Genomic DNA, 56232 nt, shown 5'->3' on the forward strand with positions numbered 1-56232 from the left:
GCTGATCAACTTCATCATCCTCGCGTTCATCATCTTTCTGATGGTCAAGTTCATCAACAATCTGCGCAAGCCGGCCGAGTCCGCGCCGCCCCCCGCGACCCCGGAAGACGTGCTGCTGCTGCGCGAGATTCGCGACGAACTCAAGAGATCGCCGCGCGTCTAGCCGGGCAAACCCCCGCGCGGGCCGTGGAACCCGCGCGGCGTCGGGTAGGTCTGCCCTGTAGCACCCCACTCCGTTGGTGCCCCCACCCGCATTTTTCTTTACGAAAGCTGCTCGCGCGGGGAAGAGCAGGACTATTATTGAGACAGATGCTCTGAGAGATGCCAAGCGGGCCGCCAAACGGTCATCGGCATGAATCGTGCGCCATGGATGTGCGCTGGCACCTTGCCGGTCAATCATCGAATCGTCCGATTCACCGTGACCTAATCACATCGATGCGCTATAAAAGATCGACGTGCGGCGCGCAAGACGGGAGTGGCCGCATGAGGACGCTGCGTTTCTTGCAATTCTTTTTCAGGCGAGTTTTTATGTCCTTCCCGAAAAAGCGTAAACGCGTGAAGGCCGATGGCGACGAGTCTTTTCTCGCCGTGCTGCGGCATTTCAAGCCATTCGGTCAATTAGACACGAAGATTGCCCGTGCTCGCGCGCAGGATGAGCCGGTTCTGTACGCGCACGTTCTACCAGGGCTCGACGTCCTGCTGTGCAGCGTGCGTGGCGCACAGCCGCCGTATCCGGCCATCGACGAGCTGCACAGGCGCTGTGTCGAATCGATCACCAATGCGCTCGAGCAGCCGCTCGATGGTCTGGAGAACGGCGGTTACTGGTACGAGGCGAACGGTTTCGGTTTCCTTGTATTCGCGAGCCGCGCCCGCGCGCAGATTCTGAGCGAATTCGGCGCGACGGTTTCCGCGCGCAGGCGTCGCGGCACGCGTCGCCAGGACGCGGGCGACGCCGCCTCGCGGCCGCTGCGCTGATCTTTTCCTGACCTTCCCTGCTCTGCACCGATGCGTGCGGGCCTCGTTCATGAGGCCCGGCGTGTCGTCGTGCGCGTGTCGGTTCTTCTTGCTTCGCTTCGCGCAAACCCCCACTACTCGGGTGCGCTTTCCTGTCCTTTAATGGAAGCCACGCGCGAACGCGTGGCGCGTGCGTTGCTGCACTGGTATTGCGAGCTTCTCGCGACACAACGGATCACTACAAGGAGAACATCATGTCGGAACACGTCTACAAGCAGATCGAACTCACCGGCTCCTCGCCGAAGTCGAGCGACGATGCCGTGCACGTCGCGCTCGAGAAGGCATCGAAGACGCTGCGCAACATGCACTGGTTCGAAGTGGTGGAGACGCGCGGGCACATCGAGGATGGCAAGATCCTGCACTGGCAGGTAACGATCAAGGTGGGACTGCGTATCGATTGATGCGTGGCTGCGTCGAATGAAAAAACCGCGCTTCGTTTCGCAACGAAGCGCGGTTTGTCTTTGCGCGGACGGAAGACGCGCGCTTACTTCGGCAACGAACCTTCGACGCCTTCGACATACCAGTTGATCCGCTGCAATTCCGGATCCGTCAGCGTCTTGCCAGCCGGCACCTTCTCCGCGCCAGACTGATCCTTGATCGGACCACTAAACACATCCCACTTGCCGGTGTGCAGTTCGTCGCGCTTCGCGGCGACCGCCTGCAGCGCCTTCGCGGGAATCACGCCATTGTTCAGGTCTTCGAGATCCACGGCCTTTTGCGGAATGCCGAGCCATACCGGATCGTTCTTCCACGTGCCGTCGAGCACCTTGGGAATGACTTCGTTGTAGTACACGCCCCAGTGCGCGACCACCGAGCCCAGATGCGCGCTCGGACCGAACTTCTTCATGTTCGAGTCCCAGCCGAAGGCATAGACCTTCTTCTCGGCGGCGGTGTTGAGCGTCGCGTTGGAATCGGTGTTCTGCAACAGCACGTCCGCACCCTGCCCGATCAGCGTCTCGGCCGCCTGCTTTTCCTTGCCCGGATCGAACCAGCTATTGATCCAGATGACCTTCGTATGGACCTTCGGATTCACCGAGCGCGCGCCCATCGTGTACGCGTTGATGTTGCGCACGACTTCCGGAATCGGCACCGACGCCACGAAACCGAGCGTGTTCGTCTTCGTCACGTAGCCCGCGGCGACGCCGGCCAGATACGCGCCCTGATACATGCGCACGTCATAGGTGCCGAAGTTCTTGGCTTTCTTGAAGCCGGTCGCCGTCAGGAAGATGGTGTCGGGAAAATCCTTCGCGACCTTCAGCGCGAAGTCCTGATAGCCGAAGCTCGTCGCGAAGATGACCTTGTTGCCCTTGTTCGCGAGATCGCGGAACACGCGCTCCGAGTCCGCGGACTCAGGCACGTTCTCCACGCGCGTGATCTTGATCTTGCTGCCGAACTTCGCTTCGGCTTCCTTGCTGCCGGCGTCGTGCGCGAAGGTCCAGCCTGCATCGCCCGGATTGCCGAGATAGACGAACGCGACGCCCGGCGCGTCCGCCGCGCGCGCGCTCAACGCGGCGACGGTGGCGGACAGTGCGACCGTCGCGGTGATCGCCTTCAGCCATGGTTTATTCATTGTGATTCTCCTGGTCGATGTTGTGTGTGAAACGGCATTGCAGGCCCGCATCAGTTTGGTCGGTCAAAAATGAGAGCGAAACCACGACGCTGCGCGAGAACAACAGCATCAGCTCGCCGCGAAAAACGGCTTGCCGAGCGATGCGGGCGCGTTGAGCTTGATCGTGTTCGCGTTACGCGAGATGAGCACCAGCACGACGATGGTCGCGATATACGGCAGCATCGCGAGGAACTGCGTCGGCACGGGCACGCCGATCGCCTGCGCGTAGAACTGCAGCGCCATCACCGCGCCGAACAGCAACGCGCCGATCAGGAGGCGCCCCGGCCGCCACGTCGCGAACACGACGAGCGCGAGCGCGATCCAGCCGCGCCCCGACGTCAGTTGTTCCTGCCAGACATGCAGATAGACGATTGAGTAATAGCCGCCCGCGATGCCCGCCATCGCGCCGCCGAAGAGCGTCGCGCCATAGCGCACGCCGACGACGGGAAAGCCCACCGAATGCGCCACCGACGGCGATTCGCCCACCGAGCGCAGCACGAGCCCCGCGCGCGTCTTGTAGAGGAACCAGCCGATCACCGCGAACATGATGAACGCGAGATAGCCGAGCGGCGTGAGCGAGAAGATCGCGGGGCCGAGCACGGGAATGTTCGCGAGGCCGGGAATCGGCATGACGTCGATGCTCGCACGCACCGCCGCCGAGGTGTACGGCTTGCCGATATACGCCGAAAAGCCGATGCCGAAGATCGTCAGCGAGAGGCCGGTCGCGACCTGATTGGCGAGCATCGTGATGGTGAGAAAGCCGAACAGCAGCGCCATCGCGAGCCCCGCGAACACGGAGGCGACGATGCCCAGCCACGGATTGCCCGTGATCGCGGTGACGGCGTAGCCCGCGACCGCGCCCATCAGCATCATCCCTTCGACGCCGAGATTCAGTACGCCCGATTTTTCGGCGACGAGTTCGCCTGCGCCGGCGTACATCAGCGGAATCGCGGCGATCACGGCGCTCGAAGCGAGGTTGCCGGCTTGATTGATGTCCATTTTTCTGTGCCTCTTATGCGGCGTGATGCGCGGGCGTCCTGCGCCTGATGCGGTAATTCACGAAGAGATCGCAGCCGAGCAGGCAGAAGAGCAGCAAGCCCTGGAACACGCCCGCGAGCGCCTGCGGCAGTTGCAGCGAGGTCTGCACAGCTTCGCCGCCGAGATACAGCAGCGCCATCAGCAGACTGGCGAGCACGATGCCCACCGGATGCAGCCGCCCCACGAACACGACGATGATCGCCGTGAAGCCGTAGCCCGGCGACCAGCCCGCCTGCAACTGTCCGATGGGACCGGCCACTTCGCCCATGCCGGCCAGACCCGCGAGGCCGCCTGAGAGCAGCAGCGAGGTCCAGATCGTCTTCTTGTCGGAGAAACCGGCGTAGCGCGCGGCGAGCGGCGCAAGACCGCCGACGTTCATCCGGAAGCCCGCGAAGCTCTTGCGCATGAAAAGCCACACGCAGGGAATCGCGATCGCCGTCAGAAACACCGACGCGTTGATGCGCGTGCCCTTGAGCCAGGTCCAGTGCCAGTCGCCGTAGAGGCGCGGGAACAGCGCGTCGTCGCCGAACATCGCCGAGATCGGGAAGTTCATGCCTTCCGGGTCGCGCCACGGGCCGCTCACGAGGTAGATGAGCAACTGCGTCGCGACGTAGGTGAGCATCAGGCTCGTGAGAATTTCGTTGGTGTTGAAGCGGCTCTTGAGCAGCGCGGGAATCGCCGCCCACAGCATGCCGCCCACGACGCCGCCGAGCATCATCAACGGCAGCGTCCACCAGCCGGACGCATCGCCGGCATGAATCGCGATGCCGCCCGCGACGATGCCGCCGAGCAGCATCTGCCCTTCCGCGCCGATGTTCCACACGTTCGCGCGATAGCCGACCGCGAGCCCAAGCCCGATCAGGCACAGCGGCGACGCTTTCAGCACCAGCTCGGACCAGCCGTTGACGCTCGCAAGCGGCTCGATGAAGAACGCGTGCATCGCGCGCAGCGGGTCCTGCCCGACGAGGCTGAAAATCAGAAAGCCGATGACGAGCGTCGCGACGGCGGCGACCACCGGCACCGCGAGCTGCATGACGCGCGAGGGCGTCGGGCGCGCTTCGAGTCGATAGGGAAAGATCATCGTGCTTAGTGCTTCAAGAGAGAGTCGGATTCGGCAGCGGTCGCGGGCTTGCCTTCGAAAAGGCCGGCCATGAAGAGGCCGACTTCCTCCGCGTTGGTTTCACTCGTCTTGCGCACCGGCGAGAGCTTGCCGCGCGCGATCACGGCGAGCCGGTCGCAGATATCAAACAGTTCTTCCAGCTCTTCGGAAATCACGAGGATCGCGACGCCGCGCGCCGACAGATCGAGCAGTTGCTGACGGATGAAGCCCGCCGCGCCGACATCGACGCCCCAGGTGGGCTGAGCGACCACGAGCACCTTCGGCTCCTGAAGAATCTCGCGCCCGACGATGAACTTCTGCAGATTGCCGCCCGAGAGGCTTTGCGCGAGCGCGTCGCTGCCGCCGCAGCGCACGTCGAACGATTCGATGCAGCGCTGCGCGAACGCCTTCACCGTGCCTGTCTTGATCCAGCCGCCGCGCACCATGTTCTCGCGATGCGCGGTGAGCAGGCCGTTGTCGGCGAGCGACATCGCGGGAACCGCGCCGCGCCCGAGGCGTTCCTCGGGCACGAACGCGAAACCGAGCCGGCGCCGTCCGCCCGCCGTCAGACGCGCGGCGGGCTTGCCGCAGATCGACACGGCATCGGCCGCGACGTGCCGGTCGCGAATCTCGCCCGACAGCGCCGCGAGCAGTTCGGCCTGCCCGTTCCCCGACACACCCGCGATGCCGAAGATCTCGCCCGCGTGCACCGCGAACGACACGTTCTCCAGCGAAGTGCCGAACGGATCGGGACTCGCCACCGACAGGTTCTTCACCGCGAGCCGCACGTCGCCCGGATTGTGTTCGCGCCGCGTGTAGTCGGGCAGCGAATGGCCGACCATCAGTTGCGCGAGCGACGCCTGCGTTTCCTTGCGCGGATCGACGTTGCCGGTCACGCGGCCGCCGCGCATCACGGTGGCGTTTTCGCAGAGCGACTGGATTTCGTCGAGCTTGTGGCTGATGTAAAGAATGCTGCAGCCTTCGGACGCGAGCCGGCGCAACACCTTGAAGAGTTTCTGGACCGCTTGCGGCGTGAGCACCGAAGTCGGCTCGTCCATGATGAGCAGACGCGGGTTCTGCAGCAGACAGCGCACGATTTCCACGCGCTGCCGCTCGCCCACGGTCAGACTGTGCACATGACGCTGCGGATCGACATCGAGGCCATAGTCCTTCGACACTTCGCGGATGCGCTTGCCCAGGGCTTTCATGTCGAACTTTTCGTCGAGCGCGAGCGCGATGTTTTCGGCGACCGTCAGCGTCTCGAACAGCGAAAAGTGCTGGAACACCATGCCGATGCCGAGCTTGCGCGCGGCGGCCGGGCTGCCGATCTCGACCGCCTCGCCCTGCCAGCGGATCTCGCCTTCATCCGGGCGCACCGCGCCATAGATGATCTTCATCAGCGTGGACTTGCCCGCGCCGTTCTCGCCGAGCACGGCGTGGATCTCGCCCGGCATGACGACGAGATTCACACCGTCATTGGCCTTGACGGACGGATACTGTTTGCTGATACCCGACAACGCCAGGCGCGGTGGCGTGGTCGACTTGGAAATGGCGTCGCCCATTGAGATCCAGAAATGCGCCCGGCCACCGAGCAGGCCGGACTGGAAAAGTTACCGCATATGAGCGCGAGGCACCTTCATGTCGCACGAACTCATATCGCGGGCAGAATTTACAGAATTCGGAACACTAAGTCGATAACTCAAAATTAGGTGTTGCGCCCCACCAAAGCCAATGTTTGCGGGTAAGCCACACCTTGACGAAATTTTCACGTCATATTAAAAATGATATGTAGCACCCCCGCATCGATCAGCCAGAACATATAGTGGAGATAACATGAGTCAGCAACGCGAGGCGATCGATACGTATTTATTGCGCGTCTTGCATACCCTCCTGATGGAACGCAGCGTGACCCGCGCGGCCGTCAAACTCAATCAGTCCCAACCCGCCATCAGCGCAGCGTTACGGCGGCTGCGCGACATCACCGGCGACCCGCTTCTCGTGCGCGGCAAGTCCGGCATGGTGCCCACCGAATACGGCCTGCGCCTGCTCGAGCCCACGCAGAACGCGCTGCGCGAAATCGAACGCATCAAGGTCCAGCAGCACAACTTCGATCCTTCGACCTCCGTTCGGTGCTATCGCATCGGCTGTCCCGACTATCTGAACGTGCTGTTCGTGCCGACGGTCGTCGAACGCTTTCGCCAGGCCGCGCCGAATGCGACGCTCGAGTTTCATTCGCTCGGCCCCGCGTTCGACTACGAACTCGCGCTCGAAGACGGCAAGCTCGATATCGTCGTCGGCAACTGGCCGGAGCCGCCGGAGCAGCTGCATCTCTCCAACCTGTTCGTCGACAAGATCGTGTGTCTCGTCAGCAATCAGCATCCGTTCGCCAAGCGCGGCGGGCTCACGCTCGATCAGTACCTGAACGCGCCACATCTCGCGCCGACGCCCTATTCCGTAGGCCAGCGCGGCGCGATCGACGTGCATCTGGCGCGCGAGCGTCTGAAGCGTCATGTCGTCGTCACGTTGCCGTACTTCAATCTCGCGCCTTACGTGCTGATCAAGTCGGATCTGGTCTTCACGACGACGCGGCTCTTCGCCGATCACTACGCGCGGTTCCTGCCGCTCGCGGTCGTGCCCGCGCCGCTCGATTTCCCGCCGATGCAGTACTACCAGCTCTGGCACGAGCGCTGTCACTACTCGGACGAAGTCCGCTGGCTGCGCGGACTCGTCGGCGAAGCGACGCGGTCGTTGATCGATCAGCCGTAATGCTTCGAACGGGGCGCCTTCGGGCGCCCCGTTTCATCTACGCCCGGTTCGCCAGTTCACCCGCCAGCCGGTTATGCCGTTCCACCACGGCCCCGAGATCCAGCGTCGTCAGACGCCCTTCCTTCACGACGATCTTTCCATCGATCACGCTCGTCGAAACCTGCGACGGCGCGCAGAACACCAGCGCCGCCACTGGATCGTGCAGCGCGCCCGCGAACGCCGTCTGCGACAGGTCGAACGACACGAAATCCGCCGCCATGCCAGGCGCGAGCGCGCCGATGTCATCGCGATTGAGCACCTTCGCGCCGCCGAGCGTCGCGATTTCGAGCGCTTCCCGCGCGGTCATCGCGTCCGGGCCGAAGCCGACGCGCTGCAACAGCAACGCCTGACGCACTTCCGCGACCATCTGCGCGCCGTCGTTCGACGCCGAACCGTCCACGCCGATCCCCACCGGCACGCCCGCGTCGCGCATCGCGCGGATCGGCGCGATGCCGGACGCGAGCCGCATGTTCGAACACGGACAATGCGCGACGCCGGTGCCCGTGCGCGCGAACAGTTCGATGCCCGGCTTGTCGAGTTGCACACAGTGCGCATGCCACACGTCGTGGCCTACCCAGCCGAGGTCCTCGGCATATTCGGCGGGCGTCATGCCGAATTTCTCGCGGCTGTACGCGACATCGTTGACGTTTTCGGCCAGATGCGTGTGCAGTGACACGCCGTATTCGCGCGCGAGCAGCGCCGCATCCCGCATCAATTCGCGGCTCACGGAAAACGGCGAGCACGGCGCGACGACCACGCGCAGCATCGCGTAACGGCCTTCGTCGTGATAGGTCTCGATGAGCCGCTGCGAGTCCTTCAGGATCGCGTCTTCCTTCTCGACGACCGAATCCGGCGGCAGACCGCCATCGCGCTGCCCGACGCTCATGCTGCCGCGCGCCGCGTGAAAACGCATGCCGATCTCGCGCGCCGCCGCGATGCTGTCGTCCAGCCGGCTGCCGTTCGGGTAGATATACAGATGGTCGCTCGACGTCGTGCAGCCGGATAGCAGCAATTCGGCCATCGCGGTCTTGGTCGACACGTTGATCATCTCGGGCGTCAGATGCGCCCAGATCTTGTAGAGGTTCGTGAGCCAGCCGAACAGCTCGGCGTTCTGCGCGGCGGGAATCGCGCGCGTCAGGCTCTGATACATGTGATGGTGCGTGTTGACGAGGCCCGGAACCACGAGATGGCCGCGCATGTCGAGCACGTCGTCGGCGGATGGCGGGAGTTCGTTCGTCGGTCCGACCTGAACGATGCGGTTGTCTTCGATATATAGGCCGCCGTCGGCGATTTCTCGGCGTCGCTCGTCCATCGTGACGAGCATGTGGGCATTCTTGACCAATAGACTGCGTGGCATCGGCTTTTTCTCCAGAGACGTTATGGGAACCAGTAAAAGCCCCGGTTACCCAGCGTCTGCCGCCGTCTTCGGGACGCCGCAAGGTTTCATCGACATTGCGCGCATCGCCACTGTCCGTAGCCAAAAAATCGGACGCAATCAGACTGCCGTCATAGTCGTCCTCAGGCCGGCAATATATTCGCGAATTTTGGCGCGGGTAGCATCGCCGGAAGAGCCGTCCTGAAAGCCGCTGGAAACGTCCGCGAACCCTTTGCGGCAAGGCTTACGCGCCGCTGTCATGCGTTGGGCATTATCTTTCCTATCGCGGGCGCACAGCGCGTCTCAAATTCCTACAATGCTGTACACGGCGCGCATCTGAAACGCCGACGGGTATGTAGCCACTGACGTGGAGCCTCGATCCGCCGCAGAAGCACCTCAACGCCGGGGTGCCGAATTTCGGATCGATGCGCAAAGCCGGATCTCGCACAACTCAAGGAAACTGCGAAATGGGCAAGCTCACTACCCACGTCCTCGACACCGCGCATGGCCGCCCGGGCGCCAGCATCAAGGTCGAACTGTTCGCGCTCGACGGCGACGCCCGCCGCGCGATCAAGACCATCCACACCAACGACGACGGCCGCGCCGATGCGCCGCTTCTCGAAGGCGCCGAACTCGTGCCGGGCGAATACGAACTGCTGTTCCATGCCGGCGATTATTTCGCCGCGATCGGCGTCAAGGTGCCCGAGCCGCGCTTCGTCGATCGGGTCGTGCTGCGCTTCGGCATCGCGGATTCCAGCGCGCACTATCACGTGCCGCTGCTCGTTTCGCCGTGGGCTTACAGCACGTATCGCGGCAGCTAAAACATACCTATATCGCGCCGTCCCCGCGCATAACAAATCGGTAGTGGAGGAGTACATGGAAGGCTTTGTCACCGACTGGCTCAATCTCGTATTGCGCTGTCTGCACGTCATCGTCGCGATCGCATGGATCGGCGAATCGTTCTATTTCGTCGCGCTGGACAACAGTTTGAAACCGCCCACCGACCCGAACGCGCGCCGTCGCGGCGTGTTCGGCGATTTCTGGCACGTTCACGGCGGCGGTTTCTATCACATGCAGAAATACTCCGTCGCGCCGCAGGACATGCCGGAGAGCCTGCACTGGTCGTTCTGGCCGTCGTACACCACGTGGATGTCGGGCTTCGGCCTCTTCTTCGTGCTGTATCTGATGGCGCCGAGCACCTATCTCATCGACAAGAGCGTGCTCGACATGGGCCCGGTCGTCGCCGTGTCGGCTGCGCTCGGCTTCCTGATGGCCGGCTGGATCGTGTATGACACGCTGTGCCGCGTGCTCGGCACCAACGACAAGCTGCTGGGCATCTGTGTCGGCATCTACGTGCTGATCGCGGCGTTCATCGCGTGTCACGTGTTCGCGGGCCGCGCCGCGTATCTGATCACCGGCGCGATGATCGCGACGATCATGTCGGCGAATGTGTTCTTCGTCATCATTCCGGGCCAGCGCAAGATGGTTGCCGCGATGCTCAAGGGCGAGACGCCGAACGCGATCTACGGCAAGCGCGGCAAGCAGCGCTCCGTGCACAACACGTACTTCACGCTGCCGGTCGTGTTCGCGATGCTGTCGAACCACTACGCGATGACCTACACGCACAAGTACAACTGGCTGATTCTCGTGCTGATCATGTTGGCGGGCGCGCTGATTCGCCAGTTCTTCGTGATGCGCCATCGCGGCCAGGTATTGTGGTACATGCCGGTCGCGGGCCTGGTGCTGGTGCTCGGCGCGTTCGCGTGGACGATGCCTGCGCCGTCGGTGCCGGTCGCGCAAGCCGCGGGCGCCCCGACGATCAAGGTCTCCGACATCCAGCCGATCATCCAGCAACGCTGCGCGACGTGCCACTCCGCGCATCCGACGATGATGGGCAGCGCGCCCGCCGGCGTCTTGCTCGATACGCCCGCCGAGATCAAGCAGAACGCGCAGCGCGTGCATCAGCAGGCAGTCACGCTGAAGGCGATGCCGCTCGGCAACGTCACGCAGATGACGGACGCCGAGCGTCAGAAGGTGGCGGCCTGGTTTGCAGGCGGCGCAGTCGACTAAGTTTGCCGGTCCGAGTCACGAAATGCCCCGCCTCGTTTCGAGCGGGGCATTTTTCATTCAGCGCGCGAAGTAGTCCTTGACCGCATGAATGACCGTATCGATGTCCGCGCGCGACACATCGCGATGCGTGACGAAGCGCGACGCGTAGAGCATCTGCATCAGGATGCCGCGCTCTTTCAGGAACGTTTCGAGCGGCGCGCAATGCGCTTCGGGAATCTGCGCGAAGACCATGTTGGTCGCGTGCGACTGCACGGTGATCGCGTCGATCCGGGCGAGACCGGCGGCGAGGTGCGCGGCGTTGTCGTGATCCCGCGCGAGGTCATCGACGTGATGCTCCAGCGCGTAGAGACACGCCGCCGCGAGCAAGCCCGACTGACGCATGCCGCCGCCCAACACCTTGCGCCAGCGGCTTGCGGCCTCGATCAATGCTTTCGAGCCGACCAGCACTGAACCCACTGGCGCGCCCAGCCCTTTCGAAAAGCAGACCGACACGGAGTCGAACGGCGCGCACAGATCGCTGACCGGCTTGTCCGACGCCACCGCCGCATTGAAAACGCGCGCACCGTCGAGATGCGTCGACAGCCCGCGATCGCGCGCGAGCTGCGTCGCCTGCGCGACGTAACCGGCGGGCAGCACCTTGCCGCCGATCGTATTTTCGAGCGCGAGCAGCCGCGTGCGCGCGAAGTGGTTGTCGATCGGCTTGATCGCCGCCGCGATCTTCTCGAGCGGCAACGAGCCGTCCGGCGCGTTTTCAATTGGCTGCGGCTGAATGCTGCCGAGCACGGCCGCGCCGCCGCCTTCGTACTTGTACGTGTGCGCAACCTGCCCGACGATGTACTCGTCGCCGCGCGCGCAATGCGCCATCAACGCCGCGAGGTTGCTCTGCGTGCCGCTCGGGAAGAACAGGCCCGCTTCCTTGCCGGTGCGTTCGGCGAGCGCGGCCTGAAGCTCGATGACAGTGGGATCGTCGCCCCAGACGTCGTCGCCGACTGCGGCTGCGGACATCGCGGCGAGCATCGGCTTGCTGGGACGGGTGACGGTATCGCTGCGTAGATCGATCATGCGTTGTGCCCTTGTGCGTGCGCTTCGAGAAGCGCTATGGTACATCCCGCCGATCGATCCAGCCGCCCCGCGCCCGAACCGTCACGGCTCCACGACGTTGAACTCGCCGTCGAAGGTGTCGAGCGTGCCGAGCAGAGCCTTGAACACGCCGCCGTCGCCTTCGAGCAGGATGTGCCCGTCGCGCAGTGCATCGACGAAACCGGTCTCGCCGCACAGGATGCGATTCAGCAAGTCGCGCGTCATCCCGACCACCACGTGCGCCGGCTGCGATGACGGCATCGACGACCACGTCAGCGTGCCATTCTGCAGATTCAGCCTGAAGCGTTTGCCGATATCGGTGAACTGCCAGTCGATGCGCGCGTGCATGTGCTGCGCCCGCAAGCCATCGACGCGAACTGCGAGATAGTCGAAGAACATTTCCTCGGTGATCGCACACACCATGTCGCGGCTGCGTCCGGCGAATCCCGTCACCGAGCGGCGTCCTTCGCGCAGCTCGCGCGCGCCGAGCATGAACGCGTTGCGCCACGTCGCCGATTCCGCCTGATAACCCATTTGTTCGAGCGCCGCCGCGCCCAGTTCGCGCGCTTCGCGCAGTTGCGGCTGAGCGAACACGAGGTGATTCATCACTTGCGCGACCCAGCGGTATTCGCCTTTCTCGTAGTCCCGGCGCGCGCGATCGAGGATCTCATCCGCGCCGCCCATGTATTCGACATAGCGCGTCGCCGCCATCTCGGGGGGCAACGCATGCAGATTCGCAGGATTGCCGTCGTACCAGCTCAGGTACTGCTGGTAGATCGCCTTCACATTGTGCGAGACCGTGCCGTAATAACCGCGCGTATGCCACAGCGCGCGCAGCGAATCCGGCAGTTGCATGACTTCCGCGATCTCGGCGGCGTTCATGCCGCGGTTCATCATGCGCACGGTCTGATCGTGCAGGAACTTGTAGAGATCACGTTGCGCTTCGAGATAGCCGACGATGCGCTCGCTGCCCCACGTCGGCCAGTTGTGCTGAGCGAAGACGACGTCGGCGTCTCGCCCGAAGCGCTCCAGTGATTCTCCGAGATAACGCGCCCAGCGCTGCGCATTGCGCACGTTCGCGCCTCGCAACGGACAGAGATTGTGCAGCGACCGCGTGCCGTTTTCGGCGAGATTGAGCGCGCGCTCCTGCGGGAAATAGAAATGCATTTCCGCGGGCGCTTCGCTTTCGGGCGTGAGCTGAAACACGATCTCGACGCCATCGATGACATGCGTCTCCAGCGTTTCGCTGATGAGTTGCGTCGGCGGAATCAGCGTGATCGTGCCGCGCGGGATGGTCTTGCCCATGCCGGCGTCGATCTGGCAGCACGCGTTGCGCGCTAGCGTATGACCGAACTGGAACTGCGCGCGGCGAGCCATCGCCGGGCCTGCCATGACATTCTCCGACACCGCCTCTTCCATGAAGCCGGCGGGCGCGATGATCTTTGTGCGCCCTGCGTGCACGTCCGCCTCGCAGGTGACGCCGCGTACGCCGCCGAAGTGATCCGCGTGGCTGTGGCTGTAGATCACGGCGACCACCGGCCGCTTTGGACGGTGCGTGAAGTAGAGTTCGAGCGCGGCCGCCGCGGTCTCCTTACAAGTCAGCGGATCGATGACGATGAGCCCGCGATCACCCTCGATGAACGTGACGTTCGAGACATCGAAGCCTCGGACCTGAAAGATGCGCTCGGTCACCCGGAACAGGCCGTGCAGCGTATTGATGCGCGCATGACGCCACAGCGCCGGATGCGCGGACGCGGGTGCGGACGCTTCGTCGAGAAATCCGTAATCGGCAAGACTCCAGATCACCTGATCGTAGGCGCCGCGCACTTCCGCATCGGGAATCGTGCCGATGAAGCCGCGCCGCGCGTCGTCTTCTTCCTCGGGATCGTCCGGTGGAAGGTCGTGCAAGGCGAGTCGCTGCGCCGCCATCGTTGCCTCGGTCGGCGGCAGCGATGAATATGACTGAGCGTGTTCGATGTGTTCCTGATTCGGCATTTCGGTGTCCTTTGCGCGCATCGCGCCGCGTCGCGTTATTGCTGTCACTTGTTCGATGTATCGAGCGAATAGCGCGCTTCGTCGTCCAGCGCATACCCTTCGATGTGACGTCCGCGAATGAGATCCGCAGCCTTTTCGCCGATCATGATGGTGGGCGCATTCGTGTTGCCGCCGGTGAGCGTCGGCATGATCGAGGCGTCGGCGACGCGCAGGCCTTCCACGCCTCGCACACGCAGCGATGGATCGACGACGGCCAGGTGATCGACACCCATCTTGCAGGTGCCGACCGGGTGGAACAGCGTGTCGGCATGCTCGCGGATATATTCGCGCAGCATGCGTTCGTCACCTTCGCCCGACCCGAAGCGCTCGGTGTTGAGTTCGCGCCCGCCCGCTTCGGCGAGCGCGGGCTGCGCGAATATCTTGCGGATGATGCGCAGGCCGGCGACGAGCGTGTCCATGTCGGACTCGACGCTCAGGTAGCGCGGATCGATGATCGGGGCCTCGCGCACGTCAGCGGATTTGAGGCGCACCACGCCACGGCTCGCGGGGCGCAGATTGGTGGCGTGGCAACTGTATCCCGGCGGTCCCTTCTTGCCGATGTTCTCGCCACGCGCCGTCAGCAGCGCGACGATGAAGGCGAACTGAATATCCGGTTCGGCGAGTCCCGGCCGGCTGCGCGTGAACCCACCCGCCTCGGCGATGTTCGAGGAGAACATGCCGGTACGCTCGCGCCGGTAGCGCAAGAGCTCGGGAATCATGTGCAGGATGTTGCGCCAGGTATAACCGAACAGTTCGGTCGACGGCACTTCCTTCTTGATCGTCACATCGATGTGATCCTGAAGGTTCTCGCCGACGCCCGGCAGATCGCAGACGACCGGCACGCCGGCAGCCTGCAGATGCGCGCCCGGACCGATGCCCGACGCCATCAGCAGTTGCGGCGAATTGAATGCGCCCGCACTCAGAATCACCTCGCGCCGCGCCCGCAGCGTGCGCTCGACACCGTCGCGCACGACGCGCACGCCGACCGCCCGCGTGCCTTCGAACACGATGCGCAAGGCGAGCGTGCCGGTCATCACGACAAGGTTGTCGCGCCCGTTGTTCAGCGAAAGATCAGCTGCGTTGCCGCGATGCAGATACGCGCGCGCGCTGTTCCAGCGCTCGCCGTTGTGCTGCGTGACCTGATACAGGCCGACGCCGTCTTGCTCGTCGCCGTTGAAATCGTCGTTGCGTGGAATGCCCGCCTGCACGGCGGCTTCGATGAAACGCCGGCTGAACGGATTCGGTGTGCGCAGGTCGCTCACGTGAAGCGGACCCGTCGCGCCGTGCCAGGCGTCGTCATGGCCGCCCGAGAGCCGGCCATTCGCTTCGGCACGCCGGAAATACGGCAGAAGATCCTCGCTGCTCCATCCGTGGCAGCCGAGTCGAGCCCAGCGATCGTAGTCATGGCGATGGCCGCGGATATAGACCATGCCGTTGATAGAGGAACTGCCGCCCAGCCCGCGCCCGCGCGGCTGAAACGAACGGCGGTGGTTCAACGCCGCCTGCGGCGTGGTCATGTAGCCGTAGTTGCGTGGTCCGGGTCTGACGGCGAGCTTGCCCACGCCGATCGGCGTCCAGACCGTGAAGTGATGATCGTCCGGTCCCGGTTCCAGCAGCGCGACCGTGACGCCGCGCGCCTCGGCGAGCCGGCCCGCCACCGCGCATCCCGCTGAACCCGCTCCGATTACGATGAAGTCGTATTCTTCGCCCGCGTTGCTTCCGATCCCATGATTCGCCGTCATGTCGATTTCGTCTCCCTTGTTTCGCCTGCCCTGGCCCGCGGCGGATCGTCGGTGACGAGACACCATTGCGAGCGGTCCGTCGAGGGTAAGGCGAGGCACAGGAAGGCTCAACGCACGATTCGGGTGGGACGCGCGGAATATCGGGGGGTAGATGCGAAAACGAAGCGGACGCGCAAAAACAAGAGGACCGGAATCGCTTCCGGTCCTCGATCAAAACGTAACTCTGGTCCAGCCGACTCAGCGCATGGCTTCGTCAGTCAGCCACAACGATTCCTTCAGATCCTGTTCGTTGAGGTTATGCCCTTCGCCACCGCCGCGATCGACGACGATGTAATCGCTCACCTTGCCCAGCGCGAGCAGCGGATGATGCCAGACGCCTTTCGCATAGTTCACGCCCTGCCAGCTGCTCGTGACGAACGCGCGAATCTTCGACTCGTCGAGATCGCCCGCGGGCGCGACGACCACGAGATACGGCCGGTCGTCGAGCGGAATGAACGCCTGACTGCCGAGCGGATGCCGCTCCATCATCTTGCATTCGAACGGCAGCGTACGCGGCTGTCCGCGAAAGAGATTGACGATCGCGTGACCGCCCTGCTCTTCAACATCGACGTTGCACAGATCGTGGAAGCGGATCGTGGTGCCGAGGTTGATCGGGATCTGCTTTGCGCCATCGAGTTCGATGACATCGCCATAAGGCTTGAACGCAGCGCGCGTCAACGGTTCGATAGCGAGCTTTTTCATTATGCGAGGGTTCCGAAGAGACGAAGACGCGACACGCCGCCGTCAGGATAGATGTTGAAGCGCACGTGCGTCACGGGACCGAGCGCCGCCAGTTCCGATTCGAAGAAATGCTGCTTGTCCATCTGCAGCTTCTGTTCGCCGAGCAGCACGGGCCAGAACATCGCCTGCGTGACGAGCGAACTGTCGGTGCCGCCCTTCACGTACGCCGCCTGCAGCGAGCAACGGTCCGGATAGTTGCCCTTGAAGTGCGCGGTATCCACTTCGACCTTCTTGATAATGCCCGGCTGCGCCAGCGCGACGATACACCAGTCGTTGCCCGGCTCGCGACGGCGGCGCGTTTCCCAGCCATCGCCCATGTTCACGCCGCGGCCCGGCATCAGAAGCGTCGAAGCGAGCCCGAAGTGCTGGTTGTTCGTGCCGACCAGATACGCGCCGTTTTCCATCGCGCCGAGATCGACGAGCTGGTTGCGGTCCGCGTTGGTCCAGTCGAGTTGCGGCTGGCCATACACGCGCAGACGCGCGATGCCGCCATCCGGATAGACATTCACGCGCAGGTGCGTGAACGGCTGCGCGACGCCGACTTCGAGATAGTGGTGGCTGTTGCCTTGCAGCGTCGTCGACGGGACGATTTCCGTCCATTGCGTCGACTGGTTCGGCGCGCCTTCGACGACATGCGCGCCTTCGATCGACGCCGCCGGCGGGAAGTTGCCGGTGAAGTGGCTCGTGTCGACATCGATGCCCTTGATCACGCCCGGACGCGCCAGCTTGACGACGCACCAGTCATAGCCCGTCGTGCGCTTGCGGCGGGTCTCCCAGCCGTCCATCCACTTGCCGTGATCGTCGAACTTGCCGGGGATGAACACGGCCGGCTCGGGGTTCAGCATGCGTTCCTTCGGCGCGAAGAAATCGTCGCTCGCCTCGAGTGCCTGCGCGCCCAGACGCGGGTCCGCGAGGTTCACATAGCGGCGCGTGAATTCAGGCGCGTTGGGATCGAGTGTCGGAATTGCCATTGTCTTCGTCCTTGGGGTTTCGGTTGCGGTGAAAGCGGATCAGGCCTGGATCAGGTCGTTCAACCTGAAGCGCGCGATCCGGTAAATCTGATCGAGACTCGTGCGAAGCTCCTCGGCGCGGTCGTGATTCACGCGCTTTTCGAAGTTCGCGATGATGCCGTGCCGGTCGTAGCCACGCACGGCGAGAATGAAGGGAAAGCCGAACTTGTCGCGATATTGCTGGTTGAGCGATTGCAGCCTGTCGAACTCGTCCTGCGTGCACAGATCGAGGCCCGCGCCGCTCTGCTCGCGCGTCGATTCGGCCGTCAGTTCGCCGCGCACCGCCGCCTTGCCCGCGAGTTCCGGGTGGGCGTTGATGAGCGCGAGCTGTTTGTCATCGCCTGCGGTTTCGACGATATGCGACATCGACACATGCAGCGCGTCGATGTCCTTGAAGGGGCGTTGTGTCGCCGCCGCTTCCGGCACCCACGGCGAGTGCTCGAAAATGCCCGCGAGCACCGTCACGAACGTGTCGGCGGGCATGGTGTTGAGTTGGTCGAGTGTGTATTGCATCGCCTTCATGCCGCCGTCCCGTTGTTAGCTTTTTCGAAAGGATGTTGCTCGCGCCAGTGACGCGCGATGTCCACACGCCGCGTAACCCACACGCGATCGTGCTTCTCGATGTGATCGAGGAATTTCTGCAGGCCGCGGAAACGCCCGGGACGTCCGAGCAGGCGGCAATGCATGCCGATGGAAAGCATTTTCGGCGCTTCGTCGCCCTCTTCGTAGAGCACGTCGAATGCGTCTTTCAGATACGTGAAGAAGTGCTCGCCGGTGTTGAAGCCCTGCGGCGTCGCGAAGCGCATGTCGTTGGTGTCGAGCGTGTACGGCACGATCAGATGCGGCTTCTTCTCGCCGCCCGTCACTTCGACTTCGGTCCAGAACGGCAGATCGTCGCCATAGTTGTCCGAGTCGTAGAGGAAACCGCCGTGCTCCGCGACCAGCCGATGCGTATTCGGACTGTCGCGCCCGGTGTACCAGCCGAGCGGGCGCACGCCCGTCACGCGCTCGATCGCTTCCATGCCGAGCCGCATGTGCTCCGCCTCGCGCTCCGGCGACATGTCCTGATAGTGAATCCAGCGATACCCGTGACACGCGATCTCATGCCCCAGTTCGACAAACGCCTTCGCCAGTTCCGGATGCCGCTCGATCGCCATGCCGACGCCGAAGATCGTGAGCGGCATGCCGCGCTTCTCGAACTCGCGCAGAATGCGCCACACGCCCGCGCGCGAACCGTATTCGTAGATCGACTCCATGCTCATGTGACGCGACGGATACGCTGCCGCGCCCACGATTTCCGACAGGAACTGCTCCGAGCCCGGATCGCCGTGCAGCACGCAGTTCTCGCCGCCTTCTTCGTAATTGAGCACGAATTGCACGGCGACGCGGGCGCGTCCCGGCCAGTTCGCCTGCACCGGATGGCGGCCGTAGCCGATCAGGTCGCGTGGATAGTTCGGATCGAGTGACATGGCTGGCGTTGAGCTCAAGCGTTGGAAAAACGGGATTGTTGACGATTCAGTGTAGCTAAAAGACCCGCACGCGCCCATACATCAGGGCAGATAATCCGGGTCACGTCATCTGTATGTGACCCGGCTTTTCCGCCATCAGCGCGGGCTGAAATCCGACAGCACGCCGTCGTACCGTTTCGCCAGCGGTCGCGCATAGTCGCCACGTTTCGCCGTGTGAAGCTTCAGCGCGACGAGCGCCTCCGTCCATTTCACCGCCGCCGTCACGCCCTCCACCACCGGCGCGCCGATCGCGTCCTCCACTTCGCGGCAGAACTCCGCCATGCCCGCGCAGCCGAGCACGATGGCGTCCGAGCCGTCCTCATCGAGCGCGCGCCGGCATTCGTCGATGATCGTCTGACGCGCGGGCGAGCCCGGCACGTCGAGCTCCAGCACGGGAACGTCGGTCGCACGGACGTTCTTGCAGAAGCGGCTCATGCCGTAGCGCTCCGCCAGATGCCAGGCCATGCCGACCGTGCGCTGCAGCGTGGTGACGACCGAAAACCCCGGCGCGATGACACTCGCCGCATGCATCGCCGCCTCCGCGATGCCGATCACCGGGCCGCGCGCCAGTTCGCGTGCCGCGTAAAGGGCCGGATCGCCGAAGCAGGCGATCACGTAGCCGTCGAAACCCTGCTTTTCGCCGGCTTCGATTTCGGCCAGCAGCCCGAGCGACGCGATCGCTTCGTCGTAATAGCCTTCGATGGACGGCGGGCCCATCGTCGGGCTCACGGCGACGATCTCCGTGCCGGGCGCGGCGACCTCGCGGGCGCAGCGGCCCATCGAATCGGTCATGCGCTGCGTCGTGTTCGGGTTGATCAGTTTGATACGCATTGCTGTTCTCCAGACTGCTTTGGAAAGTTCTCTCAGGTTCTATCGTTTGTTATAGGCGGTGATTCAGACTTCGCGATTGCGGCCGGCGAGGAAGTAATAGAACACCGCGCCCAGGCCCGCACCGACGAACCACGAGAAGTTCGCGGCGCCTTCCAGCGACGGCACCACCACGCAGAGCGTTGCGATCACGGCGGCCGGCAGGAGCGCCATCACCGCGCGGCGATTCACGCCCTTCGTGTACCAGTACTTGCCTTCCTCGGACACCGTGTAGAGATCGTCGACCACCAGCTTGCCGCGCTTCACGAGATAGAAGTCGAGGATCAGCACGCCATACAACGGTCCGATGAAGCTGCCGAGAATATCCAGCGTGTAGTGGATCACGGCAGGGTTGTTGAACAGGTTCCACGGCGTGATGAAGATCGACGCGACCGCCGCCATCATGCCGCCCATGCGCCAGCTGATGAGCTTCGGTGCGACGTTCGAGAAGTCGAAGGCCGGCGACACGAAGTTCGCCACGATATTGATGCCGATGGTCGCGATCGTGAAGGTCAGCGCGCCGAGAATCACAGCGGACGGATGATCGATGCGGCCCACGGTTTCGACCGGATCGGTGATCAGCTGACCGAACACCGGCAGCGTCGCGGCGGTCGTGATGACGGTCACCAGCGAGAACGCCAGGAAGTTGACCGGCAGGCCCCAGAAGTTGCCGCGCTTGACGCTGCGGAAGCTCTTGCCATAGCGCGAGAAGTCGCCGAAGTTCAGCATCGGGCCGGAGAAGTACGACACGACGAGCGAGATCGCGGTAATCATCACGGGAATCACTTCCATGCCGTGATACTTCACGCCGCCCAGATTCAGGCCGATGTTGCCGATGCCCGCGCGCCACACCATGTAGCCGGCGAGAATGAACATCACGACATACACGGCGGGACCGGCGAAGTCGATGAACTTCTTGATCATTTCCATGCCGCGCCAGAACACGACGGCCTGCAGCACCCAGAGCAGCATGAAGCCCGCCCAGCCGAGCGCCGAGAGTCCGACGAAGCCGTACTTGTGCACGTCGGCATACGGCATCAGCGACGGCACGAACTTCAGCACGACGATGACGAGCGCGCTCGACGCCAGATACGTCTGAATGCCGTACCACGCAACCGCGATGAGCCCGCGAATCACAGCGGGAATGTTTGCGCCGAGCACGCCGAAGGTGGCGCGGCACGCGACGGGATACGGCACGCCGGCAACCTGGCTCGGCTTCGCGATCATGTTGCACAGCACGTTCACCAGACCGATGCCGATCAACAACGACACGAGCACTTGCCAGCTCGTCAGACCGAGTGCGAACAGACTGCCCGCGAATACATATCCGCCGACGCTGTGCACGTCTGACATCCAGAAGGCGAAGATGTTGTACGCGCCCCATGTCTGGTTCTTGAGGGGGGCGAGATCCTCGTTGTAAAGGCGGTCGCTGTAACCGGCGGGCAGATTCGGATCGTGGTCCGCTGTCTGCTCTTCGTATTGCGGCAAGGCTGAATTGCCGGATGCACTGAACTGGGCCATGACGTCTCCTTCATTGGCTGCTTGCGTAATAAAAAAAAGCAAATGCTCGAGTGACAAGCTTCGATCAGATGCCTTCGCCGAGGTCTCGCATCGGCGCGGCATTCTTTGGATTTGCGTTATCGCTTCCGGGCCTGAAACCAAGAGCGCGCGAGGCACCTGCCCCACACGCCCGCCCGGCGGCGGCTTTCATTTCACGCTCACGTGAGCGTCCTGTCCGATGCATCGCACGTTGCGGATTCTTGCGCGTGCGACTGTCCGCGCGCCCGGCGCGGATGCGCGGGGCACGGTCTCCAATTATTTAGTCCTGCTTCATTCAGCCGATGGCAGATGCTCCGATCTGCCGTGCTCTGCTGCTACGTGTCGAGCGTCTGTTCGCGCTCGGAGGGTCTTGCGAATACTTCCTTCAGATCGACCGCGCCGCGCGCGGGCCGCTCCAGCATCTTCAGTTCGACATCGCGCAGATGCTGCGCCATCAGACCGGCGGCTTTCGTTGCATCGCCCGTGTCGAGGGCGGCGAGAATCTCTTCGTGATCCTCGAACGAGCATGAACTCTTGCCGAGCGATTCATACAGCGCCGAGATCAACGTCGAACGCGCGACGAGCCCCGACAGACATTCGCACAGCACCGTGTTGCCGGTGAGCGCCGCGAGTTCGGTGTGGAACTCGCCGGAGAGCCGGATCCACGACGAAAAATCGTGACTCTCGAACGCGCGGCGTTCTTTGCCGATGGTCGCGCTGATCGACTTCAGCCGGCGCATGCCGTGACCCTGCGCGATCCGCTCCACCACCGCCAGTTCGATGATGCGGCGCATCTCGAACACCTCGTGCACTTCCTGCAGCGACGGACTCGCGACAAACGCGCCGCGATTCGGCTCCAGATCGACGAGCCGTTCGTTCGACAGTTGCGCGAGCGCCTGGCGGACGGTGCCGCGCTTGACGGCGAACACTTCGCACAATTGCGCTTCGGTCAGCTTCGCGCCCGGCGCGAGACGATGCTCGAGGATCGCAGCGCGGATGTTTTCGGCGATCGACTCGGCATTCGCTCCGTTCGGAGCGACAACTGCGGCGTTCAGGGCAGCACTACGCGTGGTGTCGGACATGATGTGCTCGCTTGCATGTTAAGCATCTTAGAATCGACATAAAGATTGTCAACAATTCATTTGAGAAATCGTTGACTTTCGGCCGTGTTTCGGTGGCTGAGCTAGCCTGTATCTCAATACGGACGGGCCTCTCAGCCAATTTATCAAGTTTTTGTCAGCATTGCCGCCACTTTTTTGTCGACAATCCAAAGGATGAAGCTGGTGCGCAGTTGAAGCCCGGATGGTGTAAATTAAGACCGTTAGTTGCACACGTAGCCAAAAAAGGAGGCGCTCGATGAGCGCCTCCTGATCGTCGAATCAACCCAGATGCGGGTAGTCGGAAAGTTTCAGCGTAAAACCCCGCTCGGTCGCGACAAGGTGCGCCGTTGCACCGAAAGGCAGCGTCAGAAGATTCTCGATGTGCCCGAACTGCAACCCGGTCACCACCGGAATGCCGGTCACGGCTCTGACCTGCTCGATCATCGCGTCGAGCGAGTAGCCGTTGTCGTACTCAGACAGCCGGCCGCCGGAAAACTCACCCATCACGATCGCCTGCTGCCGCCCGAGCACGCCGGACTGATGCAACTGATAGATCATCCGTTCGATGCGAAACGGATGCTCGTTCACATCTTCGAGGTAAAGAATCCCGCCTTCGACCGGCGGCAGATACGGCGTGCCGACGAGCGACGCCAGAATCGCGAGGTTGCCGCCCCACAGCATGCCGGTCGCGTTCACGCTCTGGCGCTGCGGCGTATTGTTCGTCACCGTAAAGCTCGAATGGGAGATCGCATTCCAGAAATGCTGCATCGTGAACGCGCTCACCTGTTCCGCGCCGAAATCTCCCGCGAACATCGGTCCGCCGAAGCTTTTCACGCCGGCATGCGCGAACAGCGCGCACTGGATTGCCGTGAAATCACTGTGCCCGACGATCGCCACCGGCTGATCAGCCAGTCTGCGCAAACCGAGATAGTCGAGCCCGTGCAGAATGCGCGACGCGCCGTAACCGCCGCGCACCGCCAGTACGATGTCAGGCAACCGGCGCGATGGATCGGCGAGGCGATTGAGGTCGGCCGCGCGCTCCGCATCGGTGCCGCCGAAGCGCTGATAGCGCCGGCGCGTCGCTTCGACGTTGTCGAGCCGATGCCCTTCCCTGCGCAATCGCCCGATGCCGCGTTCCACTGCCGCCGGATCGTGCGGATAGCCCGAAGGCGCGACGAGGTCGATGGTGCGTGATTTCACGATGTTGTTGTCGTTGGATTCGTTACCGGGCTTCGCGCGCGCGGCGCGCATCGCGTTCTTCACGCGCCAGGCGGCGGCGTTCCGCGAAGAAGTTCTTCAGCGCGTGCCCGCATTCGTCGGCGAGCACGCCGCCTGTCACAGTGGTGTGATGATTGAGCTGCGCATTCGCGAACATATCGACGACACTGCCGCACGCGCCCGTCTTCGGGTCCGTCGCGCCGTAGACGACGCGCGAGATCCGCGCGTGCATGATCGCGCCCGCGCACATCAGGCACGGCTCCAGCGTCACATAGAGTTCGCAGCCCGGCAGACGATAGTTTTCGAGCTTCTGGGCGGCGGCGCGCAGCGCGGCCATTTCGGCATGCGCGGACGGATCGTGACCGCGAATCGGATGATTGAAACCGGTGGCGATGACATCATCGCCGAGCACGATCACCGCGCCCACAGGCACTTCGCCCGCGCGACGAGCATCGTCGGCGGCGCGCTGCGCGAGCGCCATGAAGCGGCGATCGCGTTCGATCGAAAGATCGTCGATTGAAGCGATGGGCGCGGGATCGGGCGCGGCCGGCATCCCGGTCACTTGGTTTCCAGCGCCACGCGCGACTGCGCGCGCTCGGAGAGCCGTTCGGCGATGCGCCGCCGATATTCATGCGGCACGCAGCCGCCGCCACGCAGCGACTCGATCGCCATGTCGAGCGCGAGCATTTTCGCTTGCAACTGGCAGCGGGCGGCGGGGTCCGTCACCTTGTCGAACTCTTCCTGAAGCCCGCGCAGCGCGCGAAGCTGTTCGACGGCGGGCGGGACGAAGCCCGCATTCTTGAGGATTCGATTGGCGACACGCACTTCCTCGGGCACGAGGAAGTCGTCGTCGAAGTTGAGCGGTGCGCCCGCGCCCGGCAGGTTATTGAACTCGCCACGCGTAGCGGCTTCGTTGATCCGCTGTTCGACCAAAGCATCTAGCAATTTCATCGGGGATTACGACCGGCTTTCACCCGCGAACGGGCACGGTCTGTCACGATTTCCGTTGGTTAGCTCGAAGTCGGAAGGCAACCGGAAAACCACGCTTGCGCGTTGTTCGGCACGTCTCGACAATCCAAGACCTATTCTAACAGTGGCCGTCGTGAGGTTTTCGTCCGGGGCACGCGTGTTCACGGCGTGAGGCCGTATACCGGGCTTATTGCTGCTCTTATGCGTCGTTTGCGCAACATTCGTTGACTGGGCCGCGCCAACTGTGCTTGTACGATGTCTAACCGCCCGGCGCGCGCTTCAGAAGCGCCCCGCCGCCGCGCGTATAGCCTTCGGTTGCAAGCAATAGGCGCCGCGTGTACTCATGGGAAACGTCGCGCGAGCGCACCGCGTCCACACCAAGTTCCTCGACGATCTCGCCATTGCGCATCACCGCGACGCGCTGACACAGAAAGCCGATCACCGCGAGGTTATGACTCACGAGAATCATCGTCAGCTTGCGCTCGCGATGCAGCCTGCGCAGCAGGTTCAGAATCTCGGCCTGCACGGAGACATCGAGCGCGGAAGTCGGTTCATCGAGCAGCAGCACACGCGGCCCGACGATCAGCGCCCGCGCGATCGACACGCGCTGCCGCTGCCCGCCCGACAACTGATGCGGATAGCGAAAGCGGAACGCCGGCCCGAGCCCGACTTCCGCGAGCGCATCGAGGATGCGCGCGTCCTCGTCGCCGATGCCGTTGATCGCGAGCGGTTCGCGCAAGGTCTTGTCGACGGTGAAGCGCGGATGCAGCGCGCCATACGGGTCTTGAAACACCATCTGCACGTCGCGCCTTGCGGGCCGCGAGCCGATGCGTATGCTGCCGCCCGCAAGCGGCGTCAGCCCGGCGAGCGCGCGCAGAAGCGTCGACTTGCCGCTGCCCGATTCGCCGACGAGCCCGAACACTTCGCCCTCTTCCACGCGCAGGGAAACGTCGCGCACGGCGTCGACGTGGCCGGTCTTCGTCTTGAAGCGGATGAGCGCGCGCTCGATGTCGATCATCGCGTGGTCCTTTCGTCGAGCCATGCCGGATCGCGGCGCAGCGTCGGCAATTCGTCGGGCGGATTGACGAGCGGCGGATTCGCTTCGAGCAGGCCGCGCGTGTACGGATGCGTCGCGTGAACGAGATCGCGTGCGGCGCACGTCTCCACGACGCGCCCGCCGTACATCACCGCGACGCGGTCGCAGAACGACATCACGAGCGGCAGATCGTGGCTGATGAAGACGAGTCCGGTGTCGTGCCGCTCGATCATCTCGTCGAGCACGGCGAGCACCTGCATCGACACGAGGACGTCGAGCGCGCTCGTGGGTTCGTCGGCGATCAGGAGGCGCGGGCCCGCCGAAACCATCATCGCGATCATCACGCGCTGGCCCATGCCGCCGGACAGCTCGTGCGGATACGCATCCGCGACGCGCTGCGGATCGCGGATATGCACCGCTTCCAGCGCCGCCACGATGCGCTCGCGCAGCGCCCGCCTGCTCTCTTTCACGCCCTGCCGCACGAAGGTTTCGCGCATCTGCTGCGCGACCGTCATCACCGGGTTGAGCGAAAACTTCGGGTCCTGCAGGATCATGCTCATGCGCGTGCCGCACAGGCGCCGGCGCTCCTTCGAGCGCATCGCGAGCAGGTCCTGTCCTTCGAAGCGCAACGCCTGCGCCGACCAGTTCGCCTCGGGCGGCAGCAGTCCGAGCAGCGCGCGCCCCGTCAGCGATTTGCCCGATCCCGATTCGCCGACGATGCCGAGCCGTTCGCCGCGCCGCACCGTCAGCGACACGCCGCGCACGGCTGGCATGAGCGTGCCGTCGTGGCCGGCGAACGACACTTCCAGACCTTCGATCTGCGCGAGCGGCGTCGACATGTCAGGCTCCATGACGCGGATCGAAGACGTCGCGCAGACCGTCGCCGAGCAGATTGAACGCGAGGCTCACCGCGAGGATCGCGAGGCCGGGAATCGTCGCGACCCACCAGGCATCGAGCAGCACGTTGCGGCCCGCCGCGACCATGTAGCCCCATTCCGGGCTCGGCGGCTGCGCGCCCAGCCCAAGAAAACCGAGACCGGCGACGGCGAGAATGATGCCCGCCATGTCGAGCGTCGCGCGCACGATCACCGACGACGAGCACAGCGGCACGATATAGCGCAGCAGAATGCGCGGATGCGACGCGCCTTGCAGACGCGCCGCGTGAATGTAGTCCGACTGCGCGAGCCGCAGCGATTCCGCGCGTGCGAGACGGGCATACGGCGGCCACGCGGTGATCGACAGCGCGATCACCGCATTGAGCACGCCCGGCCCGAGCGCCGCGGCGAACGCGAGCGCGAGCACGATCTTCGGGAACGCCAGCGCGACATCGGTGAGCCGCATCAGCACCGTATCGACGATGCCGCCGCAATAGCCCGCCACCGTGCCGATCAACAAGCCGACCGGCACGACGAGCACGACGACGAGCATCGCGATGGCCAGCGTGAGACGCGAGCCGTGGACGAGCCGCGAGAGGATGTCGCGGCCGAGTTGATCTGTGCCGAACCAGTGCGCCGCGCCGGGCGGCGTGAGACGTTCGGCGAGCACTTGCTGCAATGGATCCTGCGTGACGAGCAGCGGCCCGACGGCCGCGACCACGATGAGCAGCAGCAGGATCGCGAGCCCGACCATGCTCAGCGGATTCGCCGAGAACCGCCGCCAGCGCCGGTATGCGCGGCCGAGCGCGGCCTGACGCGGCGACGCGGGCGTCTCGGTGAGAAGCCACGCGCGCAAGCCCGTTCGCGCCGCTTTCATGTGCACAAGGTCCTCCATGTCAGCGCGAGCGTGGATCGAACACGCGATAAAGCGCATCGGTCAGGAGATTGAGCGCGATGAACGTCGCGCCGATCACGAGCGTGCTGCCGAGCACGGCGTTCATGTCGGCGTTGAGCAGCGCGCCCGTCAGATACGAGCCGATGCCCGGCCATGCGAACACGATCTCGGTGAGCACCGAGCCTTCGAGCAGATAGCTGTACGCGAGCGCGATCACCGTCAGGAGCGGCACCGCGATGTTGCCGAACGCATGCCGCCAGATCACGCGGCGCTCGGGCAGGCCTTTCGCGCGCGCGGTCGTCACGTATTCCTGGCTCAGTTGTTCGAGCATGAACGAGCGCGTCATGCGCGACAGATACGCGATCGAATAGAACGCGAGCACACCCGCCGGCAACGCGATATGCGAAAACGCGTTTTTGAACACATCCCATTCGCCGGCCATGATCGAATCGATGAGCAGGCTGCCCGTGTGCGTATCGACCATGCCGTCGTAGACCGGATCGATGCGTCCCGGTCCCGACACCCAGTGCAGCCGCGCATAGAAGAGCAAGAGGCCCATCAGCGCGAGCCAGAACACCGGCACCGAACTGCCCGCGAGTCCGATCACGCGCGCCACGTGATCGACGATGCGGTTGTGCTTCACCGCCGCCGCCACGCCGAGCGGCACGCCGATCGCGACGCCGACGAACGTCGACAGCGTCGCGAGTTCGAGCGTCGCGGGAAAGACGCGTTTGATGTCGTCGATGACCGGGTTGGCCGTCAGCAGCGAGATGCCGAGGTTGCCGTGCAGCACGTCGCGCGCGTAGATCAGGAATTGATCGATGAGCGGCTTGTCGAGCCCGAGCCGCAGGCGCGCGGCCGCATACGCGCTCGCGGATGCGCGGTCGCCGAGAATCGCGAGCACGGGATCGATCGGTATCTTGCGGCCGATGAAGAACGTGATCGCGAGCAGGCCCGTGAAGGTGATGGCGAGCATCGCGATCCAGCGCGCGAGCGCAAGCGCGATGCGCACGCCGCCGCGCCGCGAATTCGCGGCGCGCATGCGCTCGATCAGCGTGACCGTGCTCACTGCTTCTTGATGTTGCGATAGGACACGAGATCGTTGATCGGCCCGACTTCCAGACCGGTCACGCCGGGGCGCGCCGCCACCTGCGACACCTTCTGGAACATGATCACGAATGGCGACTTCGCGAGCACTTCGCGCTGCATCTTCTCGTAGAGCTGGGCGCGCTTCTTCGTGTCGCTTTCGGCGAGCGCGGCGTCGGTTTCCTTGGTCAGTTGCGGAATGTCCCAGTCGTTGCGCCACGCGAGCATCTTGTAGCTCGACGCATCCGAGTTGTCCGGGTTCCATACGAAGCCTTGCGCGTTGCTGTGCGGATCGATGTAATCCGCCGACCATTCGCCGATATAGATGTCATGCGCCCGCGCGCGATAGCGTCCGAGCGTCTGCTTGTTGTCGCTCGGCACGAGTTGTACCTTGATGTTCGCGAGCGCGAGATTCGCCTGCACCGCCTGCGCGATCTCGCTGTACGGATAGTCGTTGCGCACGTCCATCTTCACCGTGAAACCGTTGGCGAGTCCCGCCTTCGCGAGCAGCGCCTTCGCCTTCGCGACATCCTGGTGATACGGGTTTTCGTTCAGCGCGCCGAGAAAGCCTTCGGGCAGAAACGTTTCGTGGACCTTGTAGGTCGTGCGGATCACGTTCTTCTGGATGCCCTGATAGTCGATCAGCCACTTCATCGCTTCCCAGACTTCCGGCTTCGCGAGATTCGGGTTCTTGTTGTTGAGGCCGAGATACATCAACGTGGCTTGCGGGACGGCCGTCGCCTTGATGACGCCGTTCTTCGAGAGCGTGTCGAGATCGTCGGGGCTCAGATCGCGCGCGACGTCGATGTCGCCGTTCTGGATCATCAGGCGCTGGCTCGCTGCCTCGGTCACGTGACGCAGCACGATGCGCTTCATCGCGAGCGGGATGCGGTAGCCCTCGAAGCGCTGCAGCACGATGCTGTCGTTGGCGGTCCACTTCACGAGCTTGTACGCGCCCGAGCCGGCCTCGTTGGTCTTGAGCCACTCGTTGCCGTAGTCGTTGCCCTTCGCGTGCGATTCGGCGAGCTTGCGATCCACCACCGACGCCGGCCACGAACCGAGCACGTTCAGCACGAAGGTCGGCGCGTAACGCCGATCGGTCGTGACCGCGACGGTCGTGTCGTCGATCTTCTTCACGTTCTGCAGCGCGTTCGCCTTCGTGAGACCGATGCCCGCGAGCACCGCCGCCGCGCCCTTGTCGAGCAATGCGGTACGCTGGATCGACCACGCGACGTCGTCGGCCGTGAGCGGATTGCCCGAGTGGAACTTGAGGCCCGGGCGGATCTTGAACGTGAACGTGAGACCGTCCTGACTGACGCTCCAGGATTCGGCGACATCGCCATTGAATTTCGACGGGTCTTTCAGATCGACACGCACCAGCCGGTCGTACGTGTTCGCGACATATTCTTCCGGCACGAGTTCGTAAATTTCGCCGGGGTCGAGCGAGGTGAACTCGTCGAGCAGCGTCGCCATGACGAACATGTCCTTCGGCGTGGCGGCCTGCGCGCTCTGCAAGCCCGTGAAAGCCGTCAGCGCCGATGCGAGCATGACCGCTGCCAATGCCTTTTTCATGTGATGTCGTCCTGTTGGTGTCGGGTTCACATCAGCCGCAACGGGCCGCTTTCTTCGTTGTCGATCAGAGCAAGTTCGCGCGAGCCGGGCAATTCGTAATGCCACCACTCGCTTTTGATGTGCGTGAAGCCGGCGCCGTGCATCACGCCGAGCAACAGCGTGCGGTTGCGCTGCACATGCTCGGGCAGGCCGAAGTGAAAATGCTCGGATTCGACGACCATCGCGTCGAATCCGGTGCCCATGTCGAGTTCGTTGCCGTCGCGATCGACGAGCGTGAGATCGACCGCCGTGCCGCGGCTATGGTTCGAACCGCGGCCGAGTTCGGCGATGAAGGTCGGATCGGGCAGGAAGTCCCACAGCACCTTTTGCGCTTGCGGCGGGCGATAGGCGTCGAAGATCCTCAGCGTCGTGCCGATGCTGCGCGCGATATCGACGGCTTTGCGTAATGCGGCTTCGGCGGGTTCCAGCAAGAGACAGTGCTGGGCTTTGTAGATCGGTTTGCCGGTGAAGTTTCGATCGGTCGCGTAGACGAGGTCGATCTGGACATCGTGGGTTTCGGGCGTGATGTGCAGCAGGCGGGATCGCGTCATGGGTTGCATGCGGCTTCGATTTCGATAGACGAACCTTAACGCGTTAGAAAAATCCGCGAAACCCTTTATGTCGGGTGGTTTCGGCAATCAGGTGGCGAGGGGCCAGCGCGCGAGGACGTCGTAATGCGATTTGCCGAGCACGCTGCGCACGAGCGCGAACTCGCGCGCGGTCCATGTGATGGGCGCGACGGCTTCGCGCGCGACGCGCTGCTCGTCGTAAAGCATGGTCACGTGGGGCGTGAAGCGCGAATGGCGTTGTGCGGCGCCGAGGATTTGCTGGAGCGTGGCGAGTGGCTCGGTGACATCGCCCGAAAGAACCAGCGGGCGCTTTGCGCGGCGGCCTGAGAAGCTTTCGATGCGGTCGAGCGTCACTTCGACGGGTGGCAGCGCGATTCGGGAGGCGGTCGCACGTGCTTGCGTGAGGACATCGGCGGGGAGGCCCGCGAAGGCGCCGAGGTAATGGAGGGTGACGTGAAGGCGGTCGGCGGGAATCGGCCTCGCCTTCAGTTTGTGTTCGATGCGCAGCCACGCGGCCAGTTCGGCGATGCGCGCGGCGGCGGGTTCGTCGGGGTACAGCGCGAAGAAGAGCGAGTCGGTGAGGCGCTCGCTCCGCTCGCGTCCGGACGCAACGTCAGCCATGCGCCCGGCTCGCGCTCAATGTGAAGCGACGACCCTCACTCCCACTCGATCGTCGCAGGCGGCTTACCCGAGATGTCATACACCACCCGATTGATCCCGCGCACCTCATTGATGATGCGATTGGAAACATGCCCAAGCAACTCATGCGGCAGATGCGCCCAATGCGCGGTCATGAAGTCGAGCGTCTGCACGGCGCGCAACGCGACGACATATTCATACGTACGCCCATCCCCCATCACGCCGACGCTCTTCACCGGCAGGAACACCGCGAACGCCTGACTCGTCAGGTCGTACCACGACTTACCCGTTTCCTTGTCGATGGTGTTACGCAGCGTCTCGATGAAAATCGCATCCGCGCGGCGCAGCAGATCCGCGAACTCGCGCTTCACTTCGCCGAGAATCCGCACGCCCAGACCCGGCCCCGGGAACGGATGGCGATACACCATCGCAGGCGGCAAACCGAGCTTCACGCCGAGTTCGCGCACTTCGTCCTTGAACAGTTCGCGCAGCGGTTCGAGCAGCTTGAGATTGAGCGTTTCCGGCAAGCCGCCGACGTTATGGTGGCTCTTGATCGTATGCGCGCCCTTCTTGCCCTTGCCCGCCGATTCGATCACGTCCGGATAGATCGTGCCCTGGGCGAGCCATTTGGCGTCGGTGAGCTTGTCGGATTCCTTGTGGAACACCTCGACGAACTCCGCGCCGATGATCTTGCGCTTCGCTTCCGGATCGGTCACGCCCGCGAGCTTCTGCAGAAACTCCTCGCTCGCATCGACGTGAATCACCTTCACGCCCAGGTGATCCGCGAACGTCGACATCACCTGTTCCGCCTCGTTCTGACGCAGCAGACCATGATCGACGAACACGCACGTAAGCTGATCGCCGATCGCGCGATGCAGCAGCGCCGCCGCCACCGACGAATCCACGCCGCCGGACAGACCGAGAATCACGTGCTCACTGCCGACCTGCGCGCGGATCTTCTCCACCGCCTCGTCGATGTAATGGCCCATCTCCCAATCAGCCCGCGCGCCGCACAGTTCCAGCACGAAACGATCGAGCATCGCGCGGCCCTGCACGGTGTGCGTGACTTCCGGATGCCATTGCAGGCCGTAGAAACGGCGGTCGTCGTCGGCCATCGCGGCGATCGGGCACGACGGCGTCGAAGCCATCAGCTTGAAACCCGTGGGCAGATCGACGACCTTGTCGCCGTGGCTCATCCACACCTTGAGCATCGATTCCGACTTCTCGTTCGTGAAGTCCTCGATGCCTTCCAGAAAGCCCGTGTGATTCAGCGCCTGCACTTCCGCATAGCCGAATTCGCGCAGGTTGCCCAGCTCGACCTTGCCGCCGAGCTGGTCGGCCATCGTCTGCATGCCGTAGCAGATGCCGAGCACCGGCACGCCGAGATCGAAGACGATCTGCGGTGCGCGCGGCGACTTCGCCTCGGTGACCGAGTTCGGACCGCCCGACAGGATGATGCCCTTCGGCGCGAATTCGCGGATGAAGGTTTCGTCGACATCGTACGGATGGATTTCCGAGTAGACGTGCGACTCGCGGATGCGGCGGGCGATCAGTTGAGTGACTTGGGAGCCGAAATCGAGAATCAGAATTTTGTCGTGCATGGCTGCGGCCAAAGGCTAAGTGAACGAATGATGTCGGTACGGCCGGGGCGTGATCCTGCGCGATCCGACGGCCAATAAATCGACGGCCGGCGCGAAGGCCGACCGTACGTGTCTTGCGTGTTTCCGCTGCTGCGCTCGCGTGGCGTGCGGCATGCGTTTCGCGTCCTCAACGTGGTACGCGGCTCGCGTCGGGCGCGAGCGGATCGACTCGCCGACCCGTCGCCGGATCGATCTCGCCGCTGATCACGGGCTCGATACGCTTCCCGGTGACCGGATCGATTGCGCGGCCCGTCACCGGGTCGAGCGTGCCGCCCGTGACGGGATCGACCGCGCCGTCCGGATGCGCGCGGATGGCAGCCGGTGCGATCGGCGAAGCGGGATCGAGCGGGCGATTCGAGGAATCGGCGGTGGTCGCGCGAATGTCCTCGCGCTTTTGTGCCGCCTTCTTCTCCGCGCGCTGCGCCGATGCCGCGCCGGCCAGCGCCGCGCGCTCGCGCCGACGCACCGCCGACGACAGCCTCACGCTGCCCAGACCCAGCACCAGCAGCACGGCGCCGACCACCGCCGCGCTGATCTGCCCGAAGCCATCGACCTGCGGCGTATGCAGCCCGAGCAGCCAGACCAGCACCACGACGCCGGAAAGCCACTGCACGTGGCCCGATACCCGGGCGGCGCGGGCGGTCAACGCGCCATCGACAGACGCATGAAACGCGAGCCACGCGAGGCCGATCAGCGCGATGCCCAGCAACTGCCCGGCGAGCGCCGGTTGCACGCGGATCGCATCGAGTTGCAGAGCGCCGTAGAGGCCCGCCCACGGCGTCAGCAGAAACAGCAATCCGAACGCCAGAAAAATCAGGGCATTGATAACGAGCACGACCCGCAGCAACGGTTTCATGATCGCTCCGCTTGATCAGTCGACGTGATAGTTGGGCGCTTCCTTCGTGATCTGCACGTCGTGCACATGCGACTCGCGCATGCCCGCCGCCGTGATCTGCACGAATTCCGCCTTCTCGTGCATTTCGGCGATGGTCCGGCAGCCGCAATAACCCATGCTCGCGCGCACGCCGCCGACGATCTGGAACAGGATCGCGTTAACCGAGCCCTTGTAGGCGACGCGGCCCTCGATGCCTTCCGGCACGAGCTTGTCGATGTTCGCCGAGTTGTCCTGGAAGTAGCGGTCCGCCGCGCCGTCCTTCATCGCGCCGACCGAGCCCATGCCGCGGTACGACTTGTACTGGCGGCCCTGATACAGGAACACGTCGCCCGGCGACTCTTCCGTGCCCGCGAGCATGCTGCCCATCATGACCACGTTCGCGCCCGCCGCGAGCGCCTTCGAGACGTCGCCCGAGAAACGCACGCCGCCGTCCGCGACGACCGGCACGCCGGTGCCGCGCAGCGCTTCCGAGACGTTGGCGATCGCCGTGATCTGCGGCACGCCGACGCCCGCGACGATACGCGTCGTGCAGATCGAGCCCGGGCCGATGCCGACCTTCACCGCGTCCGCGCCGTACTCGACGAGCGACTTCGCCGCCGCCGCCGTCGCGATATTGCCGCCGATGACCTGCACGTGCGGATAGTTCTGCTTGACCCAGCGCACGCGTTCGAGCACGCCCTGGCTGTGTCCGTGCGCGGTATCGACGACGATCACGTCGACGCCCGCCTGTGCCAGCAGATCGACGCGCTCTTCATTGTCCGCACCGACGCCCACCGCCGCGCCCACGCGCAGCTTGCCGTCCTGGTCCTTGCAGGCGTCCGGATTCTCGGTCTGCTTGGTGATGTCCTTCACCGTCATCAGACCGCGCAGTTCGAACGCGTCGTTGACCACCAGCACGCGCTCCAGGCGATGGCCGTGCATCAGCGCCTTCGCCTCGGCCAGCGACGTGCCTTCCTTGACCGTCACGAGTCGCTCGCGCGGCGTCATGATGTTGCGCACCGGCTCATCGAGACGTTCCTCGAAACGCAGGTCGCGGTTGGTGACGATGCCGATCAGTTGCGCGCCCTCGACCACCGGAAAGCCCGAAATGCCGTGCTGTTGCGTCAGCGCGATGACGTCGCGCACGCGCATCTGCGGCGGCACAGTGATCGGATCGCGCACGACGCCCGACTCGAAGCGCTTGACTTTGGCGACTTCGCGGGCCTGTTCCTTGGCGGTGAGATTCTTGTGGACGATGCCGATGCCGCCCATCTGCGCCATCGCGATGGCGAGCCGGCCTTCGGTGACCGTGTCCATGGCGGCGGACACGAGGGGCATGTTCAGGGAAATGTTGCGAGTCAGCTGCGATTTCAGGCTGGTGTCGCGCGGAAGAACGCTGGAGAACGCGGGAACGAGGAGCACATCATCGAACGTGAGTGCTTTCTGGATCAGACGCATGGCAAATCCTATGGGCGCAAAAGCAGATTATACCGATAGTTCCCCGGATTTTCACTTCCCGAACAGCAGCTTAGGCCATTCCACCGCAAAATCCGCGCCGTGCGAGGCACGCCGGGGTGGTTGCAGTTTTCGACAAGACGGCCTCCCGGGGCCGCGTGCTACGCTTCGCGCCGTGAATCGAAATAACGGCGGGAGTCGGGCAATGCAGCGCGGTGTGATGTATGGAATGACGGCGGGCGCGATCTGGGGTTTCATCTTTCTCGCGCCCCGGCTCCTGCCGGATTTTTCGCCGCTGACGCTCTCGATCGGCCGCTATCTGATGTACGGCGCGGTGTCGCTCGCGGTTGCGCTGCCGTTCGCCCGACGCCTCCTGTCCAAGCTCACGCGCGCCGATTTCATCGCGCTGGTGAAGCTCGCGCTCGTCGGCAACCTGCTCTACTACATGCTGCTCGCGAGCGCGGTGCAACTGGTGGGCGTCGCGCCTGCGTCGCTGATCGTCGGGATTCTGCCCGTGACGGTCACGCTCGCCGGACGGCGCGATCACGGCGCGGTCGACCTCAGGCGGCTCGTCGGGCCTCTGCTGCTGGTGCTGGCGGGCATCGCGTGCATCAATCTCGATGTGTTCAGCGACGTATTGTCATCGTCGGGCGGCGGCGAGCATGCGACTAGCGTGTTCACGCGCCTGACGGGTCTCGCCTGCGCGCTCGGCGCGCTCGCGTCGTGGACCTGGTACGCGGTCGTCAACGCGCGCTATCTGCAGGCGAACCGCCATTTCGACGGCAACGAGTGGTCGGTGCTGTGGGGCATCGTGACCGGCCTGCTCGGCGTCCTGCTCGGCGCGATCGTGTGGATGCTGCCCGCTGGAACCGTGCACGCGAGCGTGCCGGCCGCGCGCTGGCAACTCTTCTGGATCGTGTCGTTCGCGCTGGCGACGGGCGGTTCGTGGCTCGGCAACATGCTGTGGAACGCGGCGTCGAAACGCCTGCCGCTCACGCTCTCAGGGCAGATGATCGTATTCGAAACGCTGTTCGCGCTGCTCTACGCATTCGTCTACGACGGCCGCTGGCCGCGCACGCCCGAAGTGCTCGCAGTCGTGCTGTTGCTGGTCGGCGTGATCTGGTCGGTCCGGCAACATTCGCTCGAACCCGCGCCCGCCGCCGCGAAGGAAGCCCCCGCGCACTGAACCGGCTCAGCGCGAATCCTTCGACTGCCACTTGCGCCCTTCGATCGAGCCGGCCTTGCGCGCCTTGTCGACGCGGCGCTGGCGCGCGGCCTTCGGGTCCACTTTCAGCGGACGATAGATCTCCACGCGATCGAAATCCGCGAGCGTCGCATCGAGCGGCTTGACCTTGCCGAACACGCCGACCTTCTGCGTCGCCAGATCGATATCCTGATGCGCGCGCAGCACGCCGCTCGCCTCGATCGCATCGCGCACGGTCGCGCCTTCGCGCAACTCGACGCGCTCAAGAAACGCGCCATCGGGCAGGCCGTAGCAGACATCGATATGCATCATGGCTTGCCGTAGCGCTGGTCCGCGCGCTTCACGAAGGAATCGACGAACGTGTTGGCGATATGGCTGAACACCGGCCCGATGAGCTTTTCCAGAATCACGTTGGAGAACTCGTAGTGCAGCGCAAACTCGATCTTGCACGCGTCCGCGCGCAGCGGCGTGAAGCGCCAGTAGCCGGTGAACTTCTTGAACGGACCGCTCAGGAACTCCATATCGATGGTGGTCGGACGCTTCTGCGTGTTGCGCGTCGCGAAATGCTGCTTGATGCCCTTGAAGCTGATGTCGATCTTCGCTTCCATGCCGTTTTCGTCCTGGCGGCCGATTTCGACGCCGCCGCACCAGGGCAAAAAATTGGGGTAGTCGGCGACATCGGTGACGAGGTCGAACATTTCTTCCGCTGAATGGCGGATCAACACGGTTTTCTGGACGTCTGCCATATAGGGCGCAGCGGTGGCTGGATTGGGCGGCAATGCGCAAGAGAACGCGGCAGGAGTTCGTTTGCCGCGCGGCGCGCTGCTAAAATCGTGATTTTAAACGAGTTGGGCACTTTCCATTCATGAGCATCATCGACAACAGAAAAGCCTTCTTCGATTACTTCATCGAAGAGCGCTACGAAGCGGGTCTCGTGCTCGAGGGCTGGGAAGTCAAGGCGCTGCGCGCGGGCCGTGGACAGATCAAGGAAGGTTACGTCGTCATCAAGCAAGGCGAACTGTTTCTGATCGGCACGCATATCAGCCCGCTGCCCGAGGCGTCGAAATTCGCCAATCTCGATCCGGTGCGCACGCGCAAGCTGCTGCTGCATCGCGAACAGATCGACAAGCTCATCGGCAAGGTCGAGCAGCGCGGGCATACGCTCGTACCCCTCAACTTCCACTACAAGGAAGGCCGCGTGAAGTGCGAGATCGGTCTGGCGAAGGGCAAGAAGCTGCACGACAAGCGCGAGACCGAGAAGCAGCGCGACTGGGAACGTGAACGCGCGCGTCTGATGCGCACGAGCACGCGTTAAATGAAACGGGGCGCCATTGAGCGCCCCGTCTGCTTTCCTGCTTGCGTCAGCTCTTCTTGATGACGCCGCCGCCCTCGCCTCTCACGATGGTCAACGCCGACGCGATCATCGAACTCATATCCGACAGGTTGCCCGGCACGATCAGCGTGTTGCCCGTCTTCGCGATGTTGCCGAATGCGCCGACATACTGCTCCGCGATCTTCAGGTTCACCGCTTCCATGCCACCCGCCGTCTGAATCGCCGTGCCGATTTTCTGGATCGCCTGCGCATTCGCCTCGGCCACCGCGAGAATCGCCGATGCCTCGCCCTGCGCCTGATTGATCGCCGCCTGCCGTTCGCCTTCGGACTTCTGGATCGCGGCCTCGCGCGCGCCGACGGCGAGATTGATCTGCTCCTGCTTGCGCCCTTCCGACGCGGCGATCAACGCGCGCTTTTCGCGCTCGGCGGTGATCTGCGCCTGCATCGCGTGCAGGATTTCCTTCGGCGGCGTCAGGTCCTTGATCTCGTAGCGCAACACCTTCACGCCCCAGTTCGACGCGGCTTCGTCGAGCGCATTGACGATGCTCTGGTTGATGTAGTCGCGCTCCTCGAAGGTCTTGTCGAGCTCCAGCTTGCCGATGACCGAACGCAGCGTGGTCTGCGACAACTGCGTGATCGCGAACACGAAGTTGCTCGAACCGTATGACGCCTTCATCGCGTCGGTGACCTGGAAGTAAAGCACGCCGTCGACCTGCAACTGCGTGTTGTCGCGCGTGATACACACCTGGCTCGGCACTTCGAGCGGAATTTCCTTCAGCATGTGCTTGTACGCGATGCGATCGATGAACGGCAGCACGATGTTGAGACCCGGCGTGAGCGTCGCGTGATAGCGGCCGAAGCGTTCCAGCACCCAGGCGTGCTGTTGAGGAACGATCTTGACCGTGTTCACCACGATCACGATGGCGATGATGAGCACGATGAGCGCGAAATACATTGTGTGACTCCTTTTTATTGGGCGAGCTTGCTAGCGTTTGGCCGCGACGATCAGCCGGTTGCCGTCCAGCGCCGTGATGCGGTAATACCGCGCGCCTTCGGTTTCACCCGGCGCGAGTTCCACGTCCCACTGCGCGCCGCGATACATGGCGCGCGCGTGGCCATCGCGCCATTGATCCACTTCCAGCGTCGCGCCGATATCGAGATTCACGGCTGCATCCCGCGAGGCGTCGCGCCGTTTCCAGCTGCCGAAGCGCGAACGGCGCAGCGCGGCCACGGCGATCAGCGCGAAGATCGCCGCCGCGCCCATCTGCACATGCGGCAACGCACCGAACACATCGGCGAGGCCGCCCGCGATCATGCCCAGCGCGATCATGAGCAGATAGAACGTGCCGGTGAACAGCTCCGCGACGATCAGCGCACCCGCCGCGACCCACCAAATCAATCCACTCGTCAACATCGCCGGTCTCCAAACGAAAACACCCCGGAGAAGTCCGGGGTGTTTTTATAGCACGCTCGCGCCTTTCCGAAAGCATCCGGAAAGGCGCCGTCGACTTATTTTGACAACGTCTTCGCCAGTTGCTGCCAGGTGTCGATGATCGTGTCCGGATTCAGCGACATCGATTCGATGCCCTTCTTCGCGAGCCACTCGGCCAGATCAGGATGATCCGACGGGCCTTGACCGCAAATACCCACGTACTTGTTCAACCTGAGACACGTTTCGATCGAGCGCTCGAGCATGAACTTCACCGCTTCGTCGCGCTCGTCGAAGTCTGCCGCGAGCAGTTCCATGCCGGAGTCGCGGTCGAGGCCGAGCGTGAGCTGTGTCAGATCGTTCGAGCCGATCGAGAAACCGTCGAAGCGCTCCAGGAACTGCTCGGCGAGAATCGCGTTGGACGGCACTTCACACATCATCACGAGCTTGAGATCGTTCTTGCCGCGCTCGAGGCCGAACTTCTTCAGCAGTTCGACGACGCGATCCGCCTGCTTCAGCGTGCGCACGAACGGCACCATGATCTGCACATTGTCCAGACCCATTTCCTCGCGCACCTTCTTCAGCGCGATGCATTCCATGTGGAACGCCTCGGCGAAGTCTTCCGCGATATAGCGCGACGCGCCGCGGAAACCGAGCATCGGATTCTCTTCGTCCGGCTCGTAGCGCGAACCGCCGATCAGCTTCTTGTACTCGTTCGACTTGAAGTCCGACAGACGCACGATCACGGGCTTCGGATAAAACGCCGCCGCGATCGTCGCGATGCCTTCGGTCAGCTTGTCGACATAGAACGCACGCGGCGACGCATGGCCGCGCGCGACGCTCTCGACCGCCTTCTTCAGGTCGGCGTCGATGTTCGGGTACTCCAGAATCGCCTTCGGATGCACGCCGATGTTGTTGTTGATGATGAATTCCAGCCGCGCCAGACCCACGCCCGCGTTCGGCAACTGCGAGAAGTCGAACGCGAGTTGCGGATTGCCGACGTTCATCATGATCTTGACCGGAATCTCCGGCAGCTCGCCGCGCTGCACTTCGGTCACTTCGGTTTCGAGCAGGCCGTCGTAGATCTTGCCTTCGTCGCCTTCCGCGCACGACACCGTGACCAGCGCGCCTTCCTTCAGGATGTCGGTGGCGTCGCCGCAGCCGACCACCGCCGGCACGCCCAGCTCACGCGCGATGATCGCCGCGTGGCAGGTGCGCCCGCCGCGATTCGTCACGATGGCCGATGCGCGCTTCATCACCGGTTCCCAGTTGGGGTCGGTCATGTCGGCGACGAGCACGTCGCCCGGCTGCACGCGTTCCATTTCCGACGGATCGTGAATCACGCGCACGGGGCCTGCGCCGATCTTCTGGCCGATCGCGCGGCCGGTCGCCAGCACGTTCGACTGACCCTTGAGCTTGAAGCGCATCTCGGCCTTGCCGGACGCCTGGCTCTTCACCGTCTCCGGGCGCGCCTGGAGAATGAAGATCTTGCCGTCGCGGCCGTCCCTGCCCCACTCGATGTCCATCGGACGCTGATAGTGCTTCTCGATGATCACCGCGTACTTCGCCAGCTCGATCACGTCTTCGTCGGTGATCGAGAAGCGGTTGCGCTGCTCATGCGGCACGTCGACGGTCTTCACGCGGCCCGGCTCGCCCGGTTTCGTGAACTCCATCTTGACCAGTTTCGAGCCGATCGAGCGGCGGATGATCGGGTATTTGCCCTGTTCGAGCGTGGTCTTGAAGACGTGGAATTCGTCCGGATTCACCGCGCCCTGCACGACGGTCTCACCGAGGCCGTAGCTCGACGTGATGAACACGGTTTCCTTGAAGCCCGATTCGGTGTCGATGGTGAACATCACGCCCGCCGCGCCCACGTCCGAGCGCACCATGCGCTGCACGCCCGCCGACAACGCGACTTCCGCATGCGTGAAACCCTTGTGCACGCGATACGAGATGGCGCGGTCGTTGTAGAGCGACGCGAACACGTGCTTCATGCGATCGAGGACGTCCTCGATGCCTACGACGTTCAGATAGCTTTCCTGCTGACCCGCGAACGACGCGTCCGGCAAATCCTCTGCGGTCGCGGACGAACGCACGGCGAACGATAGCTCTTCGGGCGAGCTGTTCTGGAGCACTTCGAAGCCGCGGCGGATTTCGTCTTCGAGGCGCGGCTGCATCGGCGCGTCGATGATCCACTGACGGATTTCCTTGCCGGCTTCGGCGAGCGATTTCACGTCGTCGACGTCGAGCGTTTCGAGACGCTTGGCGATGCGCTCGGTCAGTTCGTTGTGCTGGAGGAAGTCGCGAAAGGCGAGCGCGGTGGTGGCGAAGCCCGTCGGCACGCGAACGCCGGCTTCGGAAAGCTGGCTGATCATCTCGCCGAGCGACGCATTCTTGCCACCGACGATTTCCACGTCGGTCATTCGCAACTGCTCGAATGGAACTACATACGCCTGATCCTTTGCGACGTCTTTCGCAACATTGACTGCGTTAGTCATACAAGCCCCTAAGGTGGATGGAATTCACGATCGCACGAGTGGGCTCATATGCGGCGGCGCTCATTGGAAGCGCCGGCGCATCTCGTACAACCTGTTTGATAAACCATCGGGGAGTGCATCGCCGGAGCCGGCGCGCGTTGCAAAAAGAGGCGGGACGTCTGAAATCTGCTCGAAACCGTTGGTTTTTGCTGCCAAAACCGACGAACCGACCGCGATTTGACGAAAATCCGAATCAATTTGTCCGCAATTGCTTATCGAACAGGTTGCCGCTATTCTACCGTGCCGATTCTCAATTTTGGTTCGGCAGAGACAGTAATTCCACGGCAAAATCGAGGTCTTTCGCGCCGCTCGGTTCGCCGGCGCACACCGCAGGGCAACCAATGTAACACAGGCGCTCGGGTCCGCCTTGCCTCGCTTTTCCGTGGCGCTGTCCGCGCGTGATACCGTTTGAGCGCACCCGCCCCAACTCGTTCCCCATTTGGTCTTTTCGCCGATGCCGCCTTCCGTATTCATCGTTTCCGACGGGACCGGGATCACTGCCGAAACCTTCGCGCATTCGATCCTCGCCCAGTTCGATCAAAAATTCCGGCTCGTGCGCGTGCCGTTCGTCGATTCGATCGACAAGGCGCTCGCGACCGTCGAGAAGATCAACGAGGTCGTCACGCTCGACGGGCGGCGCCCGATCGTGTTCACGACGCTCGTCGACAGCGCGTCGAATGAAGTCGTCAAGGGCTGCAATGCGCTCGTGCTCGACATGTTCCAGACCTTCATCGAGCCGCTCGAACACGAACTGGAGATGAAGTCGACGCACGCGATGGGCCGCGTCCACCAGAACGCGGACACCGAGGAATACAAGAATCGCATCGAGGCGATCAACTTCTCGCTCGCCCACGACGACGGCCAGTCCAACCGCAATCTCGCCGACGCCGACGTCATTCTGGTCGGCGTGTCGCGCAGCGGTAAAACGCCGACGAGCCTCTATCTCGCGATGCAATACGGCGTGAAGGCCGCGAACTATCCGTTGATTCCCGAGGATTTCGAACGCGGCAAGCTGCCCACGCCGCTGCTCGAACATCGGGCGAAGATGTTCGGTCTGTCGATCGATCCGCAGCGACTTTCCGAGATCCGCAACGAGCGTCGTCCGGGCAGCAAATATGCGGCGCTGGAAAATTGCCGCTACGAGATCAACGAAGCGGAAATGATGATGAAGCGCGAGGGCGTCAAGTGGCTCTCGTCGACGCACAAGTCGATCGAGGAAATCGCCACGACCATCCTGCAGGAAATCAAGCCGGAACGGCCTTCCTACTATTGATTCGCGTCAGCGCTGCTGGCGGCACTGCTCGAAAAGACAGATCGCCGCCGCAGCCGCGACGTTGAGCGACTCCATCCCGCCCGGTTGCGGAATGGTCACGCGATGCGTCACGGCATCGCGCCAGACCTGCGACACGCCCGCGCCTTCGTTGCCGAACACCCACGCGAGCGCGCCCGACAGATCGCAATCGTAGAGCGCGACCGCGCCGTGCGAATCGGTGATCGTCACGGGTGCATCCAGCCGCGCGATCAGATCCGCGCAATCCACGTCTTCGAAAATATTCAGCAGGAAGTGCGCGCCCATGCCCGAGCGCAGGACTTTCGATGACCACGCGTACGCCGTTCCCGGCGCGCAGAATACGCGCGTGATGCCTGCCGCCGCCGCGCTGCGCAGGATCGAGCCGACATTGCCCGCGTCCTGAACGCCGTCGAGAATCACGCAGGTTTCGGCGATGCGCGCGGGCAGTTCCGCATCGATCTTTTCGACGAGCAGCAACATCCCCACGCCATGGACGACGCTCGATAGCTGTCCGAAGAGCGCATCAGGCAAGACGACGACGCGTTTCTCCTCGATACGCGCGACGATATCGCGCGCTTCCGCGTGCGTCAGCGCGCCCTCGGTCACCACACACGTTTCGGGCTGTCCGGCTGCGTCGAGATAAGCCGACGCCAGGTGCAGGCCTTCGAGCAGCGCGTGGCCGCTGCGGCGCTGCTGCGCGGTCGACCCGGCCAGCGCCTTGATGCGCTTGTAGAGCGGGTTATCCCGCGAAGTGATGGATTTCACGTTGAATTGAGTGCCGCTCTAGAAAGCGCGCGCGTCCGGGTCGTCCACGAGCGTCGATGCGGCCTGAAGGACTTCGGGCGCGATCTCGGGCAACACCGAGCCGAACAGGATATGCGCCTCGCGCACCGGCGCAAACGAACGCCGATGATGCTCGCACGGCCCGTGCTCGCGCAACGCCTTGAGATGCTGCGGCGTGCCGTAGCCAGAATGCGCGTCGAAGCCGTACACCGGATAGGTTTCGTGAAGCTCGACCAGCATGCGATCGCGCGTGACTTTCGCGAGTATCGACGCCGCCGAAATCTGTTTGACGAGCGCGTCGCCGCCGATAATGGCTTCCGCGCGAATCGACAGCACCGGACAGCGGTTGCCATCGACCTTGACGAGCGTCGGCGCGACCGAAAGCCCTTCCACCGCGCGCTTCATCGCGAGCATGGACGCGTGCAGGATGTTGATGGTGTCGATTTCCTCGACGCTCGCCGACGCGACGCAATACGCGAGCGCGCGATCGACGATTTTCTCGTAGAGTTCTTCCCGCCTCTTCGCGCTCAGCGCCTTCGAATCGTCGAGGCCGTTGATGCGCGGTTTGGCCGGATCGAAGATCACGGCTGCGGCGACCACCGGACCGGCCAGCGGACCGCGCCCGACTTCATCCACGCCGCAAATGATGTCGAACGGTGAACTGAAATCGAGTCCCGCCTGAGCCGATCGTCTTGCCGCCATTATCGCGGCCTCCGCGTGTCGAGCACCCGCGCGACCGCCTCCGCCGCCTTGTGCGACGTGTTCTGGCGCAACGCGATGTGCATGTCGGTGAAGATTTCCGTCAGGGTACGGCGGTTGGCTTCGTCGTTCAACTGTTTCAGCGTCGCGTCGGCAAGCGCTTCGGGCGTCGCGAAGTGCTGAAGGATTTCCGGCACGACGAAACGGCCCGCCAGAATGTTCGGCAAGCCGACATACGGCAGATAACCCTGCCGCTTCATGATCTGTCCCGTCAGCCAGGGCACCTTGTACGAGATGACCATCGGCTTCTTGAGCAGCGCGGCTTCCAGTGTCACCGTGCCGCTTTTTACGAGGATCGCGTCGGCGGCGGTCATCGCGGTCTGCGCGCGGCCGTCGGTAATCGTGAGCGACAGCTGCGGATGCGCGTCCACGAGCGGCTGCAGCAGTTCGCGCAATGCCGGGTTTGCCGCAGGCATCAGGAAGCGAACGCCGGGCTCGCGAAGCTGCATCAGCTCCATCGCGTCGAAGAAGGTCGGGCCGATCAGCGAAATTTCCGAGCGGCGGCTGCCCGGCAGCACGGCGATCACCGGCCCGCCTTCCGCGATACCGAGTTCTCGGCGCGCGCCCATCACGTCGGGTTCGAGCGGGATTTCGTCGGCGAGCGGATGTCCGACGTAGCTCGCCGCCACGCCCGATTTCTCCATCAGCGCGATCTCGAACGGAAACACGCACAGCATGTGATCGACCGCTTTCACGATCTTCTTGATGCGTCCGCCGCGCCACGCCCAGATCGACGGGCACACGAAATGCACGGTCGGAATACCCGCTTCGCGCAACGGCTGTTCGAGACCGAAATTGAAATCGGGCGCATCCACGCCGATGAACACCGACGGCGGCTCCGCAAGCAACTGCCGCTTGATCTCGTTGCGAATGCCGAGAATCTCGGGGATATGCTTCAGCGCTTCGACATAGCCGCGCACGGTCAGCTTGTCCATCGGCCAGTGCGCTTCGAAGCCTTCCGCAGTCATGCGCGGGCCGCCGATGCCGCTATAGCGCGTGCCTTCCGGCAGCGTATTTTTCAGGCCCTTGAGCAGCGAGGCAGCGAGCAGGTCGCCAGAAGGCTCGCCCGCGACCATCGCGATGCGTGGCGGGTTGGTGATCAGGGTCATCGGGCGGCGGGTCTAGCGAATGATGCCGCGCTGCGACGCCGCGATGAAGTCGGAGAAAGCCTTGACGGGCGCATCGCCCTCGCCGCCCGCCGTGCTCAGTTCTTTCAGTTGCACTTTCGCTTCTTCGAGCGAAAGCCCGCTCTTGTAGACGATCCGATACGCCGAGCGCAACGCCGAAATGGCGTCGGGCGTGAAGCCGCGGCGGCGCAGACCTTCGACATTGATGCCGTGCGGCTCCGCCTTGTTGCCGGCCGCGATGACGAACGGCGGCACGTCCTGCACGAGCGCCGAGGCGCCGCCGAGCATCGAATGCGCGCCGATGCGTACGAACTGATGCACGCCCGACATCCCGCCGACGATCGCGTGATCGCCGACGATCACGTGCCCGGCCAGTTGCGCGTTGCTCGACATGATGACGTTGTCGCCGAGGCGGCAGTCATGACCGACGTGCACGTAGGCCATGATCCAGCAATCGCTGCCGATGGAGGTCAGCCCCTGATCCTGCGCCGTGCCCGTGTGCAGCGTCGTGAATTCGCGGATGGTGTTGCGGTCGCCGATTTCGAGACGCGTCGGCTCGCCCTTGTACTTCATGTCCTGCGGACGGCCGCCGATCGACGCGTAATGGCCGATGCGATTGTCGCTACCGATGGTCGTATGGCCTTCGATCACGCTGTGCGAACCGACGGTCGTGCCCGCGCCGATCACGACGTGCGAACCGACGATCGCGTACGGTCCGATTTCGACGGACTCGTCGAGCTGAGCGCCCGGCTCGACGATCGCGGTTGGGTGAATCTTGCTCATGCGCTTTTCGCCTATGCTGTTCGTGCTGCTTGTTTCGATGAACGCGGATGGACGCGGAGCGGACGCAAATGCGCGCTCAGGCGTCCGTGGTCTTGACGGTACACATGAGCTCGGCTTCGGCGGCCGTCGCGCCGTCGACTTCGGCGCGCGCCTTGAACTTCCAGATGCCCCGCATGTACCGCTCGAAGTGAACGTTGAGGATCAGCTGATCGCCCGGCTCCACCACGCGCTTGAAGCGCGCGCCGTCGATGCCGACGAAGTAGTAGAGCGTATTGCCCGGATCGTGCGGCTCTTCCGCGAAGGTCAGCAACGCGGCAGTCTGCGCGAGCGCTTCCAGGATCAGCACGCCCGGCATGACCGGCCGTGTCGGGAAGTGGCCCTGAAAATACGGCTCGTTGATCGTCACGTTCTTCAACGCTTTGATGCTCTTGTGCGGCTCGAGTTCGAGCACGCGATCCACGAGCAGGATCGGATAGCGATGCGGCAGCAGCGTGAGGATCTTGTGGATATCGAGATTGATTTTTTCTGTGCTCATGGTCGTTCTGCTCACGCGCGTGTCGGGCGCGGAAATTGGATGGCGGGCCGTCCGTGACGCCCGCCCGGGATTGCTGTGTCTCGTGGGCGGCTAGCGACCCGCGTGCTTACGCGCCGCCGTTCCGAGCGTCGCCTTTGCCTGCGTCCGTCAGCGCCGATTCCAGCGCCTTGATGCGTTCGCGCATCTTGTCCAGATTGCGCATGATCGCCGCGCTCTTGTTCCAGTCGCCATGCGGCACGGCCGGAAACGCGCTCGTGTACATGCCGGGCTTCAGCAGCGACTTCGAGACGCCCGACTGCGCCGTGACGATCACGTAGTCCGCGAGCGTCACATGGCCCGCGATACCGACCGCGCCGCCGATCATGCAATGCTTGCCGATGCTCGTGCTGCCCGCGATGCCCGCGCAACCGGCGATCACCGTGTACGCGCCGATGCGGCAGTTATGGCCGATCTGCACCAGATTGTCGATCTTCACGCATTCTTCGATGACGGTATCCGCCATCGCGCCGCGATCGATCGTCGTGTTCGCGCCGATTTCGACGTCGGCGGCGATATCGACTGCGCCGACCTGCGGAATCTTCACCCAGCTTCCGGTGCGCGCATCGCCCTCGCCGACGAAATCCGGCGCGAAGCCGAAGCCATCCGCGCCGATCACCGCGCCCGCATGCACGATCACGCGCGCGCCGAGCTTGCAGCCGTGATAGACGGTGACATTGGGATACAGATGCACGTCGTCGCCGAGCTTCACGCCGCGCCCGATGACCACGCCCGCATCGAGCTTCACGCGCTCGCCGATCACCGCGCCCGCCTCGACCGTTACATGCGGTCCGATCACGGCGCTCGCCGCAACTTTGGCGTCGGGATCGATGGTCGCGCTCGGATGCACGCCCGGCCTGGCTTTGGGCGTTGCAAGGTCGATGAACGCCTGCGCCACGCGCGCGAAATACGCGTAAGGATTCGGCGTGACGATGAAGTTGCTGCCCGCGCGATTCGCCACCTTCTCGAGATCGGCGGGAGAGATCAATACCGCGCCGGCGCGCGTCGTTTCCACCTGCGGCAGATATTTCTGATTCGCGAGGAACGCGAGCTGCCCGGGGCCGGCCTTGTCGAGCGGCGCGAGACTCCCGACTGCGTGCGCGCCCTCGCCGACCACCTCGCCACCGAAGCGCTTCACCAGCTCGTCGAGCGTGATCGTCATGCCTGATGCCATCTCGTCTCAGTCCTCGTCAGTTCGAGCTCGAGCCCGTACCGGCCGAACTCGCGGCCAGCGCCTTCAGCACCTGATCCGTAATGTCGATGCGCGGGCTCACGTACACCGCTTCCTGCACGATCAGGTCGTAGTGCTGCTGCTCCGCGATCTGCTTGATCACCTTGTTCGCCCGGTCCAGCACCGCCGCGAGTTCCTCGTTGCGGCGCTGATTCAGGTCTTCGCGAAATTCACGCTGCTTGCGCTGGAAATCGGCGTCGAGCTGCGCGAGGTCGCGCTGACGCGCGGCGCGATCGCTCGGCGCCAGCGAGGTGCCGCTCTTGTCGATGTTGTCGGACATCGACTTCAGGCGCTGCGCCATGTCCTGCAGCGCCTTGTCACGCTTGGAGAATTCCTGCTCGAGCTTCGACTGCGCAGCCTTTGCCGCAGCCGATTCGCGCAGGATGCGGTCCGAATTGACCGCAGCGATGCGCGCTTCCTGAGCGCTGGCGGACATCGCCGTGCCCAGGCCGAGAACCATCGACAACGCAAGCGCCAGCGCCATATGTTTCGAATGCTTACCGGTTCCCAAAGTGTTCCTCACGTTACGTCTGATTGAATGAAGTTCGCGTTCGTCGGCATGCCGTTTAGAAAGCCGTACCGATCTGGAACTGGAACTTCTGATACTGATCGCCTTCGTGCTTCTGCAGCGGGAAGCCCAGGCTCAGCTTGAGCGGGCCGATCGGCGAGATCCACGCGAGACCCACACCGTAGCCGTAGCGCAGGCCGTTCGCGCCGGAGCTCGTGCCGCCCTGGTTCGGGTCGCCCCAGACGTTACCGGCATCGAGGAAGGTGAAGACGCGCAGCGTGCGGTCATAACCCGTGCCCGGCAGCGGGAACGTCAGTTCGATATTGCCGACCGCCATGCGCGAGCCGCCGATCGGATCGTTCGTCTTCGAGTCGCGCGGACCCAGCGAGCTCGGCGAGTAGCCGCGCACCGAACCGATACCACCCGCGTAGTAGTTCTTGAAGATCGGGTACGTCTGGCCTTGCAGGCCCTTCCCGTAGCCGCCCTGCAGGTTGAAGCCGAGCACGAAACCGCGCGCGAACGAGTAGTAATACTGGAACTGCGCGTCGAACTTCGCGTAGGTCGTGTTGCCGAGCGGCGTGCCGTATTCCGCGTTCGACTGGACGTAATAACCGCGGCTCGGAACCAGCGCGCTGTCGCGATTGTCGCGCGACCAGCCGACCGTCAGCGGATAGTTGTTCACCACGCGGCCGAACTCGTTCACGTAGTTCTGGTAGGACTGCGGCGTGGCCGAGTCCAGATCCATCGTGTTCTGCTCGGCGCCGACGCCGAAGAACACCGTGTCTTGCTCGGAGAACGGGATGCCGAACTTGGTGTCGGCACCCATCGTGATGATCTTGAAGCTCGAATCGGTCGAGTAGTACAGCGGCTGATACGTGCGGTAGTACGCGTCGGTGATGCGCTTGATGCCGTCGATCGTGAAGTACGGATCGACCTGCGTCACCGTCAGCGTGCGGTACGTCTTCGCGGTGTTCACGTTGACCGCGAGACTCGTGCCCGAACCGAACACGTTGTCCTGCGACACGCCCGCGGACAGCACCACCTTGTCCGTCGACGAGAAGCCCGCGCCCAGCGTGATCGCGCCGGTCGGCTTTTCGGCGACCTTCACGTCGACGTCGACCTGGTCGTTCGTGCCTTCCACCGGCGTCGTGGTGACGTCGACATCGGTGAAGTAGCCCAGACGGTTGATCCGGTCCTTCGACAGCCCGAGGCGGCTCGAATCGAACCACGAGCTTTCGAGCTGGCGCATTTCGCGGCGCACCACTTCGTCGCGCGTGCGCGTATTGCCGACGATGTTCACGCGCCGCACATACACGCGGCGGCTCGGGTCCACCTGCAGCGTCAGCGCCACCGTGTGGTCTGCCTGATCGATGGCCGGCTGCGCGTTGACCTGCGCGAACGCGTAGCCGTATTCGCCGAGCTTGTCGACGATCGCCTTGGTCGTCGCCTGCAGCTTCTCGGCCGAGAAGCGCTCGCCCGGTTTGATCTTGACGAGCTTGTTGAGCTCCGCCTCGCGGTCGAGCAGGTTGCCCGAAAGCTTGATGCTGCTGATCTTGTACGGCTCGCCTTCATGCACGGCGATCGTCAGATACATGTCCTTCTTGTCCGGCGAGATCGACACCTGCGTGGAATCGATGCTGAACTCGAGGTAGCCGCGGTTCAGGTAGTACGAGCGCACGTTTTCGAGGTCGCCCGTCAGCTTTTCCTTCGCGTAGAGATCGCTCTTCGTGTACCAGGAGAACCAGTTCGGCGTGGAGAGCTGCATTTCGCTCAGCAGCGTGCCCGAACTCACCGCCTTGTTGCCGACGAAGTTGATCTGGCGGATCTTCGCGCTCGGGCCTTCGGCCACCGAGAACAGGATCGCGACGCGGTTGCGGTCCACCGGCGTCACCGTGGTGGTGACTTCCGCCGCGTAGTAGCCGCGCGTCAGGTACTGACGCTTGAGCTCCTGCTCCGCCTTGTCGACGAGCGCCTTATCGTACGAGCGGCCTTGCGACAGACCGACCGAGCGCAACGCCTTCGTGAGATTGTCCTTGTCGAACTCGTGCAGGCCCGCGAAATCGATGGCCGAGATGGCCGGGCGCTCCTGCACCTGCACGATCACCACGTTGCCTTCGGTGGCGATCTGAACGTCGTTGAAGAAGCCCGTCGCGTAGAGCGCGCGAATCGCTTCGGAGGCCTTGTCGTCGGTGAAGGTGTCGCCTTGCTTGATCGGCAGATAAGCGAAGACGGAGCCCGGTTCGATCCGTTGGAGACCGTCGATCCGAATATCCTGCACGACGAACGGCGTGGTGGCGTGCGCCGCCATGCCCGTTGCGGCGAGTGCCGCGGCCACAGCCGTCTTAGGAACAAAGCGATGAGGTTTGAACAACGTGCTTCCCCAGTATTTAAAGCTGCATTCGTTCCGGCGGTCGCTCGAGAGACGCCGCCAGAAATTGTCAAAGTGGATCAAAAACGAATCAGACGAGCGAGGTCATTGAACAGTGCGATCATCGAAAGCGCGACGATGCAGACCAGGCCCGCCCTTTGCAGAACCAGCTGCCAGCGGTCGGATACGGCTTTGCCGGTAACAGCCTCAACCAAATAATATAACAGATGCCCACCGTCCAATACCGGAATCGGTAACAAGTTCAACACTCCGAGGCTGATGCTGACGAGCGCAAGAAATGAAACAAAGGCGGTTACGCCGAGTCTCGCGCTCTTTCCCGCATAGTCGGCAATCGTGACCGGCCCCGAAAGATTCTTGAGCGACGCCTCGCCGGTGATCATCCGCCCGAACATGCGCAGCGAGTACACGCTGATGTCCCACGTGCGGTTCACGCCGAGGCGCAGGCTTTCGACCGGGCCGTAGCGCACGTCCACCGTGGGCAACTGATTCGCGAGCGCGGCGCCGATGCGGCCGATATCCTTGCCCGTCGACCCATCGCGCTTCAGGTCCGGCACGATCTGCACGGATTCGCGCTGGCCGTTGCGCTCGATCACGAGCGTCACGGGCTTCGCGCCATGCGCCTTCACGTAGTCGATGAAACTCGTCGCGTTGTCGACGCTGCGGCCGTCGATCGCGCGCAGCGTGTCGCCGGCTTTCAGCCCGCTCTTCTGCGCGGCGCTGCCCGCTTCCACGCCTGCGACCGTCAGCGTGCCGCCGCCCGGCGTGAAGCCGAGCTTGTCCATGAAGTCCTGATCTGCGTCGGCATCGGTGATGGCGGCGACGCTCATCGGGAAATCGAAGGTGCCTTCGTGCGTCTTCGCGGTCAGCACGATGCGGCGATGATCGAACGACGCATCGAGCAGTTTCCAGCGCAGGTCGGACCACGAGCGGATCGGATGCGTCTCGCCGCCTTGCGCGTCGCGCATCGACAGGACCGTTTCGCCGCCTTCGAAGCCCGCGTGCGCCGCCGCCGTGTCCGGCGCGGGCTGCGAGACGATCGCCGCGGGTTCGGTCACGCCGCCCGCGAACACGGCCGAGAACAGCGCGATCGCGAGCAGGAAGTTGGCGATAGGCCCCGCCGCGACGATCGCGATGCGCTTGCCCACGCTCTGCCGGTTGAAGGCGCGCGGCAAGTCCTCGGCGGGAATCTTCGTGCCGCTGTCGGGGTCGATCTCGCGCTCGTCGAGCATCTTCACGTAGCCGCCGAGCGGCAGCGCGGCGATAGTCCATTCGACGCCCGTCTTCTTGCTGACCCACTGCACGAGCGGCTTGCCGAAGCCGACCGAGAACCGCAGCACTTTCACGCCGCACAGTCGCGCGACGCTGTAGTGACCGAATTCGTGGACGACGACGAGTACGCCTATCGCAACGACGAAGGCGACGATTTCGGTCAGAAAGTTCATGACGGCCTCAATGGGCGATGGGTTCGGCGCCCGGCGCGCTCGCGGTGAGCTCAGCGACGAAGCGGGATGCGAGACGGCGCGCGTTCGCATCGGCAGCGAGGACGTCGGAGAGTGTGGCGGCGCTCGTGTTCGGCAGCGTGTTCAGCACGCGCTCCACCACGCCGCCGATCGCCATGAAGCCGATACGTCGCTCGAGGAACGCTTCCACGGCGATTTCGTTGGCCGCGTTCAGCGCAGCGCTCGCGATGCCGCCCGCTTCCAGCGCCTGGATGGCCAGCGCAAGGCACGGAAAGCGCGCGAAATCGGGTTTTTCGAACGTGAGCGAGGCGATCTGGGCGAGATCGAGCGGCGCCACGCCCGAGTCCACCCGATCAGGATACGCCAGCGCGTGCGCGATCGGCGTGCGCATGTCGGGATTGCCGAGCTGCGCGAGCACCGAGCCGTCGGCGTAGGACACCATCGAATGGATCACGCTTTGCGGATGGATCAGCACTTCGATGCGCGAGCCGGGCAGATTGAAGAGCCAGTGTGCCTCGATCACTTCGAGGCCTTTGTTCATCATCGTCGCGGAATCGACTGAGATCTTGCGGCCCATCGCCCAGTTCGGATGCTTGACGGCCTCTTCGGGCGTGACATTCACGAGCGTCGCGGGTTCGCGGGTGCGGAACGGGCCGCCGGATGCCGTCAGAATGATCTTCGACACGCCGCCGTGCAGCTTCGCTTCCTTGTCCGCGCAAGGCGGCAGGCACTGGAACACGGCGTTGTGCTCGCTGTCGACCGGCAGCAGGATCGCGCCGTTGTCGCGCACCGCGTCCATGAAGATCTGGCCGGACATCACGAGCGCTTCCTTGTTTGCAAGCAGGATGCGCTTGCCGGCGCGCGCGGCGGCAAGCGTCGGCGCGAGGCCCGCCGCGCCGACGATCGCCGCGACGACCGTATCGCACGCCGCCGCGCGGGCGACCTCGACGAGCGCTTCCGGTCCGTGCGTCACTTCCGTCTTGCAGCCCTGCGCGCGCAACGCCGCGGCGACGCGCGCGGCGGTTTCGGCATCGCCGACGACCGCCACTTCGGGCTGGAATTTCAGGCACTGGGCGACGAGTTTGTCGCCGTTGCGGTGAGCGCTCAGCGCGTAGACCGAGAAACGGTCCGGGTGACGCGCCACGACGTCGAGCGTGCTGTCGCCGATCGAGCCCGTGGAGCCGAGCAATGTGAGACGTTTTTGCATAAATTCTTCTCTAGCCGATTAGCCAAGCATCAGCATTGCGATCGGCAATACGGGCAACAAGGCGTCGATGCGGTCGAGGACGCCGCCATGACCCGGCAGGAGCCCGCTCGAATCCTTGACGCCCGCCTGGCGCTTGAGCAGCGACTCGAACAGGTCGCCGACCACGCTGAACGCGACCAGCACGGACAGCGCGACGAACGAGCGATCCCAGCCGAGATGCTCGACGAAAGCCGTGAACACGGTGGGTGCATAAAAGCCGGTGGCCGCGGCGAGCGCGCCGATGATGAGAACGGCGAGCCACCCGCCGAGGGCGCCCTCCCAGGTCTTGCCCGGGCTGATGGACGGGGCGAGTTTGTGGCGGCCGAGCGCTTTTCCGGCGAAGTATGCGCCTATGTCAGCCAGCCAGACTACTAGCAGAAGCGATAGCACGAACGCCACGCCCACCGTGCGGGCCGCGACGACCGCATGCCAGCACGCGACGAACACGACGATTCCGGCGAAAAGCAGGAACGCGCGCCACGGGCCGCTTGCGAGTTGCGGCTTTCGTATGAGCGCAAACGGACCCGCGAGCACCCAGAAAATCGCCGCCATCTGAAACAGCGGCTTGGGCGCGACGCCCAGAAAGGCGCTGAAAATCAGCGCGACGCCCGCGACCAGCGCGTAGGCCACCGGCCCGGCCCCGTTCAGCTTCAGCAGACGCCCCCATTCCCATGCCGCGAACACGACGACGAAACCGATCAGCGCCCCGAACGCACCGACCGGCGCGAACAGCGTGACCGGCACGAGTACCGCGAGCAGGACGATTGCCGTGATGACACGGGTTCTTAGCATGAAAGGGTGTCGGCCTTCTGCGATTGGGAAGCGAGCTGCGCGCTCGTGCGCCCGAAGCGGCGCTCACGGTCGCCGTACGATGCGATCGCGCGATCGAGCGCGTCGGCGTCGAAGTCGGGCCAGTAGGTATCGGTGAAATAAAGCTCGGTGTACGCGAGCTGCCACAGCAGGAAGTTGCTGATGCGCTGCTCGCCGCCCGTGCGGATGAAGAGATCCGGCTCGGGCGCGTAAGCCATCGCGAGATGCTCGGCGAACGATTCGTCGTCCACGCGGGCCGGCACGCCGGTTTCGAGCGATTGCGCGATCAGCTTCTTGGTAGCCTGCATGATGTCCCAGCGCCCGCCGTAGTTGGCGGCGATGGTGAGCGTCAGGCGGGTATTGCGGGCCGTCTTGGTCTCGGCGCGCTGGATCAGCGCGCGGATGCGGTCGTCGAACATGGCGATGTCGCCGACCACGCGCAGGCGGATGCCATTCGCGTGCAGCTTGCCGATTTCGCGCTCGAGCGCGGTGACGAACAGGCGCATCAGGAAGGACACTTCGTCGGTCGGGCGACGCCAGTTTTCGGAGCTGAACGCGAACAGCGTGACGAATTCGACGCCGCGCCGCGCGCAGCTCTCGACGGTTGCGCGAACCGCGTCGACGCCGCGCGTATGACCGGCGACACGCGGCAGGCGCCGCTCGGTCGCCCAACGGCCATTGCCGTCCATGATGATCGCGACGTGACGCGGGACAGCCGCGACATCGGGCACGGTAACGGTGGAGCTGGTATAGGTCATGGCCGCTGAATCTGGGAATCGGAAGGAGTGAGAGCCAACCCCGCAGCATTCGCGCCCGAGGCTGGCAGAACCGTTTCTACGGCCTCACACCGTCATGATTTCGGCTTCTTTGGTCTGAACGAGCTTGTCGATCTCGGTGACGAACTTGTCGGTGAACTTCTGCACGTCGTCGCTTGCACGGCGCTCGTCGTCTTCCGAAATCTCCTTGTCCTTCACGAGCTTTTTCAGTTGCTCGTTCGCGTCGCGGCGCAGATTGCGCACGGCGATCTTCGCGGTTTCGCCTTCGCTCTTCACGACTTTCGTGAGTTCGCGGCGACGCTCTTCGGTCAGCGCGGGCATCGGCACGCGGATGAGATCGCCCTGGGTTGCCGGGTTCAGACCGAGATCCGATTCGCGGATCGCCTTCTCGACCACCGGGACCATCTTCTTTTCCCACGGCTGCACGCCGATCGTGCGCGCATCGACGAGCGTCATGT

At 63.8% G+C, this 56232-nt stretch carries 56 protein-coding genes (2 of these 56 only partly in view); 9 read left to right on the forward strand and 47 right to left on the reverse strand.

All coding sequences use genetic code 11. From position 1 onward, the window contains the following. From mscL to AWB80_RS15770, 3 genes are all read left to right on the forward strand, one after another. Positions 1–163, forward strand: partial view of a large conductance mechanosensitive channel protein MscL gene (gene mscL, locus AWB80_RS15760; protein WP_061175606.1) — the 3' portion only. It extends 281 nt beyond the left edge of the window; only the last 163 of its 444 coding nucleotides appear in the window; its start codon lies beyond the left edge, outside the window; its stop codon occupies positions 161–163. Positions 164–483: 320 nt separating this feature from the next. After that, entirely contained in the window at positions 484–975 is a 492-nt protein-coding gene (locus AWB80_RS15765) for a hypothetical protein (RefSeq protein ID WP_061149898.1), read from the forward strand. 233 nt (positions 976–1208) lie between these two features. Beyond that, the gene (locus AWB80_RS15770) at positions 1209–1415 is read left to right on the forward strand and encodes a dodecin (RefSeq protein ID WP_061175607.1); all 207 of its coding nucleotides are present in this window, start codon (positions 1209–1211) and stop codon (positions 1413–1415) included. Positions 1416–1498: 83 nt separating this feature from the next. Here AWB80_RS15770 and AWB80_RS15775 read toward each other — a convergent pair whose 3' ends face one another. From AWB80_RS15775 to AWB80_RS15790, 4 genes are all read right to left on the reverse strand, one after another. Continuing rightward, complete coding sequence (locus tag AWB80_RS15775; protein WP_061175608.1) at positions 1499–2584, reverse strand: BMP family ABC transporter substrate-binding protein; 1086 nt, start codon at positions 2582–2584, stop codon at positions 1499–1501. Between the two features lie 108 nt (positions 2585–2692). After that, positions 2693–3622: an ABC transporter permease gene (locus AWB80_RS15780; RefSeq protein ID WP_061175609.1), complete on the reverse strand. Its 930-nt coding sequence runs from the start codon at positions 3620–3622 to the stop codon at positions 2693–2695. 13 nt (positions 3623–3635) lie between these two features. Continuing rightward, complete coding sequence (locus AWB80_RS15785; RefSeq protein ID WP_061175610.1) at positions 3636–4742, reverse strand: ABC transporter permease; 1107 nt, start codon at positions 4740–4742, stop codon at positions 3636–3638. Between the two features lie 5 nt (positions 4743–4747). Next, entirely contained in the window at positions 4748–6322 is a 1575-nt protein-coding gene (locus tag AWB80_RS15790) for an ABC transporter ATP-binding protein (protein ID WP_061175611.1), read from the reverse strand. Between the two features lie 271 nt (positions 6323–6593). On the opposite strand from AWB80_RS15790, the gene AWB80_RS15795 reads away from it, so the two are divergent. Continuing rightward, the gene (locus tag AWB80_RS15795) at positions 6594–7526 is read left to right on the forward strand and encodes a LysR substrate-binding domain-containing protein (RefSeq protein WP_061175612.1); all 933 of its coding nucleotides are present in this window, start codon (positions 6594–6596) and stop codon (positions 7524–7526) included. 37 nt (positions 7527–7563) lie between these two features. Here the strand turns inward: AWB80_RS15795 and AWB80_RS15800 are convergent, their stop codons facing one another. Next, the gene (locus AWB80_RS15800) at positions 7564–8922 is read right to left on the reverse strand and encodes an 8-oxoguanine deaminase (protein WP_061175613.1); all 1359 of its coding nucleotides are present in this window, start codon (positions 8920–8922) and stop codon (positions 7564–7566) included. 485 nt (positions 8923–9407) lie between these two features. Here AWB80_RS15800 and uraH point away from each other — a divergent pair, with 485 nt between their 5' ends. After that, positions 9408–9761: a hydroxyisourate hydrolase gene (uraH, locus tag AWB80_RS15805; RefSeq protein ID WP_061175614.1), complete on the forward strand. Its 354-nt coding sequence runs from the start codon at positions 9408–9410 to the stop codon at positions 9759–9761. Positions 9762–9816: 55 nt separating this feature from the next. Then, positions 9817–11010, forward strand: a complete 1194-nt coding sequence (locus tag AWB80_RS15810; protein WP_061175615.1) for a urate hydroxylase PuuD — start codon at positions 9817–9819, stop codon at positions 11008–11010. 57 nt (positions 11011–11067) lie between these two features. On the opposite strand, the gene ltaE is transcribed toward AWB80_RS15810, so the two are convergent. From ltaE to guaB, 23 genes are all read right to left on the reverse strand, one after another. Continuing rightward, entirely contained in the window at positions 11068–12072 is a 1005-nt protein-coding gene (ltaE, locus tag AWB80_RS15815) for a low-specificity L-threonine aldolase (protein WP_061175616.1), read from the reverse strand. An 81-nt stretch (positions 12073–12153) separates the two neighbouring features. Then, on the reverse strand, positions 12154–14085 hold the full coding sequence (locus AWB80_RS15820; protein ID WP_061175817.1) for an alkyl/aryl-sulfatase: 1932 nt from the start codon (positions 14083–14085) through the stop codon (positions 12154–12156). Between the two features lie 44 nt (positions 14086–14129). Continuing rightward, positions 14130–15866 (reverse strand): GMC family oxidoreductase, encoded by a 1737-nt coding sequence (locus tag AWB80_RS15825; protein ID WP_087131327.1) that lies wholly within the window; start codon positions 15864–15866, stop codon positions 14130–14132. A gap of 237 nt (positions 15867–16103) precedes the next feature. Then, the gene (locus AWB80_RS15830) at positions 16104–16607 is read right to left on the reverse strand and encodes an ureidoglycolate lyase (RefSeq protein ID WP_061175617.1); all 504 of its coding nucleotides are present in this window, start codon (positions 16605–16607) and stop codon (positions 16104–16106) included. Beyond that, entirely contained in the window at positions 16607–17617 is a 1011-nt protein-coding gene (gene alc / locus AWB80_RS15835) for an allantoicase (RefSeq protein WP_061175618.1), read from the reverse strand. Before alc ends, AWB80_RS15830 begins: the two co-directional genes overlap by 1 nt. Before the next feature lie 39 nt (positions 17618–17656). Next, entirely contained in the window at positions 17657–18178 is a 522-nt protein-coding gene (gene uraD / locus AWB80_RS15840) for a 2-oxo-4-hydroxy-4-carboxy-5-ureidoimidazoline decarboxylase (protein WP_061175619.1), read from the reverse strand. After that, positions 18175–19125: an allantoinase PuuE gene (gene puuE, locus AWB80_RS15845; RefSeq protein ID WP_061175620.1), complete on the reverse strand. Its 951-nt coding sequence runs from the start codon at positions 19123–19125 to the stop codon at positions 18175–18177. Before puuE ends, uraD begins: the two co-directional genes overlap by 4 nt. A 135-nt stretch (positions 19126–19260) precedes the next feature. Continuing rightward, entirely contained in the window at positions 19261–19995 is a 735-nt protein-coding gene (locus AWB80_RS15850) for an aspartate/glutamate racemase family protein (protein ID WP_061175621.1), read from the reverse strand. A gap of 63 nt (positions 19996–20058) precedes the next feature. Beyond that, entirely contained in the window at positions 20059–21552 is a 1494-nt protein-coding gene (locus AWB80_RS15855; RefSeq protein WP_061175622.1) for an NCS1 family nucleobase:cation symporter-1, read from the reverse strand. Positions 21553–21905: 353 nt separating this feature from the next. Further along, positions 21906–22652, reverse strand: a complete 747-nt coding sequence (locus AWB80_RS15860; protein ID WP_061175623.1) for a GntR family transcriptional regulator — start codon at positions 22650–22652, stop codon at positions 21906–21908. 297 nt (positions 22653–22949) lie between these two features. Beyond that, on the reverse strand, positions 22950–23921 hold the full coding sequence (gene ldcA / locus AWB80_RS15865) for a muramoyltetrapeptide carboxypeptidase (RefSeq protein ID WP_061175818.1): 972 nt from the start codon (positions 23919–23921) through the stop codon (positions 22950–22952). Next, the gene (tadA, locus tag AWB80_RS15870) at positions 23893–24441 is read right to left on the reverse strand and encodes a tRNA adenosine(34) deaminase TadA (protein ID WP_087131329.1); all 549 of its coding nucleotides are present in this window, start codon (positions 24439–24441) and stop codon (positions 23893–23895) included. Before tadA ends, ldcA begins: the two co-directional genes overlap by 29 nt. A 5-nt stretch (positions 24442–24446) precedes the next feature. After that, positions 24447–24839 (reverse strand): DnaJ family domain-containing protein, encoded by a 393-nt coding sequence (locus AWB80_RS15875; RefSeq protein ID WP_061175625.1) that lies wholly within the window; start codon positions 24837–24839, stop codon positions 24447–24449. Positions 24840–25116: 277 nt separating this feature from the next. Continuing rightward, a complete protein-coding gene (locus tag AWB80_RS15880; RefSeq protein ID WP_061175626.1) occupies positions 25117–25875 on the reverse strand; it encodes an ABC transporter ATP-binding protein in 759 nt (252 codons plus the stop codon). After that, positions 25872–26732 (reverse strand): ABC transporter ATP-binding protein, encoded by an 861-nt coding sequence (locus AWB80_RS15885; protein WP_087131330.1) that lies wholly within the window; start codon positions 26730–26732, stop codon positions 25872–25874. Before AWB80_RS15885 ends, AWB80_RS15880 begins: the two co-directional genes overlap by 4 nt. Before the next feature lies 1 nt (position 26733). After that, positions 26734–27645, reverse strand: a complete 912-nt coding sequence (gene nikC, locus AWB80_RS15890; protein WP_061175819.1) for a nickel transporter permease — start codon at positions 27643–27645, stop codon at positions 26734–26736. 19 nt (positions 27646–27664) lie between these two features. Then, positions 27665–28705 carry an ABC transporter permease gene (locus AWB80_RS15895; protein WP_208635658.1) on the reverse strand — a complete coding sequence of 347 codons (1041 nt, stop codon included), beginning with the start codon at positions 28703–28705 and terminating at the stop codon, positions 27665–27667. A gap of 23 nt (positions 28706–28728) precedes the next feature. Then, positions 28729–30297: an ABC transporter substrate-binding protein gene (locus AWB80_RS15900; protein WP_087131355.1), complete on the reverse strand. Its 1569-nt coding sequence runs from the start codon at positions 30295–30297 to the stop codon at positions 28729–28731. A gap of 50 nt (positions 30298–30347) precedes the next feature. After that, positions 30348–30911, reverse strand: a complete 564-nt coding sequence (gene ddpX, locus AWB80_RS15905; protein WP_061175630.1) for a D-alanyl-D-alanine dipeptidase — start codon at positions 30909–30911, stop codon at positions 30348–30350. Between the two features lie 87 nt (positions 30912–30998). Continuing rightward, positions 30999–31550 (reverse strand): 2'-5' RNA ligase family protein, encoded by a 552-nt coding sequence (locus tag AWB80_RS15910; protein ID WP_061175631.1) that lies wholly within the window; start codon positions 31548–31550, stop codon positions 30999–31001. Between the two features lie 35 nt (positions 31551–31585). Next, positions 31586–33169, reverse strand: coding sequence for a glutamine-hydrolyzing GMP synthase (gene guaA, locus AWB80_RS15915; protein WP_061175632.1), 1584 nt, complete (start codon positions 33167–33169; stop codon positions 31586–31588). A gap of 166 nt (positions 33170–33335) precedes the next feature. Beyond that, a complete protein-coding gene (locus tag AWB80_RS15920; protein WP_061175633.1) occupies positions 33336–34064 on the reverse strand; it encodes a hypothetical protein in 729 nt (242 codons plus the stop codon). A 15-nt stretch (positions 34065–34079) separates the two neighbouring features. Continuing rightward, the gene (guaB, locus tag AWB80_RS15925) at positions 34080–35540 is read right to left on the reverse strand and encodes an IMP dehydrogenase (protein WP_061175634.1); all 1461 of its coding nucleotides are present in this window, start codon (positions 35538–35540) and stop codon (positions 34080–34082) included. 202 nt (positions 35541–35742) lie between these two features. Here guaB and AWB80_RS15930 point away from each other — a divergent pair, with 202 nt between their 5' ends. Continuing rightward, complete coding sequence (locus AWB80_RS15930) at positions 35743–36723, forward strand: DMT family transporter (RefSeq protein ID WP_061175635.1); 981 nt, start codon at positions 35743–35745, stop codon at positions 36721–36723. A gap of 6 nt (positions 36724–36729) precedes the next feature. Here the strand turns inward: AWB80_RS15930 and AWB80_RS15935 are convergent, their stop codons facing one another. Both AWB80_RS15935 and AWB80_RS15940 read right to left on the reverse strand, forming a co-directional pair. Then, the gene (locus tag AWB80_RS15935; RefSeq protein WP_061175636.1) at positions 36730–37053 is read right to left on the reverse strand and encodes an RnfH family protein; all 324 of its coding nucleotides are present in this window, start codon (positions 37051–37053) and stop codon (positions 36730–36732) included. After that, entirely contained in the window at positions 37050–37487 is a 438-nt protein-coding gene (locus AWB80_RS15940) for a type II toxin-antitoxin system RatA family toxin (protein ID WP_061175637.1), read from the reverse strand. Before AWB80_RS15940 ends, AWB80_RS15935 begins: the two co-directional genes overlap by 4 nt. Before the next feature lie 119 nt (positions 37488–37606). Between AWB80_RS15940 and smpB the strand changes: the two genes are divergently transcribed. Beyond that, positions 37607–38056, forward strand: a complete 450-nt coding sequence (gene smpB / locus AWB80_RS15945) for an SsrA-binding protein SmpB (RefSeq protein ID WP_061175638.1) — start codon at positions 37607–37609, stop codon at positions 38054–38056. Positions 38057–38102: 46 nt separating this feature from the next. Here smpB and AWB80_RS15950 read toward each other — a convergent pair whose 3' ends face one another. From AWB80_RS15950 to AWB80_RS43285, 4 genes are all read right to left on the reverse strand, one after another. Next, positions 38103–39029 (reverse strand): SPFH domain-containing protein, encoded by a 927-nt coding sequence (locus tag AWB80_RS15950; RefSeq protein WP_061175639.1) that lies wholly within the window; start codon positions 39027–39029, stop codon positions 38103–38105. Positions 39030–39059: 30 nt separating this feature from the next. After that, positions 39060–39488 (reverse strand): NfeD family protein, encoded by a 429-nt coding sequence (locus AWB80_RS15955; protein WP_061175640.1) that lies wholly within the window; start codon positions 39486–39488, stop codon positions 39060–39062. Positions 39489–39583: 95 nt separating this feature from the next. Beyond that, a complete protein-coding gene (gene ppsA / locus AWB80_RS15960; protein WP_061175641.1) occupies positions 39584–42001 on the reverse strand; it encodes a phosphoenolpyruvate synthase in 2418 nt (805 codons plus the stop codon). A 60-nt stretch (positions 42002–42061) separates the two neighbouring features. Then, on the reverse strand, positions 42062–42514 hold the full coding sequence (locus AWB80_RS43285; protein WP_143328055.1) for a hypothetical protein: 453 nt from the start codon (positions 42512–42514) through the stop codon (positions 42062–42064). Between AWB80_RS43285 and ppsR the strand changes: the two genes are divergently transcribed. Continuing rightward, the gene (ppsR, locus tag AWB80_RS15965; protein ID WP_061175642.1) at positions 42495–43313 is read left to right on the forward strand and encodes a posphoenolpyruvate synthetase regulatory kinase/phosphorylase PpsR; all 819 of its coding nucleotides are present in this window, start codon (positions 42495–42497) and stop codon (positions 43311–43313) included. The genes AWB80_RS43285 and ppsR overlap by 20 nt on opposite strands. A 6-nt stretch (positions 43314–43319) precedes the next feature. Here ppsR and AWB80_RS15970 read toward each other — a convergent pair whose 3' ends face one another. From AWB80_RS15970 to frr, 13 genes are all read right to left on the reverse strand, one after another. Then, positions 43320–44096 carry a TrmH family RNA methyltransferase gene (locus AWB80_RS15970; protein WP_061175643.1) on the reverse strand — a complete coding sequence of 259 codons (777 nt, stop codon included), beginning with the start codon at positions 44094–44096 and terminating at the stop codon, positions 43320–43322. An 18-nt stretch (positions 44097–44114) separates the two neighbouring features. Beyond that, positions 44115–44816: a ribonuclease HII gene (rnhB, locus tag AWB80_RS15975; RefSeq protein ID WP_061175644.1), complete on the reverse strand. Its 702-nt coding sequence runs from the start codon at positions 44814–44816 to the stop codon at positions 44115–44117. Continuing rightward, positions 44816–45982 carry a lipid-A-disaccharide synthase gene (lpxB, locus tag AWB80_RS15980; RefSeq protein ID WP_061175645.1) on the reverse strand — a complete coding sequence of 389 codons (1167 nt, stop codon included), beginning with the start codon at positions 45980–45982 and terminating at the stop codon, positions 44816–44818. Before lpxB ends, rnhB begins: the two co-directional genes overlap by 1 nt. A 12-nt stretch (positions 45983–45994) precedes the next feature. After that, positions 45995–46783, reverse strand: a complete 789-nt coding sequence (gene lpxA / locus AWB80_RS15985; protein ID WP_061175646.1) for an acyl-ACP--UDP-N-acetylglucosamine O-acyltransferase — start codon at positions 46781–46783, stop codon at positions 45995–45997. A gap of 76 nt (positions 46784–46859) precedes the next feature. Beyond that, positions 46860–47318, reverse strand: a complete 459-nt coding sequence (gene fabZ / locus AWB80_RS15990; protein ID WP_061175647.1) for a 3-hydroxyacyl-ACP dehydratase FabZ — start codon at positions 47316–47318, stop codon at positions 46860–46862. Positions 47319–47424: 106 nt separating this feature from the next. Further along, on the reverse strand, positions 47425–48528 hold the full coding sequence (lpxD, locus tag AWB80_RS15995) for a UDP-3-O-(3-hydroxymyristoyl)glucosamine N-acyltransferase (protein WP_425266854.1): 1104 nt from the start codon (positions 48526–48528) through the stop codon (positions 47425–47427). A 16-nt stretch (positions 48529–48544) separates the two neighbouring features. After that, complete coding sequence (locus tag AWB80_RS16000) at positions 48545–49069, reverse strand: OmpH/Skp family outer membrane protein (protein ID WP_061175649.1); 525 nt, start codon at positions 49067–49069, stop codon at positions 48545–48547. Positions 49070–49151: 82 nt separating this feature from the next. Continuing rightward, positions 49152–51464, reverse strand: coding sequence for an outer membrane protein assembly factor BamA (bamA, locus tag AWB80_RS16005; protein ID WP_061175650.1), 2313 nt, complete (start codon positions 51462–51464; stop codon positions 49152–49154). A gap of 77 nt (positions 51465–51541) precedes the next feature. After that, positions 51542–52924 carry an RIP metalloprotease RseP gene (rseP, locus tag AWB80_RS16010; RefSeq protein WP_061175651.1) on the reverse strand — a complete coding sequence of 461 codons (1383 nt, stop codon included), beginning with the start codon at positions 52922–52924 and terminating at the stop codon, positions 51542–51544. A gap of 7 nt (positions 52925–52931) precedes the next feature. Further along, the gene (locus AWB80_RS16015) at positions 52932–54149 is read right to left on the reverse strand and encodes a 1-deoxy-D-xylulose-5-phosphate reductoisomerase (protein ID WP_061175652.1); all 1218 of its coding nucleotides are present in this window, start codon (positions 54147–54149) and stop codon (positions 52932–52934) included. Positions 54150–54167: 18 nt separating this feature from the next. Continuing rightward, entirely contained in the window at positions 54168–54980 is an 813-nt protein-coding gene (locus AWB80_RS16020) for a phosphatidate cytidylyltransferase (protein WP_061175653.1), read from the reverse strand. Then, complete coding sequence (uppS, locus tag AWB80_RS16025) at positions 54974–55756, reverse strand: polyprenyl diphosphate synthase (RefSeq protein ID WP_061175654.1); 783 nt, start codon at positions 55754–55756, stop codon at positions 54974–54976. Before uppS ends, AWB80_RS16020 begins: the two co-directional genes overlap by 7 nt. Before the next feature lie 84 nt (positions 55757–55840). Next, positions 55841–56232 carry the 3' portion of a ribosome recycling factor gene (frr, locus tag AWB80_RS16030; RefSeq protein WP_061175655.1) on the reverse strand. 169 nt of this gene lie beyond the right edge of the window, so the window shows 392 of its 561 coding nt (coding positions 170–561); the start codon falls outside the window, past its right edge — the gene reads right to left on this strand; the stop codon is at positions 55841–55843.

This window comes from Caballeronia pedi (assembly GCF_001544915.2).
GTDB lineage: Bacteria > Pseudomonadota > Gammaproteobacteria > Burkholderiales > Burkholderiaceae > Caballeronia > Caballeronia pedi.

What these genes read in the sequence shown, in the direction of transcription:
- AWB80_RS15765 (WP_061149898.1), top strand. Translation starts at nt 484, where the DNA reads ATGAGGACGCTGCGTTTCTTGCAATTCTTTTTCAGGCGAGTTTTTATG.
- AWB80_RS15770 (WP_061175607.1), top strand. Translation starts at nt 1,209, where the DNA reads ATGTCGGAACACGTCTACAAGCAGATCGAACTCACCGGCTCCTCGCCG.
- AWB80_RS15775 (WP_061175608.1), bottom strand. Translation starts at nt 2,584, where the DNA reads ATGAATAAACCATGGCTGAAGGCGATCACCGCGACGGTCGCACTGTCC.
- AWB80_RS15780 (WP_061175609.1), bottom strand. Translation starts at nt 3,622, where the DNA reads ATGGACATCAATCAAGCCGGCAACCTCGCTTCGAGCGCCGTGATCGCC.
- AWB80_RS15785 (WP_061175610.1), bottom strand. Translation starts at nt 4,742, where the DNA reads ATGATCTTTCCCTATCGACTCGAAGCGCGCCCGACGCCCTCGCGCGTC.
- AWB80_RS15790 (WP_061175611.1), bottom strand. Translation starts at nt 6,322, where the DNA reads ATGGGCGACGCCATTTCCAAGTCGACCACGCCACCGCGCCTGGCGTTG.
- AWB80_RS15795 (WP_061175612.1), top strand. Translation starts at nt 6,594, where the DNA reads ATGAGTCAGCAACGCGAGGCGATCGATACGTATTTATTGCGCGTCTTG.
- AWB80_RS15800 (WP_061175613.1), bottom strand. Translation starts at nt 8,922, where the DNA reads ATGCCACGCAGTCTATTGGTCAAGAATGCCCACATGCTCGTCACGATG.
- uraH (WP_061175614.1), top strand. Translation starts at nt 9,408, where the DNA reads ATGGGCAAGCTCACTACCCACGTCCTCGACACCGCGCATGGCCGCCCG.
- AWB80_RS15810 (WP_061175615.1), top strand. Translation starts at nt 9,817, where the DNA reads ATGGAAGGCTTTGTCACCGACTGGCTCAATCTCGTATTGCGCTGTCTG.
- ltaE (WP_061175616.1), bottom strand. Translation starts at nt 12,072, where the DNA reads ATGATCGATCTACGCAGCGATACCGTCACCCGTCCCAGCAAGCCGATG.
- AWB80_RS15820 (WP_061175817.1), bottom strand. Translation starts at nt 14,085, where the DNA reads ATGCCGAATCAGGAACACATCGAACACGCTCAGTCATATTCATCGCTG.
- AWB80_RS15825 (WP_087131327.1), bottom strand. Translation starts at nt 15,866, where the DNA reads ATGACGGCGAATCATGGGATCGGAAGCAACGCGGGCGAAGAATACGAC.
- AWB80_RS15830 (WP_061175617.1), bottom strand. Translation starts at nt 16,607, where the DNA reads ATGAAAAAGCTCGCTATCGAACCGTTGACGCGCGCTGCGTTCAAGCCT.
- alc (WP_061175618.1), bottom strand. Translation starts at nt 17,617, where the DNA reads ATGGCAATTCCGACACTCGATCCCAACGCGCCTGAATTCACGCGCCGC.
- uraD (WP_061175619.1), bottom strand. Translation starts at nt 18,178, where the DNA reads ATGAAGGCGATGCAATACACACTCGACCAACTCAACACCATGCCCGCC.
- puuE (WP_061175620.1), bottom strand. Translation starts at nt 19,125, where the DNA reads ATGTCACTCGATCCGAACTATCCACGCGACCTGATCGGCTACGGCCGC.
- AWB80_RS15850 (WP_061175621.1), bottom strand. Translation starts at nt 19,995, where the DNA reads ATGCGTATCAAACTGATCAACCCGAACACGACGCAGCGCATGACCGAT.
- AWB80_RS15855 (WP_061175622.1), bottom strand. Translation starts at nt 21,552, where the DNA reads ATGGCCCAGTTCAGTGCATCCGGCAATTCAGCCTTGCCGCAATACGAA.
- AWB80_RS15860 (WP_061175623.1), bottom strand. Translation starts at nt 22,652, where the DNA reads ATGTCCGACACCACGCGTAGTGCTGCCCTGAACGCCGCAGTTGTCGCT.
- ldcA (WP_061175818.1), bottom strand. Translation starts at nt 23,921, where the DNA reads ATGCGCGCCGCGCGCGCGAAGCCCGGTAACGAATCCAACGACAACAAC.
- tadA (WP_087131329.1), bottom strand. Translation starts at nt 24,441, where the DNA reads ATGCCGGCCGCGCCCGATCCCGCGCCCATCGCTTCAATCGACGATCTT.
- AWB80_RS15875 (WP_061175625.1), bottom strand. Translation starts at nt 24,839, where the DNA reads ATGAAATTGCTAGATGCTTTGGTCGAACAGCGGATCAACGAAGCCGCT.
- AWB80_RS15880 (WP_061175626.1), bottom strand. Translation starts at nt 25,875, where the DNA reads ATGATCGACATCGAGCGCGCGCTCATCCGCTTCAAGACGAAGACCGGC.
- AWB80_RS15885 (WP_087131330.1), bottom strand. Translation starts at nt 26,732, where the DNA reads ATGTCGACGCCGCTCGCGCAGATCGAAGGTCTGGAAGTGTCGTTCGCC.
- nikC (WP_061175819.1), bottom strand. Translation starts at nt 27,645, where the DNA reads ATGAAAGCGGCGCGAACGGGCTTGCGCGCGTGGCTTCTCACCGAGACG.
- AWB80_RS15895 (WP_208635658.1), bottom strand. Translation starts at nt 28,705, where the DNA reads ATGCGCGCCGCGAATTCGCGGCGCGGCGGCGTGCGCATCGCGCTTGCG.
- AWB80_RS15900 (WP_087131355.1), bottom strand. Translation starts at nt 30,297, where the DNA reads ATGCTCGCATCGGCGCTGACGGCTTTCACGGGCTTGCAGAGCGCGCAG.
- ddpX (WP_061175630.1), bottom strand. Translation starts at nt 30,911, where the DNA reads ATGACGCGATCCCGCCTGCTGCACATCACGCCCGAAACCCACGATGTC.
- AWB80_RS15910 (WP_061175631.1), bottom strand. Translation starts at nt 31,550, where the DNA reads ATGGCTGACGTTGCGTCCGGACGCGAGCGGAGCGAGCGCCTCACCGAC.
- guaA (WP_061175632.1), bottom strand. Translation starts at nt 33,169, where the DNA reads ATGCACGACAAAATTCTGATTCTCGATTTCGGCTCCCAAGTCACTCAA.
- AWB80_RS15920 (WP_061175633.1), bottom strand. Translation starts at nt 34,064, where the DNA reads ATGAAACCGTTGCTGCGGGTCGTGCTCGTTATCAATGCCCTGATTTTT.
- guaB (WP_061175634.1), bottom strand. Translation starts at nt 35,540, where the DNA reads ATGCGTCTGATCCAGAAAGCACTCACGTTCGATGATGTGCTCCTCGTT.
- AWB80_RS15930 (WP_061175635.1), top strand. Translation starts at nt 35,743, where the DNA reads ATGCAGCGCGGTGTGATGTATGGAATGACGGCGGGCGCGATCTGGGGT.
- AWB80_RS15935 (WP_061175636.1), bottom strand. Translation starts at nt 37,053, where the DNA reads ATGATGCATATCGATGTCTGCTACGGCCTGCCCGATGGCGCGTTTCTT.
- AWB80_RS15940 (WP_061175637.1), bottom strand. Translation starts at nt 37,487, where the DNA reads ATGGCAGACGTCCAGAAAACCGTGTTGATCCGCCATTCAGCGGAAGAA.
- smpB (WP_061175638.1), top strand. Translation starts at nt 37,607, where the DNA reads ATGAGCATCATCGACAACAGAAAAGCCTTCTTCGATTACTTCATCGAA.
- AWB80_RS15950 (WP_061175639.1), bottom strand. Translation starts at nt 39,029, where the DNA reads ATGTATTTCGCGCTCATCGTGCTCATCATCGCCATCGTGATCGTGGTG.
- AWB80_RS15955 (WP_061175640.1), bottom strand. Translation starts at nt 39,488, where the DNA reads ATGTTGACGAGTGGATTGATTTGGTGGGTCGCGGCGGGTGCGCTGATC.
- ppsA (WP_061175641.1), bottom strand. Translation starts at nt 42,001, where the DNA reads ATGACTAACGCAGTCAATGTTGCGAAAGACGTCGCAAAGGATCAGGCG.
- ppsR (WP_061175642.1), top strand. Translation starts at nt 42,495, where the DNA reads ATGCCGCCTTCCGTATTCATCGTTTCCGACGGGACCGGGATCACTGCC.
- AWB80_RS43285 (WP_143328055.1), bottom strand. Translation starts at nt 42,514, where the DNA reads ATGAATACGGAAGGCGGCATCGGCGAAAAGACCAAATGGGGAACGAGT.
- rnhB (WP_061175644.1), bottom strand. Translation starts at nt 44,816, where the DNA reads ATGGCGGCAAGACGATCGGCTCAGGCGGGACTCGATTTCAGTTCACCG.
- lpxB (WP_061175645.1), bottom strand. Translation starts at nt 45,982, where the DNA reads ATGACCCTGATCACCAACCCGCCACGCATCGCGATGGTCGCGGGCGAG.
- lpxA (WP_061175646.1), bottom strand. Translation starts at nt 46,783, where the DNA reads ATGAGCAAGATTCACCCAACCGCGATCGTCGAGCCGGGCGCTCAGCTC.
- fabZ (WP_061175647.1), bottom strand. Translation starts at nt 47,318, where the DNA reads ATGAGCACAGAAAAAATCAATCTCGATATCCACAAGATCCTCACGCTG.
- lpxD (WP_425266854.1), bottom strand. Translation starts at nt 48,528, where the DNA reads ATGGCATCAGGCATGACGATCACGCTCGACGAGCTGGTGAAGCGCTTC.
- AWB80_RS16000 (WP_061175649.1), bottom strand. Translation starts at nt 49,069, where the DNA reads ATGGCGCTGGCGCTTGCGTTGTCGATGGTTCTCGGCCTGGGCACGGCG.
- rseP (WP_061175651.1), bottom strand. Translation starts at nt 52,924, where the DNA reads ATGAACTTTCTGACCGAAATCGTCGCCTTCGTCGTTGCGATAGGCGTA.
- AWB80_RS16015 (WP_061175652.1), bottom strand. Translation starts at nt 54,149, where the DNA reads ATGCAAAAACGTCTCACATTGCTCGGCTCCACGGGCTCGATCGGCGAC.
- AWB80_RS16020 (WP_061175653.1), bottom strand. Translation starts at nt 54,980, where the DNA reads ATGCTAAGAACCCGTGTCATCACGGCAATCGTCCTGCTCGCGGTACTC.
- uppS (WP_061175654.1), bottom strand. Translation starts at nt 55,756, where the DNA reads ATGACCTATACCAGCTCCACCGTTACCGTGCCCGATGTCGCGGCTGTC.